This window comes from Roseateles puraquae (assembly GCF_002205845.1).
In the GTDB taxonomy this organism is placed as follows: domain Bacteria; phylum Pseudomonadota; class Gammaproteobacteria; order Burkholderiales; family Burkholderiaceae_C; genus Pelomonas; species Pelomonas puraquae.
On the sequence record NZ_NISI01000003.1, the window covers coordinates 1 to 57,671 of the forward strand.

The window sequence follows — 57,671 nt, forward strand, 5'->3', positions numbered from 1 at the left end:
GCTGTTCATCCGTTCTCCTGTTTGGGTTGCGGGAGGTCTCGACAACCCCAGCTTCCCAAATCAGGGACGGATGAACAACCTATCGGAACGTCACATCTAGCAGCCCATTCAGCGGTTGGAGACCGAACAGTTCTTCCAAAAGTCTTTCGGACCGGCTCGGTGCAAGCTGGGATCCCGTGATTGAGGTGCCGGACTCCGCCGATAGCCGGCTGAGGAGCGCTCCCGATGCGCAGACAGTGACATGCTTCCAGCTTTCGTAGCCTGCGCTTCTGGCAGCTACTTCCAGGGAAGCTCTCCACGAGAGCGAAGGGGTGTTCAGCCGCTTGGCGTCGCGCTTGATGCGGTCGACCAACGTGATATTCGTAGGGATGTGGCGCATGAATTACTTCCATTCAACACGCGAATGAGTCCGGTGTCCTCTGCCGACCTCCGTCGCGGGTGGAAGTTCATACGAAACGTGCAAGCGGTCGTCCCAGCGTACCGGGTGGGCCAAGGAGGACAGCGGGCGTCGACCAACGCCATCCCGAAAGTCTATGGATTCTGTCGACTGTCGGCAAGGGCGACGGACTCTTACGTCGGATCGGCTGCGCCGGTCGGCAAGGACGGCCAAACTCCACCCGCTAACGTTCCATTACCAGGCAAAATGACCAGATCAAAGCTGTCTAGGCAGTCGCATGCAGTAGTCTGTGACCGAGGCCATCCCCACAGCCTAAACAGAAGTACTGTCCCGGACGCCGGCGCTGCCATTGCCACGTGCGCTCGCATTCGGCCTATTCACAGCCCGTGCATCGCAATGGTGGAGTCGCGGGACTACGGCGAGCCCGGAGGACCTCCCTTGGGCCGCAACCGCCGGTGTAAGGGACTGAGGTCACTTCTCCCAGCCAGGGCATTTGCCGTTGGCGTCACGGGGACCGCCGGGGCCACCTCGCGAGCCGCAGCCCGAGTCGCCGCCACCGTTACCAGCATATCCACCATTGTCGCCGCCGCGCTTGCCACGACTGCCGCCGCTGCGTCGACCGGCCCGGCCACCCTTGGCATGCGCATCCGCCGCTGCGACCGCCCCGGCCGCAAGCATGCTAAGCACGAAGAATCTGCGTGTCGTGTCTGCCACCGACTGCCACCAGCGCGAAGGTCCAGAGCACCCTTGCATAGGCTGCCTCGGCCGCAGCGGTCGTCTTCGCAGCAAGTCGCTCGTTGTACTCCCACCATTTACCAATTGACTCGCGAGCAGGGGTGAAGGCGGCTCGCGCCGGTCCGAACGTCAGTCGCCGAGCTTCCTTGGCCTGGTTCGGATCGGCCAAAGCCTGAGCTGAAGCAGCAAGCACTTTGTCTTGTGCGGCAAAGTACGCAGCCGCACCTTCTTGAGCCTTGACCAGGAACGACCGATCCGCAGCGTCAGCGACGAGCGGCTCATACGCCTTAAGTTGGTCGAGTACTCGGCGTAGGCATTGATGGACCTTGCCTGCTGCACGCCAACGATTGCCATCATCAGCAAAAGCACGAGGACCAACCCAAAACCAAGCGACAAGCGCATTGCGATCCGCAGGTTGTTGAATGCCGTCATGAGAGCTCCTTGGTCGAGTGATGAGCCTGATCTGCGCGGTTGACACTCAGTGTCGCCACGTCAATCACTCCTGTGCTCCTGCCGCAAATAGCAGCAGGCTTAGGTTGATGCGTGGGTCAGATTTGGATGGAAATTACCTGGCCGGCAGGGTCACTTCGACGCGGAAATCAACATTCGCAAGTCAGCCGTGGCGAACTGGCCGCTCGCGCGCTAGCGGCTCAACGCTTTGCCGCAGTTCTGCTTCAAACGCGTCGCTGATGTGCCGGGCGTGGCTATCAATCAGCTTGACGGTGGCCAATGTGGTCTGATCAGCCCGAGAGCCGCTGACAGCCAAAGCCGCCATCCGAGTCGCTTTGATCAAGTCACGCGCAGCTGCGAGTTGCTCACTCGCGGGGCGGTCCATCATGATCGTCATGCGAAGGATCTGCACTAAGCCCTCGAGAGCTTGCACGTGCCCGTGAAGCTGCTGTTGCCAAGTCTGACGCCTAGCGGTGCCGCGCTTCAGCTTGCCGAGAAGCGCTTCCATATCGAAGATCTCTTCGACAATTCGCGCGGCTATTTCTTGCGGATTCATAGGATGCTGGGGCTCCAGGCGCAAATGTTAGTGCCATCCGCTCACCGGGCCACTGCTGGCCCATCTCATGCGGTCCAGCTGCATCTGCCGCTACCATGCGCACAGACAAAAATAGAACGGGCATGAGCAGCCCCAGTCCCAGCCTCACGGGCCACCCTATCTCCAACTCATGCGCCCCCTGGGAGAGGGGAATACGCGAGCTACGCATCGGAACCCTCGGGGACCGCCAAGGGCGATGACAACGTTTATGCTTGATCCGCAGATCCGCCCTTGGCGCCGGAGTTTGGGGATCGACAAGATGTGCCGGGACGACGATCCGCCAAAAATTGCATCGTCGATCTGCCCCTGTCTTAGTCTTGCTTGCCGTTCGGCAGGGGAACTAACGCCACACAAGATCCGCGCGCATGCTGACCGGCAATTCGTTGCCGGCTGAATCAGAAACTATGCTCTTCGGGGCTGCAGAGTCCGTCCTTTCGCCTACCGCCCGCTTCACCGAGCTGGCGGATTGCAACTCCCATCGTGGCACTGTCTCCTGCTCTGCAAGCCTTTCGAGAAAGAGCTTCAAGGCTTCTGCCGATGAGGCTTCGACAACCGCAGTCCCGCTTCCTTCCAAGGCATTGACGGTCAACGAGGTGACTCTGACGCCCGGCACATCGATTGACTCGAGCACCCTGAGCGCAGAATCGAGCGGGAATTGGGAGATGGCCACCATATCAGCGATCGCTTCTAGGTAAGGCTGTGGCAGGAGTTCAGCCTGCTTTCTAGCCTTGAGCTGACTGACTTTTGCCTCCAGCTCTGCATTCTCACGCGACAGCCGCTCAGTCTCGACTCGCACCTGCCAGCTCGCCCAACCTAGGTAAGCGGCGGTGATCGTCAACGCGGCACAAGACACCCACATACCCGCAGAGCGCCACGGAAAACGTGGTCGGAAATCGATGTTCAGTGGCTTCACGCAACGATCTCCGTGATTCGCTCCAGGTCGATTGCTTGGACCCTCAACAGAGCTTGCAGGGGCAGCTCAGTCGAGCCTAGGTCGACAGCAGCTTCTGCAACCTGCGGCTGACTACCCTGCTCAACTCCAGGCGCACTGAAGCGCATCTGATAGGAGTTCATGGGTTCAACCTCTAGCCCGGACACCACTCGCATGACTGCGTGACTCTGACTCGCTGCGTCCAAGCCGCGATCAATCGTCAGTGCTGCGGCGAACCCATCCGTGCTGCCCTCAGTTCGTGTCGCATGCTGCGGTGCGCCTGCGAGTAACGTTATGGAATCGTCATCCTGCACTAGGAGCAGATCGAGCGGCGACGGTACAGCGCTGACCTCCGACGTTGCAACTTGCAGCGCTAAAGACCAAACCGGTTGAATCGACGCCAGTCGTATCTTTCTCAATGACCGAATCGCCGCCACGAGGCTAGTCAAGTCCTCCTGAGCCACAGCCGCGCCGAACTGGTGGTTCCTGCCTCCCTCCGCTCCCCCTGATAACAGCGGCGACAGCCATACCTGCAGGGGCTCCGCGAGACCGGTGCGAGCCTTGGCGGCTGCATCGATCGCAAGACGTTGCTCCGCTACCCGCAGCGCGGGCAACTCTGGCAGCAGGAACGGGCGGCAGATACCGCCGGTAAGGTAAACGTTGATCTGCGTTCGGCGCCACCACGTACCGCCAGTGCTGGAACGTAGCCACTCCGTCAGTGACTTCAGCGTCTCGGCACGTGCGAGCCCGCTTTCTGAATGCAAAAGCGCATCGTGTCTACATACTGACCAAGCAGTCCGGCCCAGCAGCACGTCCAAGGTGCGACCATCAGTACCATCCGACGACACGCTTGATCTCCTCCGTGGTTGTCATCCCCTCCGCAATCAGGCGTGCGCCCTGCTCGGCAAGGGACAGCACGCCTGCTTGCATGACATGCTCCCTCAACTGCGAGACCGGCGCGTTCAAGGTGACGAGGTCACGCAAACGGTCATCGACGCGGTGCACCTCGGCAATCACCAGGCGGCCCCGATACCCTGTCTGCCGACACTCGGAGCAGCCCGCGCTCGTTGGCACCCGCTGCAGTGGCCGCTTCATCGCAGAGAGCCACTCTGCCTCGCGAGCATTCGGAACACGGGAAGTTGCGCAGTGCGGACACACGCGGCGGACGAGTCTTTGCACGATGACCCCGTTGAGTGCCGACATGAATCCGAACATATCCAGGCCAAAATGCTTGAACCGCCCGGTGACATCGAACACGCTGTTGGCATGGACGGTCGTGAAGACCTGGTGGCCTGTGAGTGCGGACTGAACAGCGATCTCAGCCGTCTCCGCATCTCGGATCTCGCCGACCAGGATGCGATCGGGGTCATGCCGCAAGATTGAGCGCAGCCCGCGCGCAAACGTCAGCCCCTTCTTCTCATTGACGGGAATCTGAAGCACCCCACTCAGCTCGTACTCAACGGGGTCTTCGATGGTGATGATCTTCTCGTCGCCGGTGTTCACCTCCGACAGGATCCCGTACACCGTCGTCGTCTTGCCGCTGCCTGTGGGCCCGGTGATGAGCATCATGCCGTGCGGCAGTTCCGACAAGTTGCGAATGGCTTGAACGCTCTGCTCGTCAAAGCCCAGCAAGTCCAACGACACGGCGACGTCAGTCGACCTCAACTGGGCCTTGTCGAGCAATCTCAGGACGGCATCCTCACCGAACACGCTCGGCATGATCGACACGCGCAGATCCAGTTCACCGCCGGCGAAGCGAAACCTGAACCGGCCGTCTTGCGGCACTCGCCGCTCGGTGATGTCCAATTGAGCGAGCACCTTGATTCTGGAGATGACTTCTTCGGCGCGCTGCATGCCTGAGATGGACGAGTGATAGGTCATCACCCCGTCCTGGCGCAGCTTGACCGTCATTCCCGAACGGCTGTATTCGAAGTGCACATCACTTGCCCCAGCGACAAAGGCGGAGTGAAGCGCCTGGTTTACGAAGGTCACAACCTCCGCAGGCTGATGGTCTTCCTCCATGACCACGATACCCTGATCGAAGCCATACCCCTCCATGGCTTCCAGCCGGTCCATCTCGTCATCACCGGGAGCCGCTCGGATGCCGCGACCAAACGGTAGAGAGGAGGATTCCGAGTCACCTGCGGCGGTGGTTCGCCCAGCTGTTGCACCTGACGCCTCGCGCTCCAGGATCCCCAGCCTCGCTGTCGCGGCGTTGACCCAAGGGTGCAGCAGGCGCGCAGGTAGTGCCACAAAAGCACCGGCGGCCTCAGCACGGAGGACCGCTGTGGCCTGGGCGCTGATATCGGCATCCCATGGGTCGGCTGCGCCGACCCAAAGGGCTTCACTCGCTCCATGTTTCAAAGGCACCATCCCAACCGCGACGAGTTCGCGCAGCGCGGGGTGGTTCAGCCACAGCTGATAGCCCTCATCGTCGAACGTGGCTTGTACCCCGCTGGCCGCCAGCAACACCGCTGCAAGATCCGCGTGGGAAGGGCTCTCGACTGGGTCCGCCTCTGCCATGGCCAAGGGCCGGAGCACCCGCAGGAGCCGATCCAATACGGTCTCCCCCGAGCCGCGTTCGCGCCTGGCTTGCCTGATCGCTCGGCGAACTTCTGAAACAGTGAGCTCGCGCGCTGGAGCGGGCTCCGGCACTGGAGAGCGGTCCTTCACAGCCACAAGATCCACGGTTTGCTCTTGCATCATCGGATCGTGCTCGCAATGTCGAACACAGGCATGTACATCAACAGCACCACAGACCCGACGAGGGCAGAGACCAGGAACAACATCACTGGCTCGACAACCCGTGTGGCTCGCTCCACGAACAGGGTGAAGTTGGACGAATGCCGGTTCGCGATCACTTGAAGGATCTGATCGAAGTTGCCGGTCCGTTCGCCAACGGCGAGCAGCCGCGTCGTCACCTCATCGGTCAGCCCCGCTGCGCGCAATGAGGCCGACACACGGCGCCCATGAACCAGGTCAGTTCGAACGGCACGCAGCCTGGGCCGCAGCGCAGGATGAATCTGCAGCTCGGCGCACAACTCAACCGTCTCGGCCAACGCGTAGCCACCCCGGGTCATCAAGGCCATGGCCTGGTACAGCTTGGCCAAGCTCAGTTCGCGCAATTGCGCCTGCAGCAATGGAATTCGATCCGCAGTCCACTGAATGGCTACCGCGACCCAGCCGCGCCGCCAGGCCCAAAGCCCACCGATTGCCAGTGCCGCGAACATCGCCATTGCCACGGGAAAGTGATCGTGTAGCAGGCTGCTCGACTGCAGCAAGAGCTTGGTTGCCGGCCCGACTGAACCCGGTCGATTCGCATACACCTGAGCGAACCGCGGGATGACGAACACGAGCAGGAAGAATGTGATCGTCATGCCCAAGCTGAACACCAGGGTCGGGTAGATCGCCGCACTGATGACCTTGCGACGCAGGTTGTCCAAGAGCTCGTGATACCGGAGGTAGTCATCCAACGCATCGATCAGGTTGCTGGTGCGCTCGCTGGCCTTGACGCTCGCCGTGAGCACCGCAGGAAACGCGCGGGTTGACGCCATCGCGTGGGACAGCGACATACCGGACTGCAGGTTGTGCACCAGTTGCCGGTGAACCAGCCGGCGAAAGCCCTCGGGAGATTGGGCTCTGAGCGTGTCCAAGGCTTCGACCACGGTCATGCCAGCCGCCAGCAGGGTACGCAGCTCTCGGCACCACCAGGCCACGTCGAGCCGTTGGTCTTTGGAGGCTCCCGAAACCAGCTGGGCACCCGACGCGTCCGCCCCCCCGCTCTTCGACTGCCGCAGTGCGCCGAGCGCCAGCACGGTCAGCCCCTCGGACTCGAGCCTGGCACGCGCTTCACGGGCGGAGGTAGCCGTGACCTGTCGCTCCTGAACCTGGCAGGAGCTCGGATCGAACAGCTTGGCGGTGAAGTCCACGGGCGGCCGAGCTTCAGGGACCAGAGTTCAGGAACACGGCGCCGCCACTGCCGTCAGCCGCGCCTGTCTTGGACGGTCCAGAGCTGAACAGGTCGTAGTCGCGGCCGGGTCGGCCCGGGAACGCGTACTGGTAGGGCTGGCCCCAGGGATCATTCCCGACGGCACTTTGCAGATAGGGCCCCGCCCACTGTGGCGCGGACGGTGGGGCCACGGTCAGTGCCGCCAGACCCTCTTGCGTCGTTGGGAAGCGCTTGTTGTCAATCCGAAAGGCCTGCAATGCCTTGTCGATGGCGGCGAGCTGAGCACGAGCGGCCGTGATTTCGGAGGTCGCCATCTGGCCAAGCAGACGAGGCGCCACGATGCCGGTCAGCAAGCCAATGATCAGAATGACCACCAGCATCTCGAGCAACGTGAAGCCGCGCGACCTGCTTTGTGGGGCTGGCAGTCCGCGCTGCAGGTGCTGGTCAAGTTGAAAGCTTCTCATGGCGGGGCTCCTGTGATCGAAAGCGTGAAGTTGGTCAGTTTGGGGTCGGCAAGGAACAACCAGTCCGAGTAGCGCCGGGCATCGGCGACGGGCGCCAGGGGCGATGCGGGACCCAGCGGCTGGGCGTAGTTGACGCTGAAGACGCCCACGATGCCGCCGTTGCTGTCGAAGGCAAGCCCCCAGGGCTTGTCCGGCTGCAGGGGGTCCGGGTAGACCTTGCGCATGTGGCGCACCACGCCCGCATAACGGGGATCACGCGCCAGCCAATCCAGGGTCTTGGGGTAGCGCTTTAGGTTGCCCGGCGCTGAGTCGTAGTAGCGCTGCAATGCGGCCGCATACATCCGCCCGACGATCAGCAGCTCTTGTTCCTTGTCTCGCTGCACTTGCGCGGTGTAGCGCGAGCTGACCAGAGATAGCCCGGCAGAGGCCAGGGCCACCAGGCCGAGGACGATCAGCATGGTGAAGCCGCTCATGCGGCTGATCACTTCACCACGACGCATAGGGCGTCCCATCAGATCCAAGGCCAGAGGCCGTCGAATGCACATCGCCCACCCCAGTCAGCGCGCTTCCGTCCGGCGCGGGCACGGTGGGCGGCATCCCGGACTGCCAGCTCACCAAGGCGGCCGTGGGCGGCGAAGTCAACCAGGTCACAGAGCTGCCAGTCATCGGGTCGACGGGGATGCTCGACAGGTAGCCCAGAGCCACCAACTCCGGCAGCGTGGATGGGTATCGACCCTTGTCCGCGGCGAACTTGTCGATGGCATCTCGCATGACCTTGAGGTCCTGCCGCAGCGTGACCTCTCGGCTGCGATCGATGTGCTGGATGTAGCGAGGCGCAGCAACGCTCAGCAGCAGCGCGATAGCCGTCATCACCACCAGCATCTCGATGACGGTGAACCCGCTGGTATGAATACGTGAGCGTGAGGTGGTCGTCAGCATCACCAGTCCTTGAGCCACGTCCCGTCCAGGGCTTGTTGCTTGGAAAGCGAATAGACGTCGTAAACATCAGCCCCGGGAAGGGGCTTGGCAGCCTCGGAAAGGTAGCTGCGCAAGCCCCACGTCTGCTCCGCAGGGAGTTGGGGGGCAGCAAACGGGTCGCGAGGCACCCGTCTCAAGAAGCGGATCATTTGGCCGCCAGAGCTCGGCCGTGGGTCCGGCATGAGCTGCGTCAGTGCGATCAACGACGGCGGACAAAGGGAAACACCCTCCGGCGCGCCTCCATTGCCCGCAGCGCGAACCACTTGATAGGCGTCGATCGCCGCGCGAATCTCTCTAAGGGCGACCTTCAACTCTTGCTCGCGCTCCCGTTGCACGGCGATTCGCGCGAGCGGCATGGCCATCGTGGCGAGGACTGCCATCACGGTCAGCACCACCAAGAGCTCAACGACGGTGAACCCTTGTCGGCGGTGCTTCCATTGTCGGCCGCTCGAGGACGCGCGCATCACGGTAGTACCTTGACCAACAAAGGGGCCGGCAAAGGCTGAGCAGGCGCCGGCGCTTCCAGCGTGAGCGGTATGGCGCGCGTCACGCGGATTTCTGCACCGTCGCTTGGGTCCAATGCCTTGAACCGCAATGTGGCCACCTTGTCTTGACCCTGCGCGCCCGTGGCCTGGATACGGATCACGCCCAAGGTGACACGACCGGAACTGGCGTCGATCGTCTTGGAGAACTTCGTCTCTGCACCGCCCTGCTTGAAGAAGGGCTCCTCCATCGCATCGACGAAGCCGAACCGCGCGGGGTCAAAGCTCACTTCTGCGGGCAGGCCGCGCATGGGCAGTGGCGACTCCAGCGCAAGCTGAACATCGAAGGTCTGCCCTGACTTGACCTGGGTAGGCCCCAGCAATTGCAGCTTGAACGAGCCCGCGGTAGTGACGGACTCAGCCGTTGGCGTGGAGGGCCGGGGCGATCCAGCCTGGCTCGCTTCCGGGCTCTGCTGTGCCTTGGGTTTCGGGGAAGCCTCTTCGGCGGCTGGCGCGACGCTAACCCCGCCGTAGGGGCGAAGCCGCGGCGACAGCTCTGTGCCCACCCAAGTCTCGGCTTCGTGCGCCAAAGGTTGGCGCACGTTTCGCAGAACGCGTGGCGTCACAGCGAGCACCAGTTCCGTCTGGTTGTTGACGTCCTGGTGATCCGCAAAGAGCCTGCCGAGAATGGGGATCTCGCTCAGCCCCGGCCAGCCCGTCTTGCTGGATTCACGATTACGGCTCAATAGGCCAGCCAGCAGCTGGGTTTCTCCATCCTTCAGACGCAACACCGTGGTCGCGTTGCGGGTGCTGATTTGGTAGGCGGTACTCCCGCCGCTTGATTTGACCGCGGCGCCCAGCGTGCTCACCTCAAGTGCCATCTTGATGGCCACCTCGTCGTTCGGAAAGATCGTGGGCTCCACGTTGAGCTTGAGGCCGACGTCCTGATAGCTGATGCTCTCCGAGACAAAACCCCCGGTGCCGATCGTTGACGTGACCACCGGGATCTTGTCGCCAATCATGACGCTCGCCTTCTCTCGATTGCGAGCCCGCAGCTTCGGGTTGGCCAGCGTCGTGACATCGCCTGACGAACTCTTGGCGTTGACGGTGATGCCGCCGACGCTGGCCTGGACATGTCGGCTGTCCACGTTGCGCAACAGGTCGTACAGCGTGATGCCGGTAGCGGTCGATCCCGAAGAGCCGCTGCTCGACTGACCTGTGGTGATCGGCGTCGTCGGCAGCGGCGTGAGCGAGAAGGTGGTCGGTGGGCTCACACCCAGCTGCAGCAGCCGATTGGTGGTGACTTCGAGCACCTCGACGTCGAGCAGCACTTCGGGCTCGTTGGCATCGAAGACTGCGAGCAGCTTTTCGGCCAGCATGATGTTCTCTTTGGAGTCCCTCAATGCCAGGACGTTCGACTTCTCATCGACGTAGGGATCCTTCACGCGCAGCATGGCCTTCAAGAAGTTGCTCGCGGCGCGTACGTCAGCGTTGGCCAGATAGAACACCCGGACAACTTGCTCCTGGTGCTCCTTCTGCTTTTCTGGGGTAGCGGGGTAAATGAGGACCGTCTTGCTGTCGAGCACTTTCTTCGCCAGCTGGTGCGTGTTGACCAGCAGGTCGAGGGCCTCCTCGACGGGCGTGTTCTTCAGGAAGACGGTGACTCGGATTTCCGGCTTCACCGCAGGGTCGAGCACAAAGTTCAGGCCGCTGCTGCGTGACACGACGTCCAGCACAGTGCGCAAGTTGGCGTCCCTGAAATCTAGAGAGATCGGGCGCTTCTCCGCCAAAGACGATTGAGAGGAGGCGATCTCCTGCTCACGCTGCTTGGCGCGCAGCTCACGCTGAGCAGCGAGCAGTCCAGGGTGTGCAGGCGTATCTCGCAAGGCCTGCTCCGCCAGCGCCAGCGCCTGAGCAGACTTTCCAGCCGAGGCGAGCGACTCGACTTGGTCCAGCCTGTCCTTCTGAGTGACAGCGAGCGCCAAACTGGCCAGGCGCTCCTGAACTCGGCTGTTGGCCGGCTCCAAGGTCAGGGCGCGCTGCAGGGTCTCACTGGCCTCTTGAAAGCGACCTGCAGACTCGGCTGCCCGGGCTTTGTCGATGAGCTCACTGACGAGCTGTGTGCGCAGGGAGAGCTCACCCACTTTCAGCGTGACGCTATCTGGCCGCTGAGATCGCGCGCGTGCCAAGTCGCCCATGCCCTCCTCGAGCCGGCCCTGGGCGATCGATTCTTCGGCTTGGCGGCGCTGTCGTTGGTCCATGGCGCATCCAGCGACCACCAGTGCGCAGAGGGTGCTCACCATAAGGCGGAGCCACGGCGCAGTATCAGGGAAGCGACGCATCGGCATCGGGAATACGGATTTCAAACGGGGTGCTCGTGGCGATGTGCACGATGGTGATGTGGGTCTTCTGGATGTCGACGACGCTGAAGCCATCGTCGAGCAGGCTGCCTCGCGAAACGGTCACATCCTTGTCGCCTTTGCTGATGAGTACCAGCCGCTTGCCATCGGGGTCCGTCAGTTGTCCCAGGTACCGATAGCTCATCACGGGAACAACGACCGGCGCGACGGTGGGCGTAGGTTGAGTTACTGGTGATGCGGGTACCGCGGCGATGGGCATAGTTGATGGCAGCGAGGCTCGAAAGGGATCGCCGATGGCACTGCTCAATACCTGGCGCGCTAGAGAGTCCGGCCACCGTTCGATGGCTGGTGCCTTGGCCCTCGTTGGGCGAGAGTCGGCTGCGACTGCTGCCGTGGCAATCGATGGCGGCAGGGACTCGCCTAGCCGATCAACCATTGCAACCCGCGCACGCGCCGCAGGCGGAATGAGCGACTGAGGCTTCTCTGCCTTCGGGCTGTCGGTGAAAACGAGCACGCCAAGAGTGAGCAAAAGCACTCCGCCGAGCAACCAACGTAGACCGGTTCTCATGGCGTCGGCGAGGACCGTGCCGGCTGGGTCGGATTAAAGTCGGTGCTCCATGCGTGAAGGCTAATGCTGGCGATGACCGTGGAGCCTTCCGCCTGCAACTGGAGGCGCCCCAGCCAAAGGTCGGGAGACTCAACAAGAATTTGGGCGAGGAAAGTTTTCAAATCGAGATAGCCACCGCTCAATCTCAAATCGAAAACGTATTTATGCAAACCAGACCGTGACAGATCTTGAGTAAGTTTAGATTGTTCCGCACGCAGCAAATTTAAGCTATTTGTGACCGCCATTTTTTGGATCTTTGTAAGTATTCCACTCACATCGACCGAATGGGGAAGTGCGCTTGCAAGTTTGCCGGAAAAGGGGGCTGCGGGAAATTCGCCTTCTAGACGAACCTGTAATAGTTCAAGCTGGACTTGAGCAGACCGCACATCGTCACGTCCATGAAGCTGGTCCAAAAGAGTAATGCAAACCAAAACGGTCAACAGCAAACATGCCGCAAGCAGCCAAGCGGGAGATGCAACCCAAGGCAACGGCTTCCACAGCCCGACATTCACGGGTGCGTCGGGAGTCCGCTTCACTTGCTGCCAAAGCAATACCACCGGACGAGTAAGGGGTGTAAAAAGCTTCGACATGTTTACGCTTTGAGCCGCCCATTCGCTACAGGGAAGGGAATCTTCACTATGCTATCCCCAAGTCAAAGACTATCGCTCCAACCTTTGCCATTTAATGTAAGTGGACCATCTGTCACGGCCAACACACCATCAATTCCCCCGGCCGAGCGTCAAATGAATAACAACAACGTCCTCCACTTTAACTGGAGGCTAGAAATCCAATAATTTCGTCCTCAAGTGTCGGACACACGAGCGAATATAGATATGCGTATGCTGCAAGGATAATCCGCAACTGCTCCACCCCATTAATTTGGCTGTACGCCCAGTCAAAGCCATTTACGACCTGTCCGAGTCGCAAAGTGACGAAGGAAGAATCGCGCAGGGAAAGATCGACGCTTGGCTCGCCCTTAAAACTTTCAGATGCCAGAAAGCAACGAAGCCGCAAGGTGTTCCATCTGGCAATATCTCCAGAGCGCTCCCGCGGCCAGTTTGCTAAGAGCCGCTTGTTTTCCGCGGACCAGCATACATGCCACGGACCACACAAATGTCTTGATACAACTGGAAAACCTGTCGATGAAAAAGCAAGATTCGATGAAAATCCAAGCCTTGAAAACTCTTCGGTTAAAAGAGACTCAAAGTATTTGGAAAACAATGTCTCACTTGAACGGATAGCTGGTCCCCACCGTGCCTCTTCTTCAATCCTGGTGAGCACGAATCTTTCGGTGCGTCTTGCTTCCAGAACTTTCAGCAACTGGATGCCTTCGGAGTCATCGAACCGAGTACCCCATGGCTTCAGTTCGGCCAATCTTCGAGTCTCCGCAGGCTCAATCAATCCAGTAGGGCTAGCGAAGATGTAACTCGACCGTTCTCTGACGTATGCGGGAAGTCGACCCAGCTCGTCTCCGAAGCAGCACCCAACCTCAAACCGGTTCCACTCATCGAATGATGAGAACCCCAAATCGAATAGTCGCTCTCGAACTGCCAATCCTGCCACTTTGAGCCACAAGTGCTTTAGTAGAGCCACTTGCGCCGCTGGTGAAATTAGATATGAATCAATGGGCTTCATGGAATCGGAATCAGCGGCGGCATAGGAATCGGCGCAGTTGGCGGAAGTCCGTCCGTTGCAGATTTTCTCTTGAAGAACGACTCCCAAATTTTCTTTAGAGTCGGCGTTTCATCAACGATATCGTAGCCAATCAAGCCGGATGAGCGAGTGGGGTTGAAACTGAAGGTAGTCTCCACTCCCATAACCGTTCCATACGCGAGAATGGAAGGGTCTCCACGGAAAACTGTAAAACTGTTGCCAACGGTCAGCCGAGGCACACCATCCTCTCCCGCAGAAGAGGTTATGTAGCGGTTCAATTGTTTCTCTGCGTCCAGTTGGCAAGCGGCGTCAGCCAAACATCGATTTGTCTTAACTTCAAAGGTCTGTCGGTCCTTATTTACAAGATCCGCACGCCCGTCCAACAATATATCCCAGAAAGATCCACGATTTACCAACCACGTATCTGCCCCGTCCCGGGCGTTCAGCCTATCGGCCAAAGCATAAGTTGCCTCAGTTCCAGCCCAGGCGTGGGCAAGAGAATTAAATATGTAACCAAACGCCGCGCTATTCGCCCCGTTGGCGAATTTGCCGCCTCCAAGGACAGACACTGTTCCTCCTACGACCATTCTCACCGCAATTGATTGGACATTGAATTTATTCAGTGAGGCTGGACCATAGGAGGTAATTGCTTGCGATAAGCCCGCCGCAAGTGCCCCAGGTCCGCATTTGTTTCCTGCGGCTGAGCTGGTTATGCAGCCCACGACTGCGTGTACCGCCACCGCTTGCCAGCTCCGCTCCCCCCAACCGCCCACACCTCCAAGACCCTCTGTAATGAAACTCCCTGCACCATAAAACGCTACTGCCGTAAATGAGCCCTGCAGCGCCCCCTTGAGATTCCCGGAAGAAATTGCGCTGCTGGTGAAGCCCGCCACTGCGGCGTTTGCCCAGCCACTCTCGAAAAGCGCTACACAAAGGGTTCCTTGACAGGCAGGGCCGAGTATCCATGCTGCGGCTAGCGACGCGGCGATTCGCAAGGTGCTGTTATTGAATAGTCCCGGAAGAATCTTGTGCCCGAAAAGGCTGAGATAGCCACTTGGATCTGTACAGGTCAAGGGATTGTTATGGCAATATCCGTAGCGGTTGTAGTTCTGCAGGTTGGAGAGATCCTGGATGAAAGGATCGGCCTGCAGGAAGACACCCAGGTTGGCGTCATAGAGCCGGCCGTTCATGTGCACGATGCCGACGTCGTCCAGGTGCTCGTGGCTGGTGAAGCCACGGTCGGTGCCGGCGTTCTGGGTACTGACCCAGTCCACGATGAGCGCACCGAAGGGGTCATAAGTGCCGCTGGTGTAGCGGCGCTTGCCGAAGGGGTCGTAGGCGTAACGCTGGGTCACCGCGCCGCCGTGATCGGTCGTCGTGATAAGGCTACCCAGGTGGTCCTTGTGCCAATACTCGACCTTGACGAGCGTCACGCTCGTGAGCGCTGCGGGTGTGGTCTGACTCGCGGCCAGCGTGGGCAGCGCGCCGGTTTTCACCAGCACGCCAATGACCTGGCCACCAGCGCTCAGGTAGTGGCGGTTGCTCACCGTGCCGCTGGGCGCGACCTCGCTCTCGAAGGCCAGGCCGCCTTGGTTGTCGGGGTGGTGATACCACGTGGTCCGGGTGCCGGTGCTGTCCTGGCGGGTCTCGCGGATGCGCGCATGGTTCTCGTCGTACTGCCAGCTGTATTTGGGCAGACCGTTGACGCCCTGCAATCCCGCGCCGCCGTCAGGCAGATTGAAGCTCGTGTAGCTCAGGCTGCGGTACTTGCCGGTGCTGGCGCTGATGAGGTTGCCGTTGGCGTCGTAGCCATAGGTGGTGTTGAGCACACCAGCCACGCTTTGCAGCGCGTGAGGCTTGCTGCCCGGGCCGCCGCCCTGGGCGTTGTAGGTGTAGTTGGCGACGTCGCTCTTGTAGAGCAGCATGCCGAGGGCGTTGTACTGCAGGGTGACGCTGCGGCTGACCGGGATAGCTGGCGCATCGACCCGGTACCCGGTGAGCCGGTTCAGTTGATCGTCGTAGCTGAAAACCTCGCTCACAGCCCCTGTGTTGCCATCACCGTTGGCGTCGATGCGAGACTGCAAATTGCTAAGACTGTCCCAGCTGTAGGTCTGGGCAAGTACCGTGTCGTTGACCCCTGCAGTCAGCGATTTGATGCGGCCGGTCGCCGCCTCGAATGCGGCTCTGTTGACGATGCCGTTGCCGTAGACCTGCTGTTCGACCTTGCCCCAGGCGCCCACGACCTGCGCTTGCCACAGCACCGCACCGGCAGCCAGGCTGGTGCCGGCGGCCGTCTGCCCACTCGCGTTGGGGAGCGGCGCCACGGTGGCGGGGGTGTTGAGCTGGAGTTTCTCCAGGAAGCCCAATTGCGTCGTGTAGCTGTAGCCGACCTGCACACCCGTCGGGTAGGTCTGGGTCTGCACACGTCCCCGGCTGTCGTAGCTGACGCTGCTGGCAAAGCTCGGGCCGTTGTTGATGCTCGTGCGACTGCTAGTGGGGCGGCCCAGGCTGTCGTACACGTACTGCCGACTCACCCCGTTGCTGGTACCGCTCTGGCAGAGCTTGCCCTTGCCCTGGTTGGCATTGGCGTTCATGCACGAGCTGCCGTCGGCATTGGTGTCGTAGCGCCAGGTGCTGATGTACTCGGGCTCGCCGCGGCTGGTCATGCGACCGAGTACGTCGTAGACCATGGTGGTCTCTGAGCCTTGGGCCAGTTGGTTCGGGCTTTGTTGCCAGACGAGCTGCCCCAGCGCGTCATAGTCGTAGTTCCAGGTACCGGTGTCAGGGTCCTGGAGCTTGGTTTTGCGGCCGCGGTAGTCGTAGCTCAGCGTGGTGAGGTTGCCCAGCGCATCCTTGGTCTGCACGAGGTTGCCGAAGGCGTCGCGCTGGTGGAGGAGCGTGGCACCACTGGCGTCCGTCACACGCACGAGCTCGCCCAGCGCGTTCTTGTCTTCCTTGCGGGTCTGCCCCTTGTCATTGGTGGTCGTCGTCGCCAGGCCGACGTAGGTGTAGGTGGTCTGCGCCACGCGACGGCTGCCATAGCTGCCGAAGCTCTGGGTCCCGCCTCCACCATTGGGGTCGGCCACGAAGATGGTGGTGGGGCGCCCCAGCACGTCCACCACGATCTGGCTCAGGCCGACGTCGTTGCTGCCACTGGTCGTCGAGCTGCCACTGCCTGCAAAGTAGGCCTGGGTCTCAATGCTCTTGACGCCATAGGGGCTGTAGACGGTGTCTTTGTAGGCGAGTGCGCCTGACTTGCCCGAGGCCTGGGCCGTGCCGTCGAAAGCTTGCGTGACGCTGCGCACGTCCCGACCCATGCGGTCTTTGTAGACGCGCACGAAAGGGCCGATCTTGTTGTTGCTCGAATCCCAGGGCTCGGTGTGAACGAACGCCACGGCGTCGGCCGGGGCGTCGGCACTGCCACTGGGGCAGCTCAGGGGATCGCCGTTGGACACACTGCTGTTGGCAGTCGTGTCGAGACCGAGGCCGCTCAGCGTGCAGTAGGCCGTGACGGTGCGGGTGCCATCGGCACGGGTCTCCTGCGTCACACGACCGAAATCGTCGACCTTCCAGCTGGTGGGGATCTGGTTCGGGCCTATCAGGCTCAGTGGCGCACCGTAACGGGGGTCGTAGGTCTTGGTCTCGGTGTGGTTGAGCGCATTGGCGCTGCTGGAGGGGAACAGGCCTGCAGGCACGGCTACGTTGATCGTGCTGCCATTCACGACGATGGCTTGGCTGGCAACGGCTGCAAAGGTGCTGGTGTTTTTGCGTTGGGTGAACTGGGCCCGGCCCGTAGCACCGGCGCAATTGGCCGTCTCGGCGCTGATCTTGTTGCCGTACGGGTCGTACGCGTACGTCGTGACCACGCACAACTGCGGGTTGCCCGGCTCAACGATCTCGCTCTTGAGCAGCCCCGCCCAGGCGCCGTCGCTCACGCCGTAGTACGCAAAGCTGCTCGTGCGGCTGTAGCTATAGATGTTGGCCGGCGATTGCGCCTGCGCCCCTGTTGGACTCAGCCAGTAGGTGAGCAGGATGCCCAAAGCCAGGAAGCATCGACCCGCACTTTGCCTCCGTGCCGGAACGGCCTTGGTCTTGAACATCGCTAACCCTCCCTCACCGCATCTCTTTGAAACTGGTCCGCGTTGCTTGACGCTCCGGACCTCAAGGCGTTCACACACGCAGGTTGTCCATCACCGGCAGATACCGTTGGCTGGCGCATACCGATTGAGCGATGAGCCCGTCGTCGAGCCCGCCGACATCGACAACACAGGCGCCACGCTGTAGTTGTTGTCCGTGCAGTCAGGCGTCGGCGCACTGACGATCACCGTACAGTTACCGCCAGCCGCTACGGACCCATTGACCGCGCAGGTTCCGCCTGTGATCACCGCGCCCATCGGGTTGCCGATGGCACCGAAGCTCAAACCAAGCGACGTCACCACCTGCGCTGACGCATTGGGGTTGGTGAAGGTCCAGGTGGACCCAGAAGGGCCGGAAGCGGTGAAGCGCTGTATCACCACGGCAGACACCGTCAGGCTGGCTGACTGCGAAGCCGTCGCCCCAGCGGCATTGCTGCTCGTTACCGTGCAGGTCGCAGTACCGGCACTGCTGGTGCCAACGGTGATGCTGCCGCTAGTGCTCGAGCCCGTGGCGGTTGCCCCGGCCCCAGAGCAGCTCACAGTGGCCGAACTCGCGTTCGCCGTCGTCCAGGTGAACGTGCTGCTGCCGCCGACAGCCACAGTGGTCGGACTGAAGGAAGCGCTAGTCACACTCGGCGCAGCGTACGCCGTGTGCGTCGCACTGCGAGTTGCCTGCGCACCACCAGCGCCGTAGGCAGTGACGGTGCATGTGCCCGTACCGGGGCCGCTAACAGGCAGGTTAAGAGCTCCGTTCACTGGGACCGTGGCGTTGTACGAAAGGACGCCTGTGCACACGACAGAGGCCGACGTTGCGTTACTAGTTGTCCACGAGAAGTTGGGGACGCTTCCGGTTGCTGTCGACACGGCTGGGCTGAAGACCGCAGTGTTCACGGTGGGTGCTGCTGCGACGGTCAGGCTGGCGCTGCCCGTGGCCTGGCTGCCGGCAGCGTTTGTCGCCGTCAAATTGCAAGCCTGAACGCCGGTGCCGCTGGGCGTGAACGTCGAACTACCGGACGGTGCATTCACCCCGACGGGCGGCGACCAACTTCCGTTCACACCGGAGCATGAAATGCCCATGCTGACTGCGTTCGTACTGGACCAACTCAATGTGGACTGCCCGCCGATGGTGATCGTTGAGGGACTCCAGCTTGCACTTGGCACCGTAGGTGCGGCCACGATATCGAAGGTCTGTGAACTGCTTACCGTGCCGCCTTGAGCATTCGATGCGGTCGCGGTGCAGGTGAGCGTCGCGCCGGCAGTGGAGCCGGCCACATACATCCCGTTGACCAAAGAAGTCCCGGTGTAGGTGCTGGACTGGTTGCCCGTACCCGTGCAGGACGCGGTCACAGACGTTGCACCGCCACCAGCGTTCCAACTGAAGATGCCCTGCTGCGGCACACCTGCCGTCACATACTGCTGATTTCGGCTGGTCGTGAGGGTGGGCACCGGTACTGACGCACTCAGGCTAGCAGATCCTGTCGAGGTTGCGCCTGCAGCATTGCTGCTCGTGACGGTACACGTGGTTGTCCCGGCGCTGGACGGTGTGACCGTGATGTTGCCGCTGAGGCTCGAACTCGTGTTGGTAACGCCCGCGCCGGAACAGCTCACTGAGGCTGAGCTGGCGTTGGACGTCGCCCAGCTGAAGGTGCTGCTGCCACCCAACGTCACGCTGGTTGGATTGAAGGAAGCGCTGGTAACGCTCGATTCGGCATATGCCGTGTGCGTCGCGGAAGCTGATGCCTGAACGCCACCGTTGGATGCGGTCACAGTGCATGTACCTGTGCCTGGTCCGCTCACGGGCAGGTTCAAGCTCCCGTTCAAAGCGACCGAATCGTTGTACGAAAGGACACCGGTGCAAACGACCTTGGCCGATGTCGCATTGCTCGTGTTCCACGCAAAGTTCGGGACGCTACCTGTGGCTGTCGACACGGCTGGACTAAAGATCAAGCCGCTCACCGTGGGAGCTCGCACAACGTCAATGTTGAAAGAGCCGGTGGCGTTCCCGCCAGTCCCGACAGCGGTCACCGTGCAAGAGCCCTGGCCAATCGTGGCGCCCGCGGTCAACGTGAGGCTGCCGCCGGTAGCGGTCCCCGTGCCCGACCCGCTGACAGCACCACTGCAACTCGCCGAAGACGACGTGGCGTTGCTCACGCTCCACGTGAACGTCGACGTGCCGCCGACAGCGACACTGGCAGGGCTGAACGTGCTGGTACCGATCGTCGGCACACCTGAAGCGGCCACCGTCAGGTCTGCGGAACCGATCGCGGTGGCACCGCCCGAGCCAACAGCGGAGACCGTACAGGTGGCTGTGCCGGCACTGGTCGTGCTCACGGTGATCGTGCCGCTGGTGCCGGATCCGGTGGCAGTCGCGCCTGCACCCGAGCAGCTCACGGTCGCCGAGGCGGCGTTGGCGGTAGCCCAGCTGAAGCTGCTGCTGCTGCCGGCATTGACGCTGGTGGGGCTGAAGCTGGCTGAAGTCACACCCACGCTACCGGCGGGCGTTATCGCGAGGTCAGCGCTACCGCTGACCATCGCGCCGCTAGCACCTGTGGCGATCACGGTGCAACTGGCGGCCGTTGTGGCCACAGTGGTGCCGACCGTGATGTTGCCGGCAGTTCCGGTTGCCGTGCCGGTCACCGTCACACCGGTGCCTGCACAGCTCACGCTGGCCGACGTGGCATTGGTGGTACTCCAGTTGAAGTTGCTGCTGGTGCCAGCCACGACGGTCGCAGGACTGAAGCTCGCGGCGCTCACACCCAGCCCGTTAGGCGCGGTGACGGTCAAGGGCACGGTGGTGCTGGTGGTCGTGGCACCGGCGCTGGACACCGTGAAGTAGCCCGTGTAGGCACCCGCGACAGCCGATGTGCGCATCGTGACCGTGCCGCAGTTTGTCGTGTTGGCTGCACAGCTGGCCGGTCCGTTGACGACCAGAGCTGCGGAGCTCGTGGCGTACGTCAGGTTGGAGGCATTGGTGGTGCCGCTGTTACCAAGTTGGCACTGGTACGAAGCAGACGCGGGGCTGAGGGTCGGCGTGGTACTGGAGCAGTTGCTGAGCACCAAGTTCAGCGGGCTGCTGACAGCCGGTCCCGAGCCCGAGGTCGCGGTTGCGAAAGTGCCGGTGCCGGCGCTGCTGGGGATGCTTGCCAAGCTATTCGGAACGGTGTTCGTAACCGTGGCCTGGTTCAAGCGACCGAGGATCCAGTAGCAGGTTTGGTAGTTGCTGCAGCTGGTGTTGTCCGTGTAGTAGGTGTTGCTCACGGATTTGGTGAAGGTCTGCGCAACGCCAGCAGTAGTGCCGGTCGTGGTGACACTGATCGTGGCCGGATCACCTGTCCCGTTGAAGACGTTCTGGGTGACCACGGTCGGCAAGGTCACACCCGCCAGATCCTGGCCTCCCTCGGTGCTCTGGTACAGATACGGCCGCGCTATCTTGCTGGTCAGAGGGCAATTGACGCTCGCGGAGGCTGCCGCGGTATTGCCCTGATCGCAGTAGGTGTTGCTAGTGCTGCTGAGCAAGGTCGACGCAGAGGTAGCGTTGAGTTTGCTCCGGTATGTCGAGGTCGTGGCTGCGACGCCGGTGTAGGGATACGTCTGTACGTAGGTCGTGTCCACCGTCAACGGAGTGCCGTCGGCACCGCTACGCTGGCGCAACACTTCGCGAAAGCCTAGCATGCCGCGGCCTCTGCGGTCGGCCTTCAGGCCTCGATAGCTCATCTCGGTGGTGACAGTGCTGCTGCCCACACCGGTGTCGTCCACCTGTGTGGCCACGACGTACATGGGCAAACTCAGATCGCTGGCATCGGACAGGGCAAACGCTGGTTTATCCAGGTCGCTCAGATAGCGAAGGCCAAAGCTGCTGTCACTCGCCAAGCTGTCAGGAACCGCTCTCGCCACTGTCGAGTTGCTCAGCGGGACGTAATACAGCTTGGATTTCAGCCCGGAGGGGCCAGTGACACTGACCAGCAGATCGGGCGGTGCCGGGTCGCCCTTGACGTAGAGCCGGTTCGTAGCTGTTCCGCCCACCGTTTGCAGACGCAGCATCTCCATAGAGCCGCGGCCCGTGAAGTCGCCAAGCAACACGGTCGCCGTGCCATTGCTGTTCTGCAGCTGGACGCCTGCCAAACTGAAGTTGGCAACCGTGGTAAAGCTGCCATCCCCGTTGCTCAGGTACAGGGCGTTCTGGGCCGGATCATCTTTCCAGCGAAGGATGTCTTGGCGACCATCACCGTTGAAGTCGGCAATGATGGTGCCGGCCGTCTGGGAAAATGGAAAGTCGCTATTCGTGATCAGCAATTCCTGCCCGGGACCTGTCAGATTGAAACTGGCGGTCGCAGAGGGGTTGAGAGTGCCATCCCCGACAAAGAGGGTCTGAGCGCTCGGCACCGCCAAGCCGTACAGGCAGTCCCCGCGACCATCACCGTTGAAGTCGATGGCAGTGGCGCAACCGGCCTGAGTGGCATCAGCCGACGGAGCGATGAAGTCCCCGTTGCCTTGAGACGTCCACAAGCCTGTGCCCACCAAGAGATCGGCGAGTCCATCGCCGTTGACGTCGAGCACATAGGGCTTGCGGAAATACTCGTAGAAGCCCCGCGAAGGGGCCCCGTAAACGCTGTGGTGCGCAAGGTTGGTCGTCGTCCATTCAGTGAAGACGCCCGACGCGCTGCCAAGATAAACGCGCGTGCAGATGATGCTCGCGCACTGCGTGGCTTCGCTCGGAATCGTCATCGTCCGGCTGTAACCAGGCAACTGCGTGGTCACGATGTCCAGGTAGCCATCACCGTTGACATCGATCAGGTGGAAGTTGGCGCCCGGCGTCTGGTCTGTCCCAAGATAGATGTCGCCGGGCTCCGTGCAATTCGGGTTGTAGGTGGTTGAGGCAGGACTCAAACAGTTGAACTGACGCGTCTTCTTGGCCGTGGTCTGTGTGAAGTCAATGCCGCTAGGCAAGTTGATGCTGGTAAAGCTGCCATCGTGCTTGCCCAGATACAGGTAATGCGTGAGTGGGGTACCACATGAGACATTGGTGTTGCTGGTCGATGTAGCCCGCATGACCCGCAGCAAGTCGGTGATGCCGTCTCCGTTGAAGTCAGCCGCAATCGTGTAATAGCAGCCATCGCTCTTGAAGAGGTTGACCGTCTTGATGTTGAAAGATGACGGCGTCCAAAAGCTGCCGTCTCCGTTGCTCAGGTACAGCTTGTTGTTGGATGGTGTGTCCGACCAGTAGAGGATGTCGGTCTTGCCGTCACCGTCGAAGTCACCGGTCAAGACACCATATGTCCCGTCGCCGAGCAGATCCTGCGTTGCCAGGCCGCCTGCGGCGAACCCGCCACTGGACTGGTAGCCGTCGCTGGTGCCCGCGGTGTAGGCCAGGTTGGTGGCTGGCAGGCACCGTGTGCTGGTCGGGCCGCCGGCGCAGTCCTGGATCTTGACGACACGGCTACGCCCGGTTACCGGGCCGTAGTCATACGTCAACTGTGTGGTGCGAACTGGTGTGCCGCCATTGGCGCCCAGTGTTGTGGCAGGACTGTTGACATAGGTCGTGATCGACTTGAGGCGGCGTAAGCTGACGTTCTTGCGGCCCTGCTGATATGCCTCGGACTTGTCGGTGCGCGCATCGTTGCCTTGCGCATCCAGGTCGTAGTTGAAGACCACCTTGTTGCCGCTGTACTGAATCTCCTGGATGTTCCATTCGTGGCCAAAGGTGGGCAATCCAGATGTCGGCCCACTCCCCCAACGAACATCCCTTTGCTCGTACTTGAAGTCAACAGCATTACCCAGTGTGTCGCTTATGCGCGCCACGGCCCAGGCCATGGGTGCCTTCCCTGGTGGAGCGATCAACGCCGATGTTGCACTCGGGCTACCCGACGCATCGCCGTACTCGTAGATCTGCCCCGCCTTGGTCCACACCTTGAAGTAGGCCGGGCCGCTCGCACCCGTGGAATCGCCGTTGGCATTACCGTACGCTCGGATCCGCGCGTACATGTCTTTCTCTGTACGGAACTCCCGATAGACATTGGCACCCAAGCCTTGCGCGTCGTTGAGCTGCGTAGTGACAGGCACGCCCACCGCGTTGTTGCCGCCGCTGGGCGCGGCGTTCCCGGATTCATCGGTCTGGATCAGTCGCTGCCCGTCCAGGCACAGTTTGTCACTTGCCACATAGGCAACGCCGACAGTCTTGCCGTCTTGCGCGAGCGTCGCCCCGCACCGAGTGATCACGGACAAGCCCTGGACACTCCAACCATGCCCAACGGGACCGTTCACGCCGCCACCCGCGTAAAGCAGGCTTAGCTTTGGCGCCATGCCTCCAACGCCGGGCGGCACCGCTATGGCTTGGCTGTAGCTCGGCGTTCCGCCGTCTCCAACTGCAACCTGCGCAATGGCGCTTGGCCAGAAAACAAAACCGCTCAACAAGGCGGCAGAACACACCAGTCCATGGCGCACGAATCGCACCAGGCATCGCTTGGGCATCTCAACTCCCTCGGCTTCGCGCATGGCCAAGGTGTTAACCCACCGCCTATGCGTCGACTTTGTTGCTATCGATGCTAACGAGCTTTTGTGTGAACAGCATGTACTCCCCACATGGGAGATTTCACCTATCCCATCAGGGAAACCCTAACGCTCCAGCTTAAGGCGTCGGGGGAGCAAGGCACCGGTAGCGCCGAGGCAAAGTCAGCAGCATCATGTGATCGCAGACCCTGTTGCGGCTTTCACGGCCGCGCGTGAACATCTCCCGAGACCAAAAGGAGGAGAAGTGATGGGAGAAGCCGATACGAATCCCCGCAGCAAGCGAGGGCTTTGGGAGTTCATCAAGTCGCCCGCTTGTGCGGCGATCCTCGGCCTAGCCGGCCTGCTAAGCGGATTGCTGCTCGGTGTCTACGGCTTGGTCGCTGAGCGTCAGGGGCAGCTAAAGGTCTCCCTGGTCTCGATATCCAGCGTGTTCGACGTGCATCAGCCCGTAGGCGGGCTGGATGTCTCGTATGAAGGCAGAAGTTTGCGGTCTGCGAAGAAGGCGCTCTGGTCGCTGTCCCTGGTTGTGCCCAACAGCGGCAATGCGGGCATTCGGCGCAACGACTTCGATGTGCGATCTCCTGGCGGCGATGCTGCTTTGGATTCACTGCACGAGCGCGTCTTCGTGCATCGCGCGTAGCTGTATCGGCAGCATGGCGACGAGTTGATCTACGGCCCTGGATCGGGCCTGCAGCAGACGGCTCGGCTGCGCGCCGGCCTGCCCCTCTTTCTGGCGCAGCTAGGCGTGCGCACGCTGCTGGACGCCCCGTGCGGAGACTTCCACTGGATGCGCACGGTGGACCTCGGGATCGAGGACTACATCGGCGTGGGCATCCTCGACGAGGTGATCGCCGCCCACCAATGGCGCCATGCCGGCCGCGGACGCCTCTTCCTGCGCCTGGACCTGATCCAGGACGAGCTACCGAGGGCCGACGCGATCCTGTGCCGCGACCTGCTGCCGCACCTGACCTATGCCGAAGTCTGGGCGGTGCTGAGGAACTTCCGCTCGACTGTTGCCGAATGTCTTATGACGACGACCTTCACCGGCCCGAGGACCAACCACGAAACCGCCACGAGGGGGATTGGCGCAATCCCAACCTGCAGGCCGCACCGTTCGACTTTCCTTCGCCGTTGTTCATGCCCGACGAGAAATGCACCGAGGCCGGTGGCGCATTTGCCGACGAGTGTCTCGCCGTGTGGCATCTCGACAAGCTGCCCCTGCACGAGTCGACTTAGCGAGCCGACTCCGCTGCTGGACAGATAACTTTGCCGGCTGCGCAGAAGCGCCCGCATAACTCTGCTCACAGTGGGCCTCCGGTAGCCTGATACCGTTTCCTCGGGGCAGACATATGGCTCTGAGGCGCAACGCAGCCCCGGGCGGCCCGCCACGCTTCGCAGCGAGAGGCGTTATGCCGCCGCCGCTCAAGCAAGGTTATGGACCGAAGCGCAACTTACGGCGCTCGGTTGGGCGCCGTTTGCTTTTGGTCTTCAGGCTTGGGGACGCTATGGGGAATGGACCGTCCTGGCTGGGTAGGCGGCCTCCCCAGGGCAACACCGGCCCTGACCCTGGGGCCGTGGTGCCACTCGATCCGCTGGCCCAGTACCTACCCCTGAACCATCGGGCGAACGCGGCCCAGGCGCGTTACTCTTGCGCAGCAAAAGGGGGTTAGCGGATGGGCAGCAGCAATAGCGGGCAGATGATCTACGGCGAAGTCGCCCCCGATCCAACCGCCACACCGCAAGTCGGAGATACGGTTCGCTTTCAGCCTGTCACGATCAAGCTGCTAGACGACGACCGAACAGTCTTCATGGAGGACGCAGGGGCGTTTGACGGCGTTCTCCTTTCGCTCCATTTTGCGGACGACGACGAACATCTTGTGCACGGCTCCGCTGTGCTTGTGGGCCCTGGCATCGCACTGACAGCAAAGCACGTAATCGAACCGTATCTCGAAGTGCTGGCAGCGGGCCACAAGCACTCAATGTGCATTGGCATTGCCCAGAACGGGATGCAGCTATGGACTGTGCGGAAGGCGACGCTCTTGCATGGCCAAGACCTCGCCATCCTGGGTCTTGAACTGAACTCTGCAATGCCGCATGACCGCACCTTCCGGCAGGCAATCATCTCAACGCGCCTACCGAGAATCGGCGATAGGGTGCAGATCGTTGGCTACCGTGCGACGTCAGCAAGCCGCACGCTGGAAGGCAAACCGGGCTACAGCGTTGAGGGCAGCACGCTGGTATCGGCTGGCGTCGTGAGAGAGCGGTACCCTACGGCGTCGGGCCGCGATAGCGTCATGCTTCCGTTCCCCGTGATTGAGGTGGAGTGCGCGTCCTGGGGCGGGATGAGCGGCGGCCCTGTGTTCGACGAGAAGGGCGACCTCGTCGGCCTGCTCTGCTCGTCCTTCACTGTTGATCAAGGACAAGGAGTTTCGTACGTCTCCCTGCTCTGGCCCGTACTCACCACGGAGTTCGAGGGGGGATGGCCTTCCGCAGCGTTCCCAGGTGCGTATTCCGGTCTGACTGACCACCTGTGCCGGTGTCAGCTGACCACACAAGCATGTCCCCGCTTGTGTTGACCGGTCCCAGGGCTGGAGGCGGCTAAGACTGCTGGTTGATCTGTACTTTCCTGTGGACAACCAAGCCGAGGGTCGCTGATTTGAGTATTGGTGGTCGATTTCGCTTGGATCAGCCGCTACTCTTAATGAAAGCATCTTTCCACGGCCGAGCCGGCAGAATGAATCGGTCTGAGTTGCCACCGGTAATCCAATGCAGCACTCTGGGACCAAAGCCGCTCCCACAAGTCACGCCGAAGGCCTGTTCCGGACGCTAGTGCTGGCGGGGTCGCGGGGCTACGCCGAGTACGAAAAACCTCCCTTCGGTCCAGTTTGTCTTGGGCGCAGACTGCGGCTCGCGGTGGTTCGAGCGCGACACCGAGGGCGGGACGCAGGTGGGGCGTGCCGACCGAAGCTGAACGATTTGCATAGGCTCAAGCCTGCACAGCTCTTCCATCAAGTGAAGCCGCCATTTGATCCAATCTAATGGTGGCTGCTCAGCAGCCCTGATGCAGTTCAAGACCGCTGCCGCAATTCAGACCTTGCTTGCGAGGTCAAGCTTTCGATGCACGTAGGAGATCAGCGCGAAGATGTCGAGGGCGTCTTGCTCCGGCATGGGCCACACCACCTTCGGCGCATGGGCCGTCGGGTTGCGGATTGCCCCGAAGACGCCGACGAGCAGATTCGCGAACCCCTTCTGTTCGCTGAGCTCCGTCTCGGTCTTCAGGCCGTTGATGGCAATGATCGGCGCTTTCGTCGATAGCGCCTGGTTGACAAGTTCCGCACCGTCGTTCGTCAGTCCGGACATCTGGCGAAGCCGCTCGGCGACCCCCTTCACTGCCTCAAGCACTGCGTGAAAGTAGTTCTCCGCCAGTAGCTCCGCCGTGCAGTAAACAAAGACCTGCGGGTGCGTGCCGCGGGCGTGTAGTGTGTCTGCGAGGTGCTTGGCTCGGGCGAGCGCGCCAGAAACTGTCGTCTCCCTGGTCGTATGAACAACCTGGCCTTGCTCGTTGACCGCGTAGCCGGCGAGTGACATGGCAACGTTGAGCCCATCTCGCATGCGTCGGAACTTCTCAGGCTGCTGCACGAATCGGGCGGGCTTCATGGCTCGATTGACGAACATGACAAGGTGGTTGCCCACTTGATGCTTGTTCTGCTGGTGCGCCAGCGCGTTGAAGAGGCGCTTCCACTTGGTCAATCCGGGCGATGGATCTTCAACCTGCATGTCCGCAAGGATGCTTCCGATCTCAGGCCCCGTGAGGCCTTCGCTGGTGTCGCCAAGGACACGGCATACCGCCTCTACCAGTGAGACGTCAAAACAAGGCAAGCGATTCATCGTCGTTCAGCGCCAGCTGCTTGTGCTTTGCACATACGCCTCTGAGCTCGTTCGAATTTGGACTCGTCCATTCTCTTGTTGCTTCGCGTGCAGCGACAGCCTTTCGCGCCAGCTGCATCCGTCATGAGGACGGATGTTCGGGCTGTGACGGATATCTCGCTACTGCGAACAACTCTCGGCGGTGGAGCCGTCATTTAGCCGTCTTGGCAGATGTCGGGTGCAGGTCCACCCGGGTAAACTTCTGCCGTGCGCCGTAGCTTGACCACCCTCATCCTGATGCTCTGCATGTGCTGGCAAGCGCTGGCCCATGCTGGCATTGCCGTGGTGATGGCGGACGCTCGCGAGCACCAGCACGCGGTGATGCACTTCGAAGGCGAAGCTCACCATCACGATAGCCACGATGATGACGACGACGACGGTGTGCATAAAGACCGTTCCGTCGCGTCGGCCCAGCACCTGGCCAGTGACGCCAGTTCCTGTGCACCGGCGCTGATTGGGGTTGTCAATCTGACGCTGCCGCAGCTGCCTCCAGAGATGCCTGCTCAGGCGACGGCGACTGCTTTGCCCCCTCCGTTCCTGGCCGGTCCCGAGCGACCGCCCAAATCCAAGTCCTGAACTCCGCTGCTGCCCGCGCTTGAAGCGCGGCTGTCGTTCGCTCTGGCGGTGACTGCGTTCGCCCCTCGGCTTCGTGCCGATGCGTCGCGCGTTGCTGTCCTCATGCATCAGGACTCTCGTGAAAACTCATCCATGGCTCGTCCCATGGCTCGTTGGCGGCACCCTTGCCGCCAGCGCGCTCGCCTGCGCCGCACAGGCCCAGCCTGTTCTACCCGCGGTATCTCCCGCTGCAACACGGCCTAGCCTCGCTCAGGCCATCGCTGCCGCTTGGCAACGCTCCATCGAGGCCACCCAGTCGCAAGGTCAGCAGCGCCAGGCGCAGGCTGACCAGACGGTCGCCAGCAGTTGGCTCGCAGCGCCACCGGCGCTTCAAGCCTCTCAGCGCCAAGGCCGGGGCAGCGCCGCCGAAGGGCAACGAGAGACTGAACTGGGGGTTGCTCTTCCTGTTTGGCGCATCGGCGCTCGAGCAACAGCCGGCCAGGCGGCGCAGGCTGAACTCGAATGGGCGCAGGCGGCGGAATCAGCTGCCCGGCTGCGCCTTGCCGGCCAAGTTCGCGAAACGCAGGGCCAGCTGGCCGGACTCGAATCAGAGCACCGTCTGGCCGCGCTTCAGAACCAGCTTCTCCAGCGTCTCGCCGAGGACGTGGACCGTCGCGTCAAGGCCGGCGACCTCGCGCCGGCAGACGCCATGGCCACGCGCGCCGAGTGGCTCGCCAGCCAGGCGCAGGAAGCGGAAGTCCAGCAAAAGCTGCGTGCCCAGCAAGCCCAATGGCAATGGCTGACCGGGCTGGCCATTCCTGCTGAGCCGGAGCCGCCCCGCGCGGCATCCGGCTTCGATCTCGACGAGGCCCATCCGGAGCTTCAGCTGGCTGCACGCGCCGTCGAACGCGCCCAGCGCAAGCTCTCGCTGGCCCAGGTCCAGCGCGGGGACAACCCCGAGCTGGGCGTGCATCTGCGCCAGGAACGCCCCGGCCAAGGCATGCCCACCCAGAGCAGCGTCGGTGTCTCGTTGCGCCTGCCTTTCGGCACGGACACGCACGCACAACCGCGCATCGCTGCAGCACTCACCGAGGTGGATCTCGCGCTGACCCAGCAACAGCGCATCCGCGACCGGCTGGCCGCTGAACTGCAGCTGGCACGCACGCAGTTGCAAGCGGCTGAATCCCAAGCGCAACTCGAAGCCCAGCGCGCCATGCTGCTGCGCGAGCGCGCCGGCCACATCGAAAAGGCCTTCAAGGCCGGCGAATCCCCACTGCCCGAACTGCTTCGGGCACTGGGCGCCGCTGCTCAAGCTGAGGCTGCCAGCGAACGCCAGCAAGCCCATCTGCGCCTCGCCCAGGCGCGACTCCAACAAGCCCAAGGATTGCTCCCATGACCCGCACCCTTCTGCTGCGCACGCTAGCTTCCGCCGTGCTAGCGACCAGCTTTTGCCTGAGCGCCATCGCCGGCCCTGGCGCGCACGGCCCCAACGGCGAACACCTCGACGCCCCCGCCACTGCGGCGGCGCCGGGCAACAGCCGGCCGCGCCTCGAAGCCAAGACCGAGCAGTTCGAGCTGGTTGCGACGCTGGGCGGCGGCGAGTTTTCGATGCTGATCGACCGCTTCGCCACCAACGAACCGGTGCTCAATGCACAAGTTGAAGTTGAAAGTGGCGGCCTGAAGGCCAAGGCCCCTTTCCACGATGACATTGGTGACTACGCAGTGGCTGACGAAGCCATGCTGAAGCTGCTGGCCACGCCCGGCGAGCACGCCATCGTCATCACGGTCATCCACGGGAACGAGTCGGACCTGCTGGACGGCACGCTCAAGGTCAGCGCGGCACAAGCCCAGGAAGCTGCCGAGGCCCCGCACAGCCACGACCATGCCGGCGGCGACGACCACGGCCACGAGCACACCACCGGCTCGCGCAAGCTATGGACGGGGGTGGGCGTCATCGCCGCTATGTTGATCGCCGTCGCCGCGTGGCGCCGCCGCGCCGGTGCCAAGACTTGGAACGGAGGCCAGGCATGAAGCACCCACTGCTCACCCTCGGCCTGCTGGTGGCCGCTATCACCGCCTTCGCTGGGCCCGGCGCCCACGGCCCCAATGGCGAACACCTCGACCAGGCGGGGCCGACGAATGCATCCGGCCTCGCGCGCCTGCCCGACGGCAGCGTCAACGTGCCCAAGGTGGCTCAGCGACGCATGGGTTTGCGCACACTGATCGCGCCCGAGACCGAAGCCGCGGCCACGCTGGAGCTGCCGGGCCGCGTCGTTCAGGACCCCAACGCCAGCGGCCGCGTGCAGGCGAGCCACGGCGGCCGCATCGAGCCGGGGCCCAAGGGTCTGCCGGTCCCAGGCCAGGCCGTTCAGAAGGGCGACATCCTCGCCTGGCTGCATCACCATGCCGATCCCTTTTCCCAGGCCAACCAGGAGGCTCAGCGCGCCGAGCTCCGCGCGGGTCGCCAACTCGCGGAGCAGCGGCTCAAGCGGCTGGAAGGGCTGGAGGGCACGGTGCCGCGCAAGGAGATTGAGGCCGCACGCCTGGAAGCCGAATCCCTCGCTGCCCGCGAGCGCAGCATCGCCGCGAGCCTGGAGGCGCGCGAACCGCTGCGGGCCCCGGTGTCCGGCGTCATCGCCCGCTCCGAGCTGGCGGCAGGCCAGGTCATCGACGCCCGAGACGTGCTCGTGGAGATCGTGGACCCCGCGCGCCTGATGGTCGAGGCGCAAACGCCCGACGTCACGCTGGGCCAGCGCATCGCTGGCGCCCAGTTGGCGGGCGTGAGCGGCGTCAAGTTGCAGCTGGCCGGTGTGCCCCGGTCGCTGCGCGACGGCACGCTGCCCTTAAGCTTCCGCGCTCAAGGCGACAAGTCGGTCCCGCTGGCTGTCGGCCAGACGGTGAGCGTCATCGTGGCGCTGAAGGACAGCGCCAAGGGTGTCGTGCTGCCAGCTGAGGCCGTAGTCCGCAGCCCGGTCAACGAGCCCGTCGTCTGGATCAAGACCGGCGCGGAGCGCTACACGCCCCAGCCGGTGCAGGTGAAGCCGCTTGGCGCCAAGACCGTGCTGGTCACCCGCGGCCTCGCAGCAGACAACCGCGTCGTGGTGCAAGGCGCACCACTGATCGCGCAGATCCGCTGAGGAGACGGCCATGTTCAATTGGATCGTCCTCACCAGCCTGCGCAACCGGCTCTTCGTGCTGGCCATTGCCGCGCTGCTGATGGCCTACGGCGGCTACACGGCCTGGCGCACGCCGGTCGATGTCTTCCCCGACCTGAACAAGCCGCTGGTCACCGTGCTGACCGAGGCAGGGGGCATGGCGCCCGAGGAGGTGGAGCAACTCGTCAGCTTCCCGATCGAGACGGCGCTCAACGGCATGCCCGGCATCACCCGGGTGCGGTCGACCTCGGGCATCGGCCTGTCCATCGTCTACGCCGAGTTCGACTGGGGCACCGACGTCTACCGCAACCGCCAGCAGGTGTCCGAGCGGCTGGCGCAGCTGCGCGGCCAGTTGCCCGCCGAAGTGACGCCCGTCATGGGGCCGGTCTCGTCCATCATGGGCGAGGTGATGCTGATCGCGCTGCCGCTCAGCGCGGGGCAAGCGACGCCGATGCAAGCCCGCGAGTACGCCGACTTCGTGCTGCGGCCACGCCTGCTGGCCATCCACGGGGTGGCGCAGGTCATCCCGATCGGAGGCGAGGTGCGCACGCTGCGCGTCGAGCCCGACACGGCCCGCATGGCGCAGCTGGGTGTGTCGCTGACCCAGGTGGAGCAGGCACTGCGCGGCTTTGCCGGCAATGCGGGCGGCGGCTTCATCGACCTGAACAGCCGCGAGTACCTGATCCGGCATCTGGGCCGCACCAACCGCATCGAAGACCTGCAAGGCATCGCCGTCGCCTGGAAGGACGGACGCGCCATCCTGCTGGAGCAGGTCGCCAGCGTGCGCTTCGCGGCAGGCCTCAAGCGCGGCGATGCGGGCTACAAGGGTGCGCCGGCCGTCATCGTCAGCGTGCAAAAGCAGCCGGCCGCCGACACCGTGAAGCTGACTCACCAGATCGAGACGGCCCTGGAAGAACTCAAGCCCGGCCTGCCCAAGGGCTTGAGCGCGCCCAAGGTCCTGTTCCGCCAAGCGGACTTCATCGAGGCCTCGATCTCCAACGTGACCGGTGCGCTTCGCGACGGCGCCATCATGGTGGCCATCGTGCTGTTTGCCTTCCTGCTGTCAGCCCGCACGACGTTGATCTCGCTGGTCGCAATTCCGCTGTCGCTGGCGGTCACGGCGCTGGTGTTCCGCCTGCTGGACCAGTCGATCAATGTGATGACGCTGGGCGGCCTGGCCATCGCCATCGGCGAGTTGGTGGACGACGCGGTGGTGGATGTCGAGAACATCCAGCGCCGGCTGCGCGAGAACCGTTCGCTGCCTGTGCCGCGTCCGGTGCTAGAGGTGGTGCGCGCCGCCAGCGTGGAGGTGCGCACTGGCATCGTCTACGCAACCCTGATCGTCGTCCTCGTCTTCGTGCCGTTGTTCGCGCTGCCGGGCATCGAGGGTCGGTTGTTCACGCCACTGGGCATCGCTTACATCGTGTCCATCCTGGCGTCGATGGGGGTGTCCATGACCGTCACGCCGGTGCTGAGCGCCTTCCTGCTGCCGCGCATGAAGCGGCTGGACCATGGCGACAGCCCGTTGGTCGCACGGCTCAAGCACTGGGACGGGCGGCTGCTGGCCTGGTCCTTCCCGCGCGCCCGGCTGCTGATGGCTGCGGCTGTGCTGGCCGTCGCGGCCGCGGCGGCCAGCGTGCCGTTCTTCCCGCGCGCCTTCCTGCCGGCCTTCAACGAGGGCTCGCTGGTGCTGTCGCTGATGTTCAACCCGGGGACTTCGCTGGCCGAGGCCAACCGCATGGGCGCGCTCGCGGAGACGCTGATCGCCCAGGTGCCCGAGGTCACGCAGGTGGGGCGCCGCACCGGCCGCGCCGAGCTGGACGAACACGCCGAGGGCGTGCACTCGGCCGAGATCGACGTGGACCTGCGCCGCGACGGCAAGCCGGTGGACCGCGAGGCGGTGATGGCCAGCATCCGCGCCCAGCTTGCCTCTCTGCCGGCGCAGGTGGCGATCGGCCAGCCGATCTCGCACCGGTTGGACCACCTGCTCTCCGGTGTGCGCGCCCAGATCGCCGTCAAGATCTACGGCGACGACACTGACACGCTGCGCGGCCTGGCCGAGCAGATGCGCGCCGGGCTCACCGGCGTACCCGGCCTGGTGGACCTGACCGTTGAAAAGCAGGTGCTCATCCCGCAAATTGCCGTGCGGCTGGACCAGCGCAAGGTGGCCCAGGCAGGGTTGTCGCCCGGTGAGGCAGTGCGCGTGCTGCAAGCGTTGACGGACGGCGCTCACGGCGCGCAAATCGTCGACGGCCAGCGCCGCTACGACCTGGTGCTGCGCCTGCCCGACGACCAGCGCAGCCCTCAGGACCTGGCCCGCACCTTGATCGACACGCCAGCCGGGCGGCTACCGCTGTCCAGCATCGCCACGGTCGAGGAGTCCGACGGACCCAACCAGATCGGCCGCGAGAACGGTCGGCGGCGCATCGTCGTCTACGCCAACACCGATGGTCGCGACATGGGCCGCGTCATCGGCGATATCCGGCAGGTCATTGCCAAGACGACCCTGCCCACGGGGGCTTTCATCAGCCTGGAGGGGCAGTTCCAGGCGCAGGAACAGGCCACCCAGCTCATCGTGGTGCTGTCGGGTGTGTCGCTGGCGATGATGTTCCTGGTGCTTTACACGCGCTACCGCTCGGCCGTGCTGGCGGGAGTCATCATGGCCAACATCCCGCTGGCGCTGATCGGCGCCGTCGTGGCGATGTGGCTGGCCGGCGTCACGCTGTCGGTGGCCACGATGGTCGGTTTCATCACCCTGGCCGGCATTGCCACCCGCAACGGCATCCTGAAGGTCAGCCACTACATCAACCTGTGTCGCTTCGAGGGCGAACGCTTCGGCCAGCCCATGATCGTGCGCGGCTCGCTGGAGCGGCTCACGCCGGTGTTGATGACGGCATTGGTCGCGGCCTTCGCGCTGACGCCGCTGCTGCTGGCAGGTGACGAGCCCGGCAAGGAGATCCTTCATCCGGTGGCGGTCGTCATCTTCGGTGGCTTGGTCAGTTCTACCCTGCTGGACACGATCCTCACACCCGTGATCTTCTGGCTGGTGGGCGAGAGACCCCTGCAACGCCTGCTGACTCCGGAAGAGAACGCCTCCCCTGGGCAAGCCCAGGAAGCGTTTTGAACCTCATGGCCCTGCGGCGCCGCCTGTGCAAGAGCGCCGCGCAAACATTGGAGATGAACATCATGAAGACCAAGCAACTGCTGATTGCCGCCCTGCTGGCATCGAGCGCCCTGGCCATGAACCCAGCGATGGCTCACGGATCGGCGGCACCCCGTCACGGCGGCATCGTGCAGGTCGCCAATGACGTGAACTTCGAGTTGGTGGTGGAGGCCGACGGTGCCACCATCTACCTCGTGGATCACGACGAGGACATGCCCTCCAAGGGCATCTCGGGCAAGCTGACGGTGCTGAATGGCGCGCAGAAGACCGAGGTCGATGTGAAGGCCACCGAAGGCAACAAGCTGCGCGCCACCGGCGTGAAGATCGCCCCCGGCGCCAAGGTGGTCGCGGTGCTGAACAACGTCGAAGGCAAGACCGCTACCGTGCGGTTCACCGTCAAGTGAAGATCGCCATGAGCATCCTGATCCGCTCGATGTCTGCAGCCCTGCTGCTCACTGTTGGCGCCACAGGCTGGGCGTCAGACGCACCGCGCGACAACGCGACGCTGGCCGCCAGGTCCGAGGCCGTGTTCGGGAAGCAGCCGGGCCAGAGCTTCGACGCCCAGGCGGTCAAGCCGGCGGCTGCCGGGCCCCGCACCGAGACCGTGACGGTGACGCTCAAACCCGGCAAGGGCGCCGAGGTGCAAGCCGAACTCGACGCGGGTCAGGGCCTGGTGTTTCAGTGGACGGCCAGCGCTGATGTGGCTGTGGACCTGCATGGCGAGCGAACCGGCTCGCAGTCGGAGTACACCAGCTACGACATCGAAGGCGCTCAGCGCGAAGGCGCCGGCACCTTTGTCGCGCCGTTTGCCGGCACCCATGGCTGGTTCTGGAAGAACAAGGGCCAGCAGCCTGTCACCGTGACCGTCACCATCACCGGCTTCCACAAACGCCTGGTGCGGCACGGAGGGCAGCCCTGAGGGCTGTACCGACCATGTCTGTTCATTGGAACCTCCCAGCACTTCGAGGCGGCCTGCTTGCGCTGCTGGCGGCGGCGCTGTTTGGTGTCAGCACGCCGATGGTGCAGAAGCTCGGGCTGGGCCTCGGTCCCTTCACCACGGCTGCCTTGCTGTACTTGGGGGCGGCCGTCATCGGGGCTCTGCTTCGCCAGCACGTCAGCAAGGAAGCTCGGGTGCTGCGTGGCGATGTGCCGCGGTTGCTGTTGGTCGCCCTGTTCGGCGCCGTGTTGGGGCCCGTGGCGCTGGCATGGGGTCTGCAGCGGACCAGCGGCACTGGGGCATCGCTGATGCTGACGCTGGAAGCTCTGTTCACGGCCGTCCTAGCGTGGCGCCTGTATGGCGAAACGATGGATAGGCGTGTTTGGGTCGCCATGCTGTTGCTGCTTGCCGGCGGGGTGCTGTTGATCTTGGACCAGGGCTTGGCGTCCAGCGGGCAGTGGCTGGGGTTGCTGGCTGTGCTGGCTGCCACCGCTGCCTGGGGCATGGACAACACCCTGTCTCGGGCCCTCGCCGAGCGCGACCCCGCCCAGGTGGTACTGGCGAAAGCCGCACTGGGTGCGACCGCCACCGTGGTGCTGGCGCTGGCCACGGGCGAGCCGATGCCAGGTTGGGCCGCCGCCGCGGGGCTGATGGCCGTGGGCGCTACCGGGTACGGCCTGAGCCTGCGCTTCTACCTTTTGGCTCAGCGGGAGTTCGGCGCCGCACGCACGGGCTCGGTCTTCGCCTTCGCGCCGTTCATAGGCGCTGCGCTGGCCTTCGCGCTAGGTGACCGTTCAGCGGGCTGGGGCATGGCGCTGGGCGGCCTGTTGATGTTGGCTGGCGTGGCCCTGCATCTGGCTGAGTCGCACGATCACGAACACGAGCATGAGGCGTTGGAGCACGAGCATGCCCATCGCCATGATGACGGCCACCACGATCACCATCATGACGTGATGCCCGCTGGTGCACACAGCCACGCCCACCGACACGAGCCGATGCGGCACAGCCATGCACATGTGCCGGACGTGCATCACGGGCACAACCACTGAGGACGCGGCCGTGCGACAACAGCAGCGCTCCAGTTTGATTCTCATCTCCGTCGTGGTCGCCTTGGGTGGCTGCGCGGCGGCATCGACGCGCTCCGTTCAGCCTGACGGCGTCTATTGCTATCGCATCGGCAAGTCCTACAGGCCGCAGCTGACTTGCACGAACAGCGCCGTGCCGTCTGATGCCTTGGAGGCCGAGGCTAAGCGCTTCGCCGCTGACCCTGGCGTTGCAACGCTCTATCTGGTGCGCAATCGCTGGGCGGATACCAGAAACGTCCTGCCCGTCCAGATAGGCCAGGACGGACGCGTCGACACGATCCCGAGATCACTGGCCCGTATCCGGCTGCCGCCTGGATCGCACCGGCTGAGTTTCGATTGGCAGGGTCAAGGGCAGGTCCAGACGGTCGAGCTTCGCGCTGGCGAAGTGCGATTCTTGGAGATCGACGGTTCGCTTTGGGCCTGGGGCAGCAGCTATGGATGGGCAGATGGCGACACCGAGGGCGCGCGGTCCCGCGCCCTGAAGTCAAAGCTGATCGCCGATTTGCGGCTTCATTGAGAGCCGACTGGTTCGCGCTAGAGGCCGAGCCTTGCTTTCAGCGCGGCTACCACCGGCTGTATGGCTGAGGGCGGGAAAGGCGACACGCTGCTGACGTTGATCTCGCAGAGCACGAAACTGCCGGGCCGTTCGCCCGACATGAAGTCGCAATCCCACAGCAGGGGAAGCTGTTCGCGGGCCAGGCCTACACGGGTGCGAAGCAGCTCAATCCATCCCGACTCAAGTTGCATGCGCAGCGCTTGGAACGGTGGATGTTCCGCAGGGTAGTACAAGCGCGGCCCCGGTGCCGGTGCAGGTTGGTCTCCACTCGCCGGATACAACGCATTGACCGCCTGGTGCCCGAAGCCAGCGACGCGATCTCCGACGAGATAGGCCCTCACCATGCCATCCACGAGCCGAGGCTGCCAAGCCTGGTCCACCATGTGACCACCGTTTTCGGGCTCAAAGTACGGTGCAAGTGTTCGTAGCAGCTCAGCCATGCTGAGTTGACCTTCTTCGGCATCACGCTGGGCGTGCCGCACCTTCATCAGCGGTGAGCCCTCGACTGACTCGACGCGCCATACGCCATTGCCGCTTTGGCCCCGGTACTGCTTCAACACGCGCGCACCGCGTTGCAGCCGTTGCGGCAGCTCGATCGCCAACTGGGCCAAGCTGTCGACGCGCAAAGCGTCGCTGCCAAAGGGCAGGTCACGCACCTCCACCAGGACGTCCTTGGTGCCCAGCTTGAGGATCGCGTCCGGGTGCGCGCTGACAAGCACGCCGGACTCAGCAGCATCGCGCAGCAGCGCATCCAGCCGGTCGCGCCGGCGTCCGCCCTCGATGGGGTTGCACCAGACGAGCACGGCCTGAACGCCACGCAATTGGGAAGCGACCTCGTCGGCGCAGTCATCGTTGTAGATGACCGGCTCAGTTGGAACGCCTGCGGCTGTGAAGGCAGCGTAGAGCGCGGCGAAGCGGCTCTCCGCCGGGTCGTTGCGGTCGCGTGCGGCTCGGTCGCCCGGGTAGAGCAATGCGATGTTGGGCTCGCCTCGCATTTTGGCTCACCCAGCAAGCTTGCCCACCACAGGCCGGCCGGAGGCGGTCCAGCCGTCGATGCCGCCAGTCAAGAAGCGCGCATTGCGCCCCGCGGCCCGGAGCCTCATTGCCGTTGATCGTCCGACCTCATGCCCATAGACGCAGTAGACAACCACAGGCTTGTCGGAAGGCAGGTCGGTGGCCCAGGTGCCCACCGCAGCCGGATCGCACCATCGAGCGCCTGGGATCATGGACTCGGCCTGCGCGAAAACGCCGTGACGCCTGACGTCGAGCACCAGGGCATCCGCCAAGGCACCGGCATCGGTCCCTAGCGTCTCGCTCGCAGCATGGACCGCAGCCTGGTAACGCTCGTAGGCCGCGGTCCAGTTGATATTGCTCATGAACGCGTCGACATATGCCCCGGCGGCCGCGCCGTAGTCCAAGTGATAGGCGTGCTCGTACATGTCCAGGGCGAGGATGGGCACGCCGCCGGCAACGGCATGGGTGTGGTCAGCCGCCCACTGGTTCACCAATGTTCCTTCGCGGGGCTGGAACACCAGAAGCATCCAACCCGAGCCACCGCCCAGGGCTTTGGCGCAGGCGACGAACTCCTCGCGCCAGCGCTCGACGCTGCCGAAGTTGGCATCGAGTGCAAGCGCCATGGCCGGCGCCATGGTGACGCCATCCCCGCCCAGGCCGGCGAAGTACAGCTCATGCAGCAGCACGGAGTTCGTGGCAATCAGCTCCTCGCGCTTCAGGCCGTTGAGCTGAAAGCCCGGCGCCTGGCCGAAGTCCAGATCGCTCAACTGCCTGCGAATCGCGTTCAGACGCTTGGCCGCGCCGGCGTAGTTGTTCTGGTGATGGCTGAGGAGGAGCTTGTCTGACAGGCCGTGCAGGCCCATGGTGTCAAAGGGCAGTTCGGCGATCTGCAGGTCCATGGGAGCTCCTGTCTTCAAGCGTGGGATAAGGGGTAAAGCACCAGCCCGGCGATCGCCGCGACTGCGACGACAACTGGCTCAGGCAGCTTTTTGAAGCGCCAGAGCACGGCAACGGTGATCAGGGCTAACGCGGCCGTCGCCACGTCGCTGATGGAGCGCTGACCGATGACGACGACAGCCCCCGTGATCGCACCGATGGCGGCTGCCGTCACGCCATCGACAAAGGCCACGATCCCGGGGCGCTTGCCGTGCTTCTTGAAGTACGGCGCCGGCAAGATGGTGAAGAGGTAGCAAGGGATGAACGTCGCTGCTGCCGCGACCGTGGCGCCCCAGAAGCCTGAGACCAGATAGCCAATGAACCCCGTCGTGATGACCACGGGGCCGGGCGTGATCATGGCGACAGCCACGGCGTCAACGAACTGCCGGTCGTTGAGCCAGTGGTACTCCTGCACCACGCCGCCGTACAGGAACGGCACGATGGCAAGGCCGCTGCCGAACACAAAGCTCCCGGCATAGGCGAAGTAGGCGCCAAGCTGGCCGAGCTTGTGCCAGTCCAGGTTGTCAATCGCGAAGAACGCTGCCAGCGGCGCCGCAATGCTGTTGGCCTGCCCGCGCGCGAGCCACTTCGGTGGCGCTCGTAGCAGCCACACCAGCACGCCGGCACCCAGGAAGATCCAGATCACCTCGGACTTGGTCACCACCGTGACCGCAGCGCTGACGGCGAAGATGGCCCACAGCAGCTTGTCCTTGCCGATGTTCTTGGTCGTGAGCTTGTAGGCGCTCATCGCGATGATGCCGATGACCGAGGCGCCCACGCCGTAGAACACGGCCTGCATCCAGCCAATGCCGCCGAAAGCCGCATAGGCTGCGCCAATGGCCACGACCATCAGAAAGGATGGCAGCACGAAGGCGATGCCCACCAACGTCGCGCCGAGCACGCGGTAATGCACGTAGCCAAGGTAGATGGCGAGCTGGGCGGCCAGCGGGCCCGGCATCAACTGCGCCAGGGCCATGCCCTCCTTGTAGTCGCCTTCCGTGATCCAGCCGCGCTTCTCGACAAGGTCGCGGTACATGTAGCCCACCAGCGCGACAGGACCGCCGAAGCCCCAGGTGCCCAGCGCCAGCATGTAGCGCACGATCTGCCACAGCGAGTAGCGCGGCAGCGCGGGCGTGTTCTCGGGCGTGTTCATCGTGCGGCTGCCTTGTGTTGGGAGGCTGCGGTCTCGCGCAGGAAGTGGGCGTAGAGCGAATCCAGCACTGTGCTCATCTCGGCCAGGAGAGCGTCGTCGTCTGTCAGACGCTCCCGAGCACCGGACATCACGGCCTCGAAGCCTTTGGCTTCCGGCACAGGCTCGCCGCCGACGTCGAGCACGTGGACGACCTTGGCAAGGCGCATCAATGCACCGTCGGATTCCAGGCCGAAACTCGCCATCAGCGTCTCGAAGGTCACGCGATCGCCTGCGTGGCTGAAGGCTGCGCCGTCGAAATCGAAGCCCAGGGCGCCCTCGGGGCAGTCCGAGGGCTTGGCCAGCCAGAGGAAGCTCGCTTCCTTGTCGATAAAGCGACCAATCAGCCAGGCGCTTGCGGCCCGGTCCACCCACAGCCGCCTGCGCGTCGCCCAAAGCCGCCCTTGGTAGTCGGTGATCTTCAGCCGCGGGATACGTCCCTCGGTCTGCTGCGGTTCGCCCGGTGACAGCAAGCTCTCGATGCGTTTGTTCAAGTCCGCCCACGCCGCTTCGGCCTCTGCGGCGGCCTCCCCGGGGAAGAAGTCGATGGCCCGCAGAGCGTCGAACTCGCGCAGCTGCTTGCGCTGCAGCCGGGCCAGCTCTGCTGGGCTCAAGGATGCGAGACCAGCGTTTGCCTCCTGCCAGGCCTTGCGCAATTCCGCGTACTCCGACTGGCGGTCAAAGAGGTGGCGATAGGCCTCGTTCTCGTCCGCGGTGCGGGGCTCGACGGCCATCAGCCACGCGCTGCCCCCCTCGCGCTGGCACTCATCAGCCAGGGCCTGCAGGGCCTGCTCGCGTTCTGCGCTGGCAGGCAAAAGGTAAGCACCGTCGCGGATCGCAGCACAGCCGAGCGCCTTGAATCCGCGCCAGATGCGCATTCGGGCGGTCGCACTCGAGGTCGGCAATGAAACAACGAGCAGCACCCATGGGGTGATTGTCTGTGGCATGTAGGAAATTCTACAGCAATGTAGGTATCGCTTCAACTCTCTGAAGGAGGCGCTCGCCTGCACTCCTAGCTACGCCATTGCGCTCCCCTTTCACTGGCGCCTCAGGCCGAGCAGGAGTGGCGTTGACTTGGCATAATCGAACTTAACGAACTTGCCAAACGAAAGGATCGCATGATCGTCCTGAAGGCTCCCCTGGAGCAGGTGCTTGATGCACTTCAAGTGGTTGCTGGCAACTGTGGTCGGCGGCACCAACTCCCCGTACTCGCCGAAGTGATGATCAGCAGGCGTGGATCGGGAGCCAACTACTTTGACTACATGCGCCGCGTGTTTCAGCAGACGCCGGCGCAGACTGTCGTCGTGCATCCCTGTGGCGAACCTGCCCGCCCGGTGATAAAGCTCAAGCGGGCTCACGCGCAAGCGTTGTCGCGCGGTTTCTTCGGCGCGACGAAGGTCAATGCGCGCAATGCCCCTTGAATCGGTCGATCGAAGTTGCCATGAAGTCCACCTCCAGCACTTACCCATCCGCACAAAGCTCAGCAAGCGCGCCCCGCGCCACACAGCGACCGTCGCCCTATGTCTCTGCCACTCAAACTCGCGCACTACTGGCCGGCAGCCTCGCTGCCCGCACTGAGCGCTTGCAGGCTGGCGACATGGTGACCACGGAGCAGGCTGCCGAGCTCGCCAGCACCACCCGCGTGACCATCAACGCATGGATCGCCAAGGGACGAGCCATCGGCTTGACCCAAACCCGTCGCGGCTTTCGACTGCCGAAATGGCAGTTTGAGCCCGCGTTGTGGGATGTGATTCCCGAGCTTGCCCAGGCCTTGGGGACCAGCGAAGGCTGGGCTCTGTTGTCGTTTCTAGAGACGCCTCTTGGCAGTCTCAACGGACGGACACCTCGCCAGGCGATCGAACAAGGCGATACGGCGCGCGTCCTCGCACTGGCATTGGCGGAGGGCACTTGATCGACCCGCATGAAGCTTGCCGACCTCGAATTTGTACCCAGTTTTGAGCTACCCGCTCCCACCGTCCTCTATCGCGTTCAACGTATCCGCGCCCGCCGTGGCACCGTGCGGATCGGGCGTCTCCTACTGCCGCCCTCGGGCCTGCTGAGCGGGCGCTTTGATGTCGCCGGTGTGTCGGTAGGCTACTTTGCCGAAGCGCCCGAGACCGCGGTCTATGAATCTTTGTGCCGACGTGAAGTCATCAGCGTATCCATGCAGGCAGCGGCACAGAGAGCACTGCTGTGCTTGCAGACTGCGGCGCCGTTGAAGCTGCTGGATCTGCGCATGCACGCCAGCAGCTGGCCGGTGCTCCAGTCACTTCGTCTGCACCATACGCAAGAGCTTGCTATGCAGGCACTCGGCCAGGGATTCGCCGGTATCGCTTACTGCTCGGCGCAGCAGCACGGCATGGACTGCTACGCCATCTTCGGTGATGGATTGCGGTCGCTCCGAGCCCTCTGGGCCGAGAGTCTCACCGAGCCCGGCACCGGGAATCTCCACGGCATGCTTGCTGCAGCACTGAAAGGCTCCCAGGTGCCGCTCACACCTTGAGATAGCCTGGCTACGGCTGTGCTGCCGATCGCGCGCATTGAGGCAGATGGCTTCCGGACACTGCCAAAGTCGGTGTGGCGCTGCCGATGGTCGAGCCACGTTTGCCCCCCATTGACTGGAAATGCAGTCATCAGCCACCACCCAGTGGCGCGGGCAATGTCCTAGCATCATCATCCGCATGAGTCGGACGCCAGAGATCCGGCTGCAGGGAGGAAACCATGGCAGTCAAAGCCATCTTCGTCGGCATCAACAAACAGCTCGACCCGAACATCGACGAGCTGACCGGCGCTGTGCGCGATGCCAAGGCGCTGAACGCGCTGTTCATGGACTCGGTACCGGACTTGAGCGCCCAGTTGCTCATCGATGAGCACGCCACCAAGGAGGCTGTCTCCAAGGCCATTTTCGGGACCCTGACCAGCGCGACAGCCGATGATGTGCTCGTCATCAGCTTTGCTGGTCACGGATCGCCGGATGGTGGATTGGCGCTCTACGACACTACGACGGCCGACCTGCCGGGCTCAACGCTGTCCATGGCGGATCTCGCGGACGCATTCAAGGCAACGCAAGCGAGAGTGGTCCTCTGCATCCTGGATTGCTGCTTCAGCGGCCACGCGCCTGGCCGGGTGCTCCAGGTTGCTGCGCAGCCGCGCAGTGTTTTCGCTGTTGAGCGGATCGCTGGCGAAGGCCGCATCCTGCTGTCTGCATGCACCGCGCGTGAAGTCGCCTGGGAGCAGCCGGGCACCGGCCACGGGCTGCTGACCTTCGCGGTGATCCAGGCCATGACTGGCGTTAACGACGATCACGTCAGCTTCCCGGCCGTAGCCGACCAGATCATCCAGATCGCACGCGTCGAGGCGCAGCGCCTCGGCGTTTCCCAGACACCGGTGTTCCTCGGCGCGGTCCAAGGTGGCTTGGTCTTCCCGCGTCTCAAGCGAGGAGACAACTACCAGGCCGCCTTTCCCTGGACAGCGGTTGAGCGGATCACGGGGCAGTTCGACGAATTGCTGGCTCACGGCTTCCCTAATGCGGTTGTCGACCAGTGGAAGGCTCGCTTCCAAGGCGGTCTCAATCCGTTGCAGCTGCGCGCCGTCAACGAGTTCGGTGTCCTGGCCGGCAAATCGCTGCTGACGGTCGCACCAACGAGTTCGGGCAAGACCATGGTGGGCGAGCTGGCCGCCGTGCAGTCCGTCGTGGCTGGGAAGAAGGCGGCATTCCTGCTGCCGTATCGGGCGATCGTGAACGAGAAGCTCGAAGAGTTCAGCGAGCGATACGGCGCCGCGGGCATGCGGGTGATCCGCTGCACTGGCGACGCCACGGACAGCGTGGGGGATGTGCTCGGCGGCCGCTATGACCTTGGCTTTTTCACCTACGAGACCTTTCTGAACTTGGCCCTCGGTGCACCTCATGTACTCAGCCGTCTGGGCCTCGTCGTGGTCGACGAGGGTCAGTTCATTACCGACCCGCGACGCGGCATCATCGTTGAGCTGATCCTGGCGCTTCTGCTACGAGCACGAACACGAGGCATCGAGCCGCAGCTGATCGTGCTTTCGGCCGTGCTTGGCAGGCTCAATGGCTTTGAGAACTGGCTCGACATGCCGGTGCTGCTGTCCCAGGATCGGCCGGTGCCGCTGATCGAGGGCGTCATGGATCGTTCAGGCACTTTCCAATTTCGGGATGTCGACGGGTCGACCAAGGTAGAGGCGCTGCTGGCGCGACATGAGATCCGCCAGCGCAAGGCAAAGCCCGAGACACAGGACATGCTGGTGCCACTGGTCCAGAAGCTGGTTGCCAACGGAGAAAAGGTCATCATCTTCCGCAACCAGCGAGGTTCCGCACAAGGCTGCGCGCGCTACTTGGCTGCGGAGATCGGCAAAGGCCCGGCGACGTCGGCCCTGGAGGCGCTGCCGGACCAGGACCTCACGGCCGCGTCGCAGGACCTGCGCACCTGCCTGGAAGGCGGCACCGCCTTTCACAGCACCAACCTACTGCGCGCCGAGCGCGAGGCAGTGGAGCGCGGGTTTCGCGACTTGAACGGGGGTATCCATGTGCTGGCGTCGACCACCACGCTGGCCGCAGGCATCAACACGCCGGCGTCCACGGTGATCCTGGCTGAACAGGAGTTCCTAGGCGAGGACGGACGCCCCTTCACCATCGCAGAGTACAAGAACATGGCCGGTCGCGCGGGCCGCCTTGGCTTCAATGAGACTGGCAAGGCCATCCTGCTGGCGGACACCTCCATGGAGCGCGCGAGGCTCTTTCAGCGCTACGTGATGGGCGCCCCCGAGGACGTGAGGTCATCGTTTTCTGACGCCGCGATGGCGACGTGGGTGCTGCGGCTGCTTAGCCAAGTGCGAGCGGTCCGGGAAGACGAGATTCCCGGGCTGCTGGTCAACACCTTCGGCGGCTATGCCGCCTCGCGGGCTCACCCTGGCTGGGTCCCGGCGATCTCGCAACGAATTGCGGAGTTCGTGGCGCGGCTGCTTCAAGCTGGCCTGGCCGAGAAGGAAGGCGACGTTGTCCACCTGACCATGCTCGGCCAGGCGGTCGGGGCCTCTTCGCTGTCGTTCGAGTCGGGACTGCGCATGGTCGAGCTGATGCGCGGCCTCGACCTCGCAGCGACGCCACCGATCAATGTGCTCGGGCTTGTTCAGGTGCTGGCGGAAATGTCGGACATCTACACCCCGATCTACACGCGCAACCGCAGCGAGGCGGCACGCGTCTCGGACGTCATTCAGAAATACGGCGATGGCGTCTCCCGCACCCTCCAGCGCTATGGCGCCGACGAACACGAGCTGTGGCGGCGCAGCAAGCGCGCCAGCATCCTGTTCGATTGGGTCGAGGGCGTGCCCGTGGACGTGCTGGAGCGGACCTATACGGCCAACCCCTATCAGGGCGCGATCCGGTACGGCGACATCATGAGCATCGCCGAGGGCACGCGGTTCCATCTGCGCTCTGCACACCGCATTCTGGCCGCGCTGTTTCCCGACCAGCCTGATTTCCTCACGGCCCTAGACGTGCTGTTAACCCGGCTGGAATTCGGGCTTCCGGAGGCCGCCCTGCCGCTGGCGGGCATCCGACCGCGCTTGTCGCGTGGACAGTGCCTGGCCTTGATTCAGATCGGCGTCGTAACGCTGGACCAACTCAGCGCGCTCGACGATGCCCGACTGCAGGCTTGCGTAGGCGCGGCGATGTTTCGGCTGATGAGGCCCAAGACCGCATCAGGGACACCGTCATGAACTCCGCGGATCTGGCTGGTGGGCAGCCAACACCCCTGCAGGGCGAGCTGCTCGGACAACTCCTTGGAGAGATGCTGGAACGCCGCGGCGGCGTGCCTTACTACAAGTTCCGCTCGATGCACGTGCCGCATTGGGCAGAACTCGACGGCATGGAGGCCAAGGGCTGGCTCAAGCGAGACAACGACCACTACTACGTCCAGTCCACTGCCGTCCCGCTGATCGACACGCCGGCGGCGCGGGAACGGCTTGCGAACATTGAGCGGATCTATGCAGCGCTGCGGGCGCAGTACCTGCAGACGCAGCTGCGGCCCTACAAGGTCAATGAATTGGCCGAGGCCATTGAGCTGACACCCGAGGTCGTGCTGGAGGTGTTGCGGCACATGATGGATACCGTGGCCTGGCACATGGGCTCGTCGCTGAACGTGGCGCTGGAGGAGGCCTCTGTAAGCCCGGGCGAAAAAATTCTTCAGTTCAGCACCTTCACGGAGCTGGCCGCGGACGTCCGCAGTTGGCAGCGCGGCCCCACTTATTTCCCGGGCACGCTGGCGGATGACCGGCCGCAGGAAGACACACGTGCGGAATCCGTACCGACACATTCGCCTACTGCCTTGACCAGCGCCTGGCCGCCGGCGCGGACCTGCCTGCAAGGCTTTAAGTTCGACGAGATCAAGGACATCGCCGGGCTTGCCGGCTTTGACGTGACCGCGGCAGCTGATCTCGTTCAGGGCAGCGGCTCCAATGTCACCAAAGGCCAGCTCCTCGCGGCCATCGACCGCCAGTTGCGGGACATGGATGCCCAGCACACGGCCCGGTTTCTCGCCATTCTCATAGAGGAGATACTGAGCCGCGAGCCCGAAGCGGAGGAGAAGCTTTCCGGCCACCTGAGCCGGCTGGGTTGGTCGTTTATCGATGGCAAGTTGCTTCCCGTGGCGCTGTTCGATTCCGGCGCGTTGGAAGATATGCCCGCCGATGCCCATCCGGACCTGCTGAAGGCTGCCCAGCGTCTTCGTGACGGCGATCTTGGGGGCGCCATCTCCGCCGCTGCCGGCGCTGTAGACGCCGCCGTAGCAAAGGTCTATCGCGAAGCCAATCTAGGCGATCCCACAAGGGCGACGTTCCAGGAAGGCTGCAAACGCGCCATGGCCGCGCGTGGCATCCTGGTGGATTTGGAAGGCCGCCTAGCCGAACTGCAATGGCAGCCCGCTGACGCAGGGCTCTTTGCGCGCAACCTGGAGGGGGCGCTCGTCAGGGGTGCCTACGTCATGCAGACGCTCCGCTCCCACATGGGCGACGTCCACGGCAGCAAGCCCATCTTGCGCGCTCTGGTCTTCGACAGCCTCCGGTGGGCCGAACTGCTGGTCGGGGCGCTGCTGGTGGTCAAGACCGATCCGGCGCCCAAGGGCTAGGGCGACCCTACTTGCCAAGGTTGTAACTCGGCCGGCGTCACCAGAAACAGGGCGCTAGCGGCTGGCCGAGCACACCTAGAATTTAGAGTGTGATAAATCCAGAGGGGCAGCGCTTGGCACAACGTCCGTCCATTCCGCCTTTAGGCAACCGCCCGCAGACGTTCTCGCCTAAGCCCAACGGAGGCGTGACGTCGCCGGCGATCATTCCGCGCTCGCCCCCGCCACCGGCCCCCGCACCAGCGCCAAAGTGAGCGTGGGTCATCTGGATTCGGCGCGGCAGCGTCTGAAGTTCACTCGCGAGCGGATCAAGCCGTCCACTATGCCAGCGACGGCACCTGTCCCGGCTGTCGATACGGCAGAGTGTGGCAAGGCCCCCTTTGTTCCGAGCGACCAGAGCGAGAAACTGTTGGCCGACTTCACGGCAGAGGTGCGCAAACGCCAGGTTTCCGCCTCCGAGAACTTCGACAAGTCGGTCCTCACCCTGTCCACGAGCGGCCTGGCCGTCTCGCTGGCATTCTTGAAGGATTTCATCCCTATCGGGCAGGCGTTGAGCGCGTGGATGCTCTATGCCTCGTGGGGGCTCCTGACGGCCGCCACGGTGATCACCATGTTGTCCTTTCTCGCCAGCATGCGGGCGCAGGAGTTCCAACAGGCTATTGCCGAGGGCCACTACCGGCGCGGAGAGGCTCACGACAAACCCAATCCTTGGGACCAGTTTGTGATCTGGATGAACCGTGCCTCCGGCGCCAGCTTCATCGCCGGCGTCTCGTTGACCACCTTGTTTGTCGCGATCAACCTGCAAAGGGCCCACGAAGTGAAGAATCTTCCGCAACCTTCCAACACTGTTCCCGACCGCCGCGGCCTACCGTCGCCCGGCATCGTGCCCAGCGCCCCAATTCGGCCCGCACCGCCGCCGCCATCGGCGCCAGCTCCTCAGACCAAGTAGCCAGGCATCTCATCTACTGCGAGCTCAGCGTCCAGCATCCGGTTCCGACACAGCGCCTCGTACTCACGGCGGAAAACCGCTAGGGTTGGTAGTCGCGAGACGGACGGCGCGTCTAAACGTCACGGCACGCCACCCGACACTCGGTAGCTGGTCCCCGCCAAGGCGACCGGTTTGATGGCGTTTTCCCATATTTAGACATCTCTCTGATCCTGCACGGCTGCATAGGCAACCGCTGCTGGATGAGAAGCCCGCTTCACAACGAGAAATACGCTTTCCTGCTGGAAGAGCTCCAGGAACTGAGGAAGCGCAAAGGCTGGAATCAGCGCGCGTTGGCGGCCGAACTCGGCATTGGCCAGGACCTAGTCAGCCGCGCCGAGTCGGGGAAGCGGCGCCTGGATGTGTTCGAACTGGCGCTGTGGTGCCAAGCCTGCGGCACGACCCTAGAGAAATTCGTGAAGCGCCTGGACAAGCGCATCCGTAGCAACCAGCTTCCAGGTCTGTTGCGGCCTGACGACGCCGACGACAGCCATTGACTGGACGGCGGTGCCCACTCAAGCGAAGTGCCTGAGCACGACGGTCAGGCTATACCTGCGCTGCTCGGTACTGGACGCGTGGCTGCGCACGCGCATGAAGAACCATCTGGCCTCCGACAGGACTTTGACGAACTCGGCTTGTAGAGCTAAAAGGTCGTCAGCATCAGCCTGCTGCAGGCGGGCCAACGGCGGGTAGTCATTGAGCAGGCTCGTGGCCTCGCTTCGCCAGGCAAGGGGCAATGCATCATCGTGCGCGAGCTCGGTCAGTGTTTCGCGCCCCCAGACCAAATTGCGCTGGCGCTCTTCCGGTGTCGTCATCTCGGGGTCAGCCCTTGTGGCCCTTGCGCATGCGTGCCGGCACGGCGGTAGCCTTCTCCCTCGGAATGGATTGAAGGAGCTGCTGCAAGGCGCCTCGGGAATGCCGCTCACGCGGCTTGATGCGCAGGCGCAGCTTCTCCAGCTCCCGAAGCTCGGCATCGAGTTCCCTGACGAAACGAAGGAACTTGTAGTCCAGCGCGTCAAGCCACTGGCGGAGTTCGATGATGTCGAGGGTGGTCTCGCCGCATTCGACGTAGCTCACCCATCCCTGGCTGCGGCCCAGCAGCTTGCCGAGGTCGGCCTGACGAAGCTGGCGGGATTCCCGCAGCTGACGTAGCTTGTCCAGGTAGATCTTGTTGTGGCGGCTATGCAGACTTTTGAACATGGGGATCTCTCAGCTTCGCACCGTAGCTGACCCTTCGCCATATCAAGAATTTGGATATGGCCAAGCTGTCGGAACAATTCGCTGGAGTTCAACAATCGAGTCCGTGAGCCCATCAGTGTTCACGGCAACAACGACAATGTTCGTTTCCCAGCCAGAATTCGAGTTTTCATTTCCTCCCGAACTGGCCCATCCAGGCAGCCAGCACTGGCGCGTCGTCGAACTGACCCTGCACGCACCCTGGTTTCTCGTGTCGGTGGAGATCGTCGACGCCGAACACCCGGACTGCAGCATGACTCGCACGCTGTGCATTGCCTGGGATACCGACCTGGCCGAACTGCTCAGCACTATGGAGCCACACCAGGTGAAAGGCATCGTTTGCATGATGCCGGCCTGGCAGTCGGTGACGGGCCAATGGACCTCGCGCGAGATCCGCGAGGTGTGGCGCTGCAGGTCGGCCGTGGGCCACAGCATCGTGCTTGTGGACACGGTCGGCGAGAAGTTCGACTGCGGCATGGTGCCGGACCATGAACAGCCGATCGAGCAAGACCTCATCCTGCGCATCGAGCCGACAGAACCACGTCAGCGCCATCGCACCATACCCAGCCGGCGTCCGCGGCGCGCCAAAACCCGGAAGGTCAGCGCGTGAACGGGGCAGATCCGGGCAGCACAGGCATCACTTTCGTCAACGTTCGAGACGCGCCGGCGGCGCAGGACGAGCCGAACATGGAGGTCCAATCCTGGCGCCTGATCAAGGCACCGTCCGGCGAGCTTCACCTCGGCACGCTCAGAGCCCCCCAGCCCGGTCGTGCCGTCGTGCGCCTGACGTCGGCCCTCGCTGCGTTCGACATGGCTGCTAGTGCGGTCACGACGGCATCGGGCCGCCGCTATGTGCTCATGGGACCTCCCGAAAGCCGCTCCCTAGAGTGCATGGCGATTCGCAACGGCGCGGCCCAGCTTGGTTTGGCAGCTGGCATCGACATCAGCGCACAGTTCTGGGCGCAGATGCACGAAGCCAGCGGAGGCTGCGACTGCAACAGCCGAGGTTGAGCACGATGAAGGACCTGGACATTCGCTTGTGGGGCAGAAGCTGGACCGCAGAGGAGATGCCGCGACATGACGGCCCGCCAGGGTGCATTGAGATGTCAGAAGGCAAACTCTGTCTTGATGAGGAGCAACGCTTGGCGCTGCTGGGTGCGCTGCTCGAACACGTCGGAACCGCGTACGCGGTCCGGCTGGGGCCCATCGGGGCCTGGGCCGATGCGGTCGAGCAGCGCCTGGAGGACATGGCGTGGGACGGGATGCCCGCGGTTGGCAATGAGCAGTTTTGGCGCCCGGCTACCCAGCGCCTATCGTTTCGCCAGCAACTGGAGCTGAGGGCAGATGTGAAGCAGCTTTACGAGCGTTCACGCCAACGCCGCCTGCGGCGGCGTCGCTGAGCTGCCACGTTCAACATCAAGGCAGTGAGACGATTGCCCTCGCGCGCACGTGGACGACGAGGGCTCAACGGCAATGCCTACCCTAACGTTTGGACTGCTTGCGCATGGATTCGCCCTTCAGCTCAATCTGATGGGCCGCATGAAGAACTCGGTCCAGCACTGCATCCGCGATCGTCGGATCCCCGATGTAGTCGTGCCACTTCTCGGTGGGCAATTGAGAGGTCAGCACCAATGAGCTGTTGCCGTGGCAGTCGTCGACGAGATCGAACAGGTCTTGCCGCTGGCGTGTGCCTAGGGCTGTCAGGCCCCAGTCGTCGATGATCAGCATCCGCGCCTTTGCCAACTGCGCCCTGAGCTTTGGCAGGCTTCCATCGGCGCGACAGACTTCAAACTCCTCAAGCAGCTTGCTGAAGCGTCGGTACAGCACCGGCATGCCTTTGCGAATTGCCTGATGCCCAAGAGCACAGGTCAACCAAGTCTTGCCCACACCCGTAGGGCCTGTCACGACGAGATGCTGCTTACCGATCCAGTCACAGTTGAGCAGAGTGCTGAACTTCCTCTTGTCCAGCCCACGCTCTGCTCGGAAGTCGACATCCTCTGGAGTGGCCGACACCTTGAGCCGCGCCGACTTGAGCAGCCGGGCCATGCGCCCGCTCTCGCGCCGAGAGATTTCGGCATCGACCAGCATGGAAAACCTGTCCTCGAAGGACAGATCCTGAAGACTGCTGGACGCGCGCTGACGTTCGAACGCTTCTGCCATGCCATGAAGACGGAGCGTAGCCAACGATTCCATTGTGTTTTTGATCAGCATGACGTGCCACCCTTGTTTGCGTAGTACCCGGCGCCGCGAACGTTGTGATGCAGCGGCAAGCCAACTTGCCGAGGCTCGTCAGGATGTGCGTCGCGATACCGGCCGGTGCTCAGGAGAGAGCGAACCGTCTTGAGCGTTGGCGACTTGATCTGCAGCGCCCGCTCACATGCCTGTTCGAGTCGGTCATCGCCATACTGGCGGCTCAGCTTCTTCAGTGACTCGCATGCTGGGAGACCGAGCGCTGGCACGGGCCGGTCGAACTGATGCTCGACCACCGCCAGGGTGCTCGCCCCGACAGAGCGAGCCCACTCCAGAAGCCGATCGGGCGTGCGCTCTGCATACGCTCGATGCTGCGGCGGCATGTGGGCTGGATCCGTCCGGGGCTTCCCCTCGGCTTGGCGCTCGTGAGTGGCAACTCTTGAGCCGCGATGAAAGATCTCGATAGTCTTCAGCGCCGCTCGCGCCTCAACGGTCTCGCCGACCAGATGGAAGGGGACGGAGTACCAAGCACGCTCGACGTTCACGTGGTAGTCGGGACCCACGGTAAGTGATGCGGTCCAGTTGGCCCACTCGAACCGATCTGATGGCAGTGGGAGAAGTTTCGGGTGCTCTTCCTGTTCGAGACGGTCTTTGCGGCAGCCGGGCATTTTCTTGAAAGGCCGCACATTGAGCTCGTCGCAAAGCCTGCGCACTTCAGCGTTGAGATCTCCAAGTGAAAAAAACTGCATCGCGCGTAGCCTGGCCAATATCCACCGTTGCGCGATTAGCACAGACACCTCGACTTTCGCCTTGTCTTGAGGGCGGCGGCTCCGGGTTGGCAAAATCACCGTCCCGTAATGATTGGCGAGCTCGGAGTAGATCCGATTGAGCTTGAAATGTGAGCCAGGTTTTATGACTGCCGCTTTCAGGTTGTCGGGGACGATAATTCTCGGAACACCGCCAAAGTAGTTCAGCATCTGAACGTTGGCCTCAACCCAATCCGGCGAGCTCTGGCTTTCGACTGCGAGCGCAAATGTGAAGTTTGAGAACCCCAGCACACCGACAAATAACTCGACGAAAACTTTCTCACCTGTTTCCTGATTCACGTAGAAGGGGCGCTTGCCGCTGAAATCCACAAACGCCTTCTCGCCAGGCAGGTGAACTTGGCGCATACTCAGTTTCAAGTGACCCTTGAACTGTCGGTAGTGGTGCGTAAATTGCGAGTACGACAGTGCATCCTCTGGTGAAGGAAGTCGATACTCTTCCCAGAGAAGCTGAAGCGTGACCATCGGAAGAGCAAGTTGCTCATGAATGTGAGCAAAATCAGGCATGCGTTTGGTAGTGAGACTGCCGACTCTCTTGTTGATGAGGTCATCAAGCTCATGCGCGGTCAAATTACTGATATGTGGCCACTGCAGGCCGCTATTGCCTGATAAAACCCTGTAGCGCCTAACCGTGTTTTTGGCCACAGCTACGGCTTGACCAATCTCACGGTCGGAAAGTGCCGTAGTCAGAACCAGCCGCAGGATGTCGCGGATTTTGTTCATTCAGTCTCCAAGCTCGCGGAGGGTGGCGAGCAAAGTTCCAGATGGAGTCTGGCCGTCAACGCCTGCGGCGCTGCTTGACACGCGAGCTTGGAAGGAAGAGACTGATGGCGGATCTAGCGATAGTCCACCTCCACCAGGGGTCCCACGAGCTGCAACTCTTGGGACCCCTTTTCCTTTCTGTCGCGACCAGACACATGTGATGTCGGAGCGCGTGAAGGTTTACTGCATGGGGAGGCTCCTTCTGTGAGTCGTGCGCTGGCGAGTACTAGGCAGGCACGATTGCAGTTCTGCGGCGCTCGTACAGCCAACGAGCAACCTCTTGCGTAAGCGCGAAGCGTCCGCGACGGTTCGGGACAGTGAAAGTTGGCACGGGTACGGTGCCTCGCAATGTCGCCTGTCGAAAGGCGCCCGCTGTAGAAAAGCCGAGCACCTTCCTGAGTTCGCCGCCGCCGAGCACCGGCCCATATCTCTCGAGGAGTTGGGCTCGCAATTCATGCTCCGTCATGGTGGCGTCGGGTGCGCCGCAGTCCACTTGCGTCACGTCGTCCTCGCGTCAGTTGCGCTCGGTGACGATGCTAGGACTGGAAAGGCAGGCCGTCGAGGAGTCACAATCGCCACGAACTTTACCCCTCTGGTGCTCGCGGAAAAATGCGCCAAACCGTTGGTACAGAACGCTTTTCCCTCGTTGAGTTCTTGGCCCACACCGGTTTTAACGCCAGTGCGGAAATCGATGTCACCGTGCGGCGCGATGTTGTCGATGCCCTGGCGACAGTCGCATGGCTCAGATGCCTCCGGACGCGCTCAAAGAGCGCGTCGCCCTACGCAGTCGGCCAGGTCATTGAGCCAGAGGGCTATTGGAAAACAGACGAGCGGCTCCGCTTTCACCGCAACAAATGGTCCAAGTATGAGCGCGGCAAACATCGGCCCAGTGCTTCGCTGGTCGACATCGCAGACAAGGCATATCCTGGTAGCTCCAGAGAACTCAATTCGGTTTTGTGGCGCTTCTTGCGAAGGGTTCCTTCCTCTGTGAAGGTCCTTGCCGAGCTTGAAGAGCAACTGGACCCCGAAGTGCGCCTGCTGATCAATCGATGGCGGCCCGCAATTCAAAGCAGAAAAACCGGTTCCATCAAGAAGTTAGCCTCAGCCCTCGAGTTATTCGGAACGGCTGATGCGCTAGCGGCGATGCTATTGCTTTGTCAGTCTTCCAAGGTGCAGGGGCGAACATCAGAGGCGCATGAGTGGTCGTTGTACATTTACCGCTGCATGCTGATTTTAGGGGTTTTCTGGACTCAACGGGGCGTAGCGAAGCCACTACTCGAACTCATTGAGCACAGGTTTCTCAATCACGTTTCGCACCTTGGCGCGCGTTATGTTTTTCCTTCAAATTTGTATAGCGAAGCCATAGGTAGATTGGAGGAGGTCCTGTGGCATATAGAGCCAGGGCCTGAGAAGGTCACCGGCGAGACTTGCCGGAGTGAATACGCGCAACGCGTTTTGAATGGCAAATATGGGTGGGACCTAAAGTTTGCCTTCAACCCTTATGAAACACTAACTTCGGCGGATGAAGCGAGCGACGCCCAGACCGATATCTGCTTACGAAAGCTGCGGCTTTTCATTTGGGCGTGGAATATGCTGCATAGCGAAAAGCCGCATCCTGGCGTTCCGCCGAAGCAGGTATTCGACGGAACAGATTTGCACGCTCGTTGGATCGATTGAACTGCCAGAACAGAGCCCGCACTGACTCACAAGTACTTGCAGCAGGGCCGTTGCTCAAGGTCAGCTGGGTGGTCAACACCAGCGGGATGGTCAACGACAGCGACCGTGGCAAGTCAAGCAAGACGGGTCAGGATCGGCGCCGTAGGTCAGCGCAAACAGGCATGGCGGTCATAGGCCACCAGCGCCAGCACCCAGGCAAGCGGACGCTGCTTGCGCTCGCACCCAAGATTTGCCCGATCGAACACCCAGAAGCGGTGCGATCAGTCACCGACCCAGCAACAGGCTCGACGGTTACGGTCTACGAGCCGTGGGAGTGAACTAACCCCCAGCCGCAGCCAGCGCATCCCGCGCCGCCTGGGCAACCTCTGGGGGCAGCGAGCCGCTACCGACAACCGAGCGCAGGGCCGCAATCAACACCGGGGCGGCGGCGACCTGGGCGGCCAGCGTGGCGAGGATGGCGCGGGCTGCATCGCATTCACCGTCCGGGTGGGTCGCGGAGCCCTTCGCGGTAGTACATCGCCGCACCGTCCACGGCCCAGGCCAGAACTTCCTCACGGCCAGCGGCAGAGGTGATTCCATGGGGCGCGCCTCCGTGACGGCAGCGTAGATTTGGCCCATCGTGTCCAGCAGCTCCTCGATGCTGCTTCAGAAGAGCCGCCGCCCATCGACTGAAGCGCGCTTGCGCCGCAGCCTTTTCGTATTCGTCCAGCCGCTGTCTGCCAGGCCATGTGGACTGCGTTGGCGCTGCAGGTGCGATGCTTTCTCGCCCTTATGGTGGGCTGGGCGCTAGCAAAAGGCGAGCGGACGCTGCGAGTCCTTCGTCGGAGCCTTGAGCGCCTGATTTCCGTCATGGTGGGACGGCCAGACGCTCTTTGGCCGGCAGGGGCGCCAGCCCATTACGTGCATCAAGGACCGCGGCCCGCCGTCTACTTACTTGGCGGCGTCGATGAACGCCTTCAGCATGGCGTCCGTCGCCTTTAGCAGGTCCAGCAGTGCTCCGTCCGACTTCTTGAGCTCGAGCTTTTGCGGTGCGCCCTTGGACTTCAGCTTGTCCCGCAGTTCGACCAAGGCGGTGAACAGTTTGACCGCCGCGGCCGCGGTCAACAGTACCGTGGCCACGGTCAGTTCTCTGTAGCTTTCGACTTCGACCTCGGAGAGGTTGACTTCGCGAAGCGCCGCTTGCACCGCCGCGGCGTCCTCCGTAATAACCAATTCAATAGAGTGATTACTCATCTTGCCCTCCTCAGATGCCGACAAAACTGAAGGATGCCCAGTTCTCCAGCTTTTCGGAGGACGAGGCTGCCCTGCACACTTCGTCAAACGCAACGACGGGATCGACCTGATGCTGCGCGATTCGAGTGTAGAGCTCCCCCATAAATCGACCGGCGAACGCGTCGCTGACTGGCCACCGACTGCCGACGACCGCTCTTGCACCGCTGCGGAGCAGACTGCCAGTCAACCCGAACAGGTCGTTGGTGGATTGGAAAGATCCCAAGTTCGATGAGCAAGCGGACAAAGTTACGAGCGACGCGCCTTGAAGGCCTACCTCGCGCAATTCCTTCGCCGTGACGCGCTTCGCATCGCTCTCATGATCTGCGCTCAGCAAAAGCGCAGAACGCTCAGGAAAGAGGTGATCGAAGGTCCCGTGACAGCAAAAGTGAATGTACTCATAGCCTTTCGCCAATTCCGCCAGAACGTCGACCTTGGTGAGTCTTCGATCGGGCACCACAACAGCGTTCTCGCGGAAAGCATCGCGCAGCGTCTGCACTTCGTCGGCGACCCGCGGTAGATCGTCGCCTTCGTACCCGACGATCAGCAATCGGCCGTTCCGATTTCTTTGGCGCAGGCAAATGTCGTGGGCCACGGCCAAACTGGGAAGCTGACGCACGCGGTGACGGCTCCGCGCCGGTTGCTGCGCGGTCGCAGAGCCTGCCGCCACGTCGAACGGCAATCCGTTGAGGAGGCCGGGGGTGACAAGCAGGACATCGTTGACGCCCTCCTCTTGCAGCAGTTTGCGCATCGGCTCGAACACGATGGGGTCCAACTCGCGAAAGAATTCCGTGAGAGCCCGGTTGCGGTTGATGCCAGGCTTGG

The 57,671-nt window shown here is 62.9% G+C and carries 52 protein-coding genes (1 of these 52 running past the window's edge); 24 read left to right on the plus strand and 28 right to left on the minus strand.

Features of this window, described 5'->3' with window-relative positions:
• Positions 1-1,261: 1,261 nt before the first annotated feature.
• From CDO81_RS09930 to CDO81_RS09990, 16 genes are all read right to left on the minus strand, one after another.
• Positions 1,262-1,564 carry a hypothetical protein gene (locus CDO81_RS09930; RefSeq protein ID WP_088483056.1) on the minus strand — a complete coding sequence of 101 codons (303 nt, stop codon included), beginning with the start codon at positions 1,562-1,564 and terminating at the stop codon, positions 1,262-1,264.
• Positions 1,565-1,745: 181 nt separating this feature from the next.
• Complete coding sequence (locus tag CDO81_RS09935) at positions 1,746-2,138, minus strand: hypothetical protein (RefSeq protein WP_088483057.1); 393 nt, start codon at positions 2,136-2,138, stop codon at positions 1,746-1,748.
• Between the two features lie 379 nt (positions 2,139-2,517).
• Positions 2,518-3,090: a hypothetical protein gene (locus CDO81_RS09940; RefSeq protein WP_144397190.1), complete on the minus strand. Its 573-nt coding sequence runs from the start codon at positions 3,088-3,090 to the stop codon at positions 2,518-2,520.
• Positions 3,087-3,926 carry a hypothetical protein gene (locus CDO81_RS09945; protein ID WP_144397191.1) on the minus strand — a complete coding sequence of 280 codons (840 nt, stop codon included), beginning with the start codon at positions 3,924-3,926 and terminating at the stop codon, positions 3,087-3,089. The genes CDO81_RS09940 and CDO81_RS09945 overlap by 4 nt, the downstream gene beginning before the upstream one ends.
• A 10-nt stretch (positions 3,927-3,936) precedes the next feature.
• Positions 3,937-5,811: a GspE/PulE family protein gene (locus CDO81_RS09950; RefSeq protein WP_241516943.1), complete on the minus strand. Its 1,875-nt coding sequence runs from the start codon at positions 5,809-5,811 to the stop codon at positions 3,937-3,939.
• Complete coding sequence (locus CDO81_RS09955; protein WP_088483060.1) at positions 5,811-7,037, minus strand: type II secretion system F family protein; 1,227 nt, start codon at positions 7,035-7,037, stop codon at positions 5,811-5,813. Before CDO81_RS09955 ends, CDO81_RS09950 begins: the two co-directional genes overlap by 1 nt.
• 13 nt (positions 7,038-7,050) lie before the next feature.
• Positions 7,051-7,521, minus strand: coding sequence for a type II secretion system major pseudopilin GspG (gspG, locus tag CDO81_RS09960; RefSeq protein WP_088483061.1), 471 nt, complete (start codon positions 7,519-7,521; stop codon positions 7,051-7,053).
• A complete protein-coding gene (locus CDO81_RS09965; RefSeq protein ID WP_144397192.1) occupies positions 7,518-7,994 on the minus strand; it encodes a type II secretion system protein in 477 nt (158 codons plus the stop codon). Before CDO81_RS09965 ends, gspG begins: the two co-directional genes overlap by 4 nt.
• 13 nt (positions 7,995-8,007) lie before the next feature.
• Entirely contained in the window at positions 8,008-8,460 is a 453-nt protein-coding gene (locus CDO81_RS09970; protein WP_088483063.1) for a type II secretion system protein, read from the minus strand.
• Positions 8,460-8,963, minus strand: coding sequence for a prepilin-type N-terminal cleavage/methylation domain-containing protein (locus tag CDO81_RS09975; RefSeq protein WP_088483064.1), 504 nt, complete (start codon positions 8,961-8,963; stop codon positions 8,460-8,462). Before CDO81_RS09975 ends, CDO81_RS09970 begins: the two co-directional genes overlap by 1 nt.
• Positions 8,963-11,242, minus strand: coding sequence for a type IV pilus secretin PilQ (locus CDO81_RS09980; RefSeq protein ID WP_158218227.1), 2,280 nt, complete (start codon positions 11,240-11,242; stop codon positions 8,963-8,965). Before CDO81_RS09980 ends, CDO81_RS09975 begins: the two co-directional genes overlap by 1 nt.
• Positions 11,243-11,306: 64 nt before the next feature.
• Positions 11,307-11,855: a hypothetical protein gene (locus tag CDO81_RS27565; RefSeq protein ID WP_158218228.1), complete on the minus strand. Its 549-nt coding sequence runs from the start codon at positions 11,853-11,855 to the stop codon at positions 11,307-11,309.
• 50 nt (positions 11,856-11,905) lie between these two features.
• Positions 11,906-12,538: a hypothetical protein gene (locus CDO81_RS27570; protein WP_144397194.1), complete on the minus strand. Its 633-nt coding sequence runs from the start codon at positions 12,536-12,538 to the stop codon at positions 11,906-11,908.
• Between the two features lie 178 nt (positions 12,539-12,716).
• Entirely contained in the window at positions 12,717-13,322 is a 606-nt protein-coding gene (locus CDO81_RS27575; protein ID WP_144397195.1) for a hypothetical protein, read from the minus strand.
• A gap of 257 nt (positions 13,323-13,579) precedes the next feature.
• Entirely contained in the window at positions 13,580-17,701 is a 4,122-nt protein-coding gene (locus CDO81_RS09985; RefSeq protein ID WP_088483066.1) for an RHS repeat domain-containing protein, read from the minus strand.
• Between the two features lie 90 nt (positions 17,702-17,791).
• On the minus strand, positions 17,792-24,229 hold the full coding sequence (locus tag CDO81_RS09990; protein WP_088483067.1) for an FG-GAP-like repeat-containing protein: 6,438 nt from the start codon (positions 24,227-24,229) through the stop codon (positions 17,792-17,794).
• Between the two features lie 262 nt (positions 24,230-24,491).
• Between CDO81_RS09990 and CDO81_RS09995 the strand changes: the two genes are divergently transcribed.
• The 3 genes from CDO81_RS09995 to CDO81_RS10005 all read left to right on the plus strand — a co-directional run bounded on the left by CDO81_RS09995 (position 24,492) and on the right by CDO81_RS10005 (position 26,820).
• Positions 24,492-24,884 carry a hypothetical protein gene (locus CDO81_RS09995; protein ID WP_088483068.1) on the plus strand — a complete coding sequence of 131 codons (393 nt, stop codon included), beginning with the start codon at positions 24,492-24,494 and terminating at the stop codon, positions 24,882-24,884.
• A gap of 24 nt (positions 24,885-24,908) precedes the next feature.
• Positions 24,909-25,508 carry a hypothetical protein gene (locus CDO81_RS10000; protein WP_088483069.1) on the plus strand — a complete coding sequence of 200 codons (600 nt, stop codon included), beginning with the start codon at positions 24,909-24,911 and terminating at the stop codon, positions 25,506-25,508.
• A gap of 409 nt (positions 25,509-25,917) precedes the next feature.
• On the plus strand, positions 25,918-26,820 hold the full coding sequence (locus CDO81_RS10005; RefSeq protein ID WP_088483070.1) for a S1 family peptidase: 903 nt from the start codon (positions 25,918-25,920) through the stop codon (positions 26,818-26,820).
• Between the two features lie 511 nt (positions 26,821-27,331).
• On the opposite strand, the gene CDO81_RS10010 is transcribed toward CDO81_RS10005, so the two are convergent.
• Positions 27,332-28,021 carry a TIGR02391 family protein gene (locus CDO81_RS10010; protein WP_241516946.1) on the minus strand — a complete coding sequence of 230 codons (690 nt, stop codon included), beginning with the start codon at positions 28,019-28,021 and terminating at the stop codon, positions 27,332-27,334.
• Between the two features lie 369 nt (positions 28,022-28,390).
• Here CDO81_RS10010 and CDO81_RS10015 point away from each other — a divergent pair, with 369 nt between their 5' ends.
• The 9 genes from CDO81_RS10015 to CDO81_RS10055 all read left to right on the plus strand — a co-directional run bounded on the left by CDO81_RS10015 (position 28,391) and on the right by CDO81_RS10055 (position 37,583).
• Entirely contained in the window at positions 28,391-28,747 is a 357-nt protein-coding gene (locus CDO81_RS10015) for a hypothetical protein (RefSeq protein WP_088483072.1), read from the plus strand.
• A gap of 643 nt (positions 28,748-29,390) precedes the next feature.
• Positions 29,391-30,122: a TolC family protein gene (locus tag CDO81_RS29360; RefSeq protein ID WP_478221774.1), complete on the plus strand. Its 732-nt coding sequence runs from the start codon at positions 29,391-29,393 to the stop codon at positions 30,120-30,122.
• A complete protein-coding gene (locus CDO81_RS10025) occupies positions 30,119-30,757 on the plus strand; it encodes a hypothetical protein (RefSeq protein ID WP_088483074.1) in 639 nt (212 codons plus the stop codon). Before CDO81_RS29360 ends, CDO81_RS10025 begins: the two co-directional genes overlap by 4 nt.
• Positions 30,754-31,863 carry an efflux RND transporter periplasmic adaptor subunit gene (locus CDO81_RS10030; protein ID WP_088483075.1) on the plus strand — a complete coding sequence of 370 codons (1,110 nt, stop codon included), beginning with the start codon at positions 30,754-30,756 and terminating at the stop codon, positions 31,861-31,863. Before CDO81_RS10025 ends, CDO81_RS10030 begins: the two co-directional genes overlap by 4 nt.
• A gap of 10 nt (positions 31,864-31,873) precedes the next feature.
• Positions 31,874-35,005 (plus strand): efflux RND transporter permease subunit, encoded by a 3,132-nt coding sequence (locus CDO81_RS10035; protein ID WP_088483076.1) that lies wholly within the window; start codon positions 31,874-31,876, stop codon positions 35,003-35,005.
• A 62-nt stretch (positions 35,006-35,067) separates the two neighbouring features.
• On the plus strand, positions 35,068-35,448 hold the full coding sequence (locus CDO81_RS10040) for a hypothetical protein (RefSeq protein ID WP_088483340.1): 381 nt from the start codon (positions 35,068-35,070) through the stop codon (positions 35,446-35,448).
• A gap of 8 nt (positions 35,449-35,456) precedes the next feature.
• Entirely contained in the window at positions 35,457-35,963 is a 507-nt protein-coding gene (locus CDO81_RS28470; RefSeq protein WP_206602094.1) for a hypothetical protein, read from the plus strand.
• A gap of 14 nt (positions 35,964-35,977) precedes the next feature.
• Complete coding sequence (locus CDO81_RS10050; protein ID WP_088483077.1) at positions 35,978-37,030, plus strand: DMT family transporter; 1,053 nt, start codon at positions 35,978-35,980, stop codon at positions 37,028-37,030.
• Positions 37,031-37,040: 10 nt separating this feature from the next.
• Positions 37,041-37,583, plus strand: a complete 543-nt coding sequence (locus CDO81_RS10055) for a hypothetical protein (protein WP_144397197.1) — start codon at positions 37,041-37,043, stop codon at positions 37,581-37,583.
• A 17-nt stretch (positions 37,584-37,600) separates the two neighbouring features.
• Here the strand turns inward: CDO81_RS10055 and CDO81_RS10060 are convergent, their stop codons facing one another.
• From CDO81_RS10060 to CDO81_RS10075, 4 genes are read right to left on the minus strand one after another with little or no spacing between them, the layout of a single operon-like run.
• On the minus strand, positions 37,601-38,617 hold the full coding sequence (locus CDO81_RS10060) for a Cj0069 family protein (RefSeq protein WP_088483079.1): 1,017 nt from the start codon (positions 38,615-38,617) through the stop codon (positions 37,601-37,603).
• 6 nt (positions 38,618-38,623) lie between these two features.
• Complete coding sequence (locus CDO81_RS10065) at positions 38,624-39,535, minus strand: Fe-Mn family superoxide dismutase (protein ID WP_088483080.1); 912 nt, start codon at positions 39,533-39,535, stop codon at positions 38,624-38,626.
• 14 nt (positions 39,536-39,549) lie between these two features.
• Positions 39,550-40,725 (minus strand): chromate transporter, encoded by a 1,176-nt coding sequence (locus tag CDO81_RS10070; protein ID WP_088483081.1) that lies wholly within the window; start codon positions 40,723-40,725, stop codon positions 39,550-39,552.
• Positions 40,722-41,708: a chromate resistance protein ChrB domain-containing protein gene (locus CDO81_RS10075; protein WP_088483082.1), complete on the minus strand. Its 987-nt coding sequence runs from the start codon at positions 41,706-41,708 to the stop codon at positions 40,722-40,724. Before CDO81_RS10075 ends, CDO81_RS10070 begins: the two co-directional genes overlap by 4 nt.
• A 171-nt stretch (positions 41,709-41,879) precedes the next feature.
• Here CDO81_RS10075 and CDO81_RS27580 point away from each other — a divergent pair, with 171 nt between their 5' ends.
• From CDO81_RS27580 to CDO81_RS10110, 7 genes are all read left to right on the plus strand, one after another.
• On the plus strand, positions 41,880-42,182 hold the full coding sequence (locus CDO81_RS27580; RefSeq protein WP_144397198.1) for a hypothetical protein: 303 nt from the start codon (positions 41,880-41,882) through the stop codon (positions 42,180-42,182).
• Between the two features lie 20 nt (positions 42,183-42,202).
• On the plus strand, positions 42,203-42,673 hold the full coding sequence (locus CDO81_RS10085) for a hypothetical protein (RefSeq protein WP_193466493.1): 471 nt from the start codon (positions 42,203-42,205) through the stop codon (positions 42,671-42,673).
• 9 nt (positions 42,674-42,682) lie between these two features.
• Positions 42,683-43,264: an RES family NAD+ phosphorylase gene (locus CDO81_RS10090; RefSeq protein WP_088483084.1), complete on the plus strand. Its 582-nt coding sequence runs from the start codon at positions 42,683-42,685 to the stop codon at positions 43,262-43,264.
• A gap of 218 nt (positions 43,265-43,482) precedes the next feature.
• Positions 43,483-46,500, plus strand: a complete 3,018-nt coding sequence (locus CDO81_RS10095) for a DEAD/DEAH box helicase (RefSeq protein ID WP_088483085.1) — start codon at positions 43,483-43,485, stop codon at positions 46,498-46,500.
• On the plus strand, positions 46,497-47,906 hold the full coding sequence (locus CDO81_RS10100; RefSeq protein ID WP_144397199.1) for a hypothetical protein: 1,410 nt from the start codon (positions 46,497-46,499) through the stop codon (positions 47,904-47,906). The genes CDO81_RS10095 and CDO81_RS10100 overlap by 4 nt, the downstream gene beginning before the upstream one ends.
• Before the next feature lie 253 nt (positions 47,907-48,159).
• Entirely contained in the window at positions 48,160-48,852 is a 693-nt protein-coding gene (locus CDO81_RS10105; RefSeq protein WP_158218230.1) for a hypothetical protein, read from the plus strand.
• 239 nt (positions 48,853-49,091) lie between these two features.
• Positions 49,092-49,385, plus strand: coding sequence for a helix-turn-helix domain-containing protein (locus CDO81_RS10110; RefSeq protein WP_088483088.1), 294 nt, complete (start codon positions 49,092-49,094; stop codon positions 49,383-49,385).
• An 18-nt stretch (positions 49,386-49,403) separates the two neighbouring features.
• Here CDO81_RS10110 and CDO81_RS10115 read toward each other — a convergent pair whose 3' ends face one another.
• Positions 49,404-49,703 (minus strand): BPSL0761 family protein, encoded by a 300-nt coding sequence (locus tag CDO81_RS10115; RefSeq protein ID WP_088483089.1) that lies wholly within the window; start codon positions 49,701-49,703, stop codon positions 49,404-49,406.
• Between the two features lie 7 nt (positions 49,704-49,710).
• Positions 49,711-50,088 carry a helix-turn-helix domain-containing protein gene (locus CDO81_RS10120; RefSeq protein WP_088483090.1) on the minus strand — a complete coding sequence of 126 codons (378 nt, stop codon included), beginning with the start codon at positions 50,086-50,088 and terminating at the stop codon, positions 49,711-49,713.
• Between the two features lie 136 nt (positions 50,089-50,224).
• Between CDO81_RS10120 and CDO81_RS10125 the strand changes: the two genes are divergently transcribed.
• The 3 genes from CDO81_RS10125 to CDO81_RS10135 are packed head-to-tail and all read left to right on the plus strand — an operon-like array spanning position 50,225 to position 51,524.
• A complete protein-coding gene (locus CDO81_RS10125) occupies positions 50,225-50,734 on the plus strand; it encodes a hypothetical protein (protein WP_088483091.1) in 510 nt (169 codons plus the stop codon).
• The gene (locus tag CDO81_RS10130; protein ID WP_144397201.1) at positions 50,731-51,135 is read left to right on the plus strand and encodes a hypothetical protein; all 405 of its coding nucleotides are present in this window, start codon (positions 50,731-50,733) and stop codon (positions 51,133-51,135) included. Before CDO81_RS10125 ends, CDO81_RS10130 begins: the two co-directional genes overlap by 4 nt.
• Positions 51,136-51,140: 5 nt before the next feature.
• Positions 51,141-51,524: a hypothetical protein gene (locus CDO81_RS10135; RefSeq protein WP_144397202.1), complete on the plus strand. Its 384-nt coding sequence runs from the start codon at positions 51,141-51,143 to the stop codon at positions 51,522-51,524.
• Positions 51,525-51,606: 82 nt separating this feature from the next.
• Here CDO81_RS10135 and istB read toward each other — a convergent pair whose 3' ends face one another.
• Both istB and istA read right to left on the minus strand, forming a co-directional pair.
• Positions 51,607-52,335 carry an IS21-like element helper ATPase IstB gene (gene istB / locus CDO81_RS10140; RefSeq protein ID WP_088483094.1) on the minus strand — a complete coding sequence of 243 codons (729 nt, stop codon included), beginning with the start codon at positions 52,333-52,335 and terminating at the stop codon, positions 51,607-51,609.
• Positions 52,329-53,861 (minus strand): IS21 family transposase, encoded by a 1,533-nt coding sequence (gene istA / locus CDO81_RS10145; protein WP_088483095.1) that lies wholly within the window; start codon positions 53,859-53,861, stop codon positions 52,329-52,331. The genes istB and istA overlap by 7 nt, the downstream gene beginning before the upstream one ends.
• A 648-nt stretch (positions 53,862-54,509) precedes the next feature.
• Here istA and CDO81_RS27585 point away from each other — a divergent pair.
• On the plus strand, positions 54,510-55,577 hold the full coding sequence (locus tag CDO81_RS27585) for a helix-turn-helix domain-containing protein (protein ID WP_144397203.1): 1,068 nt from the start codon (positions 54,510-54,512) through the stop codon (positions 55,575-55,577).
• A 50-nt stretch (positions 55,578-55,627) separates the two neighbouring features.
• A complete protein-coding gene (locus CDO81_RS27590) occupies positions 55,628-55,894 on the plus strand; it encodes a hypothetical protein (protein ID WP_144397204.1) in 267 nt (88 codons plus the stop codon).
• A gap of 1 nt (position 55,895) precedes the next feature.
• Here the strand turns inward: CDO81_RS27590 and CDO81_RS10155 are convergent, their stop codons facing one another.
• The 3 genes from CDO81_RS10155 to CDO81_RS10165 all read right to left on the minus strand — a co-directional run.
• The gene (locus CDO81_RS10155) at positions 55,896-56,156 is read right to left on the minus strand and encodes a hypothetical protein (RefSeq protein ID WP_144397205.1); all 261 of its coding nucleotides are present in this window, start codon (positions 56,154-56,156) and stop codon (positions 55,896-55,898) included.
• Positions 56,157-56,507: 351 nt separating this feature from the next.
• Positions 56,508-56,810 carry a hypothetical protein gene (locus CDO81_RS10160; protein WP_144397206.1) on the minus strand — a complete coding sequence of 101 codons (303 nt, stop codon included), beginning with the start codon at positions 56,808-56,810 and terminating at the stop codon, positions 56,508-56,510.
• A gap of 10 nt (positions 56,811-56,820) precedes the next feature.
• On the minus strand, positions 56,821-57,671 hold the 3' end of the coding sequence (locus CDO81_RS10165; protein ID WP_088483098.1) for a CHAT domain-containing protein. 1,678 nt of this gene lie beyond the right edge of the window; 851 of the gene's 2,529 nt are visible here — the last part of the coding sequence; its start codon lies off the right edge, out of view; its stop codon occupies positions 56,821-56,823.

Coding starts and splice junctions, on each gene's coding strand:
- CDO81_RS09930 (WP_088483056.1), bottom strand. CDS start 1,564: ATGACGGCATTCAACAACCTGCGGATCGCAATGCGCTTGTCGCTTGGT.
- CDO81_RS09935 (WP_088483057.1), bottom strand. CDS start 2,138: ATGAATCCGCAAGAAATAGCCGCGCGAATTGTCGAAGAGATCTTCGAT.
- CDO81_RS09950 (WP_241516943.1), bottom strand. CDS start 5,811: ATGCAAGAGCAAACCGTGGATCTTGTGGCTGTGAAGGACCGCTCTCCA.
- gspG (WP_088483061.1), bottom strand. CDS start 7,521: ATGAGAAGCTTTCAACTTGACCAGCACCTGCAGCGCGGACTGCCAGCC.
- CDO81_RS09965 (WP_144397192.1), bottom strand. CDS start 7,994: ATGAGCGGCTTCACCATGCTGATCGTCCTCGGCCTGGTGGCCCTGGCC.
- CDO81_RS09970 (WP_088483063.1), bottom strand. CDS start 8,460: ATGCTGACGACCACCTCACGCTCACGTATTCATACCAGCGGGTTCACC.
- CDO81_RS09975 (WP_088483064.1), bottom strand. CDS start 8,963: ATGCGCGCGTCCTCGAGCGGCCGACAATGGAAGCACCGCCGACAAGGG.
- CDO81_RS09980 (WP_158218227.1), bottom strand. CDS start 11,242: ATGGACCAACGACAGCGCCGCCAAGCCGAAGAATCGATCGCCCAGGGC.
- CDO81_RS27570 (WP_144397194.1), bottom strand. CDS start 12,538: ATGTCGAAGCTTTTTACACCCCTTACTCGTCCGGTGGTATTGCTTTGG.
- CDO81_RS09985 (WP_088483066.1), bottom strand. CDS start 17,701: ATGTTCAAGACCAAGGCCGTTCCGGCACGGAGGCAAAGTGCGGGTCGA.
- CDO81_RS09990 (WP_088483067.1), bottom strand. CDS start 24,229: ATGCGCGAAGCCGAGGGAGTTGAGATGCCCAAGCGATGCCTGGTGCGA.
- CDO81_RS09995 (WP_088483068.1), top strand. CDS start 24,492: ATGGGAGAAGCCGATACGAATCCCCGCAGCAAGCGAGGGCTTTGGGAG.
- CDO81_RS10005 (WP_088483070.1), top strand. CDS start 25,918: ATGGGCAGCAGCAATAGCGGGCAGATGATCTACGGCGAAGTCGCCCCC.
- CDO81_RS10010 (WP_241516946.1), bottom strand. CDS start 28,021: ATGCAGGTTGAAGATCCATCGCCCGGATTGACCAAGTGGAAGCGCCTC.
- CDO81_RS10025 (WP_088483074.1), top strand. CDS start 30,119: ATGACCCGCACCCTTCTGCTGCGCACGCTAGCTTCCGCCGTGCTAGCG.
- CDO81_RS10030 (WP_088483075.1), top strand. CDS start 30,754: ATGAAGCACCCACTGCTCACCCTCGGCCTGCTGGTGGCCGCTATCACC.
- CDO81_RS10035 (WP_088483076.1), top strand. CDS start 31,874: ATGTTCAATTGGATCGTCCTCACCAGCCTGCGCAACCGGCTCTTCGTG.
- CDO81_RS10040 (WP_088483340.1), top strand. CDS start 35,068: ATGAAGACCAAGCAACTGCTGATTGCCGCCCTGCTGGCATCGAGCGCC.
- CDO81_RS28470 (WP_206602094.1), top strand. CDS start 35,457: ATGAGCATCCTGATCCGCTCGATGTCTGCAGCCCTGCTGCTCACTGTT.
- CDO81_RS10050 (WP_088483077.1), top strand. CDS start 35,978: ATGTCTGTTCATTGGAACCTCCCAGCACTTCGAGGCGGCCTGCTTGCG.
- CDO81_RS10060 (WP_088483079.1), bottom strand. CDS start 38,617: ATGCGAGGCGAGCCCAACATCGCATTGCTCTACCCGGGCGACCGAGCC.
- CDO81_RS10065 (WP_088483080.1), bottom strand. CDS start 39,535: ATGGACCTGCAGATCGCCGAACTGCCCTTTGACACCATGGGCCTGCAC.
- CDO81_RS10070 (WP_088483081.1), bottom strand. CDS start 40,725: ATGAACACGCCCGAGAACACGCCCGCGCTGCCGCGCTACTCGCTGTGG.
- CDO81_RS10075 (WP_088483082.1), bottom strand. CDS start 41,708: ATGCCACAGACAATCACCCCATGGGTGCTGCTCGTTGTTTCATTGCCG.
- CDO81_RS27580 (WP_144397198.1), top strand. CDS start 41,880: ATGATCGTCCTGAAGGCTCCCCTGGAGCAGGTGCTTGATGCACTTCAA.
- CDO81_RS10085 (WP_193466493.1), top strand. CDS start 42,203: ATGAAGTCCACCTCCAGCACTTACCCATCCGCACAAAGCTCAGCAAGC.
- CDO81_RS10090 (WP_088483084.1), top strand. CDS start 42,683: ATGAAGCTTGCCGACCTCGAATTTGTACCCAGTTTTGAGCTACCCGCT.
- CDO81_RS10095 (WP_088483085.1), top strand. CDS start 43,483: ATGGCAGTCAAAGCCATCTTCGTCGGCATCAACAAACAGCTCGACCCG.
- CDO81_RS10100 (WP_144397199.1), top strand. CDS start 46,497: ATGAACTCCGCGGATCTGGCTGGTGGGCAGCCAACACCCCTGCAGGGC.
- CDO81_RS10110 (WP_088483088.1), top strand. CDS start 49,092: ATGAGAAGCCCGCTTCACAACGAGAAATACGCTTTCCTGCTGGAAGAG.
- CDO81_RS10115 (WP_088483089.1), bottom strand. CDS start 49,703: ATGACGACACCGGAAGAGCGCCAGCGCAATTTGGTCTGGGGGCGCGAA.
- CDO81_RS10120 (WP_088483090.1), bottom strand. CDS start 50,088: ATGTTCAAAAGTCTGCATAGCCGCCACAACAAGATCTACCTGGACAAG.
- CDO81_RS10125 (WP_088483091.1), top strand. CDS start 50,225: ATGTTCGTTTCCCAGCCAGAATTCGAGTTTTCATTTCCTCCCGAACTG.
- CDO81_RS10135 (WP_144397202.1), top strand. CDS start 51,141: ATGAAGGACCTGGACATTCGCTTGTGGGGCAGAAGCTGGACCGCAGAG.
- istB (WP_088483094.1), bottom strand. CDS start 52,335: ATGCTGATCAAAAACACAATGGAATCGTTGGCTACGCTCCGTCTTCAT.
- istA (WP_088483095.1), bottom strand. CDS start 53,861: ATGAACAAAATCCGCGACATCCTGCGGCTGGTTCTGACTACGGCACTT.
- CDO81_RS27585 (WP_144397203.1), top strand. CDS start 54,510: ATGCGCCAAACCGTTGGTACAGAACGCTTTTCCCTCGTTGAGTTCTTG.
- CDO81_RS10155 (WP_144397205.1), bottom strand. CDS start 56,156: ATGGAATCACCTCTGCCGCTGGCCGTGAGGAAGTTCTGGCCTGGGCCG.
- CDO81_RS10160 (WP_144397206.1), bottom strand. CDS start 56,810: ATGAGTAATCACTCTATTGAATTGGTTATTACGGAGGACGCCGCGGCG.